Genomic DNA, 57,671 nt, shown 5'->3' on the forward strand with positions numbered 1-57,671 from the left:
CCGCCCGCCAGCCCCCGCTGGCGGCTGAAGGAGGTCCACGCGCCGGGCCCGGCGGCGATCATGACGCCGCCGGCCAGCGCGAGGGAGCAGTCGTCGGCGCGCAGCGACCGGGCGGCCAGGTGGATCGCCACCAGCGACGACGAGCACGCGGTGTCGACCGGTACGGCCGGGCCCTCCAGCCCCAGCGTGTAGGCGACCCGGCCGGCGGCGACGGCGGGCATGAGGCCCGTGAGGAGGTACGCCTCCATCCCGTCGCGGGCGTCGGCCACGCGCGGCCCGTACTCCTGGGCGGTCACGCCGGTGAACACCCCGGTCGGGCTGCCGCGCAGCGTCCCCGGCACGATCCCCGCCCGTTCGAGCGCCTCCCACGACACCTCCAGCAGCACCCGCTGCTGGGGATCCATGGTCAGCGCCTCACGCGGGCCGATCCCGAAGAACCCCGCGTCGAACCCGCCCGCGCCGTCGAGGAAGTGGCCCCGGCGCACGTACGTCGTCCCCGGGACCTCGGGGTCGGGGTCGAAGAGCCCGTCCAGGTCCCACCCGCGGTCGTCGGGGAAGTCGCCGACGGTCTCCCGTCCGGCGGCCACGAGGTCCCACAGGTCCTCCGGGGAGCGCACGCCCCCGGGGAACCGGCAGGCCATCCCGACGACCGCGATCGGCTCGTGTGCGCGCTCGGTCAGCTCCCCGACGCGGCCGCGCGCGCGGCGCAGGTCGGTCGTCATCTGCTTGAGCAGGCCGCGGAACTTCGCCTCGTTGTTCATGTCCCCACTCCCCGGGCCCGGATTCGCTGGTGCGAGGGTCACGAGATCCCGAACTCGTCGCAGATGAGATCGAACAGTTCGTCGTCGGAGGCGTCATTGACGTCGCGGTCGGGGACGGGCGCGGGGGGCGTCGAGTCCACCGGGCCGTGGTCGGCCACGATGCGCCGGAGCCGCTCCACCACCCGTGCGCGCTCGTCTGCGTCCATGTCCGGTGCGGACAGCGCGGCCTCCAGCCGGTCCAGGTCGGCGGGCACACCGGGGGCGTCGGGCGGGGCGGCCAGCAGCTCGTCGATCCGCCGGGCCAGCGCGGCCGGGGTGGCGTACTCGAAGACCGCGGTCGTGGGCAGCCCCAGGCCGGTCGCGGCGTTGAGCCGGTTGCGCAGGCGTGTGGCGGTCAGGGAGTCCACCCCGGCGTCCATGAACCCGCGCCCGGGCTCGACATCGGCGGCCCTCGCGTGCCCCAGGGCGCGGGCGGTGTGGTCGCGCACCAGCTCCAGCAGCACGGCCGCGCGTTCGGCGGGCGCCAGCCCGTCGAGATCGGCCCGCAGCCGCTCCCCCGGTGCCCCATCGGGCGGGGCGCCATCGCCGGTCTCCGGCGGCACGGACGAGGTCGCCCCCTCCCCCGCCCGAGGGGGCGCCAGCCAGTAGCGGCGGTGCTGGAACGCGTAGGTGGGCAGGTCCGCAGCCGCGGCGGAGCCCCGGTACACCGCCGCCCAGTCGATGTCGGCGCCCTGGGTGAACGCTTCGGCGGCCGAGGCCAGCAGCCGCGCGCCGCCGCCCTCGCCGCGGCGCAGCGACCCGACGGCCGCCCCCGCCTTCCCGGCCTCCTCCAGGGTGCCCTCGATGGCACCGGAGAGCACCGGGTGCGGGCTGACCTCGATGAACAGTTCGTGCCCCGCATCCGCCAGGGTGCGGACACCGTCGGTGAACCGCACCGGCTCGCGCAGGTTCCGGTACCAGTAGGCGGCGTCCAGCTCCGGGCCGTCGACCTGCGCACCGGTGACCGTGGAGACGAAGGGGACCTCGGGGGCGGTGGGGGCGATGTGGGCGAGCGGGCCGGTGATGTCGGCGCGCAGGCGCTCCATGTGCGGCGTGTGCGAGGCGTAGCCGACGTCGATGGCGCGCGCGGCGATCCCTTCGGTGGTGCACCGCTCGACCAGCGCGGCGATCGCCCTCGGGGCGCCCGCGACCACGGTGGCCTCGGGCCCGTTGTAGGCGGCGATGTGCAGGCCCTCGGGGAGGCGGTCCAAGAGCCGTCCGGCGGCCTCGGCCGGGAGCGGCACCGACGCCATCGCCCCGGCGCCCGCCCGCTCGCGGACCGCCCGGCTGCGCAGCGCCACCACCGCGGCGGCGTCCGCGGTCGACAGCGCACCGGCGACGCACGCCGCCGCGACCTCGCCCTGGGAGTGGCCGATCACCGCGGCCGGCTCGACGCCCAGCGCGCGCCAGGAGCGGGCCAGCCCCACCATGACCGCCCACAGCAGCGGCTGGACGACGTCCACCCGCTGCGGCGCGGGGGCGTCCGCACCGCCCCGCACGGCGTCCATGAGCGACCACCCGGTGTGCGGAGCGAGCGCCTCGGCGCACTCCGCCAAGGCGTCGCGGAACACCGGCGACTCCGCGGCCAGCTCGGCGGCCATTCCGGCCCACTGCGAGCCCTGGCCGGGGAACACGAACACGGGGTCGCGCCGCGCGGACGAGCGGGCGCCGTCCGAGGGCTCCGCGGTGACGACTCCGGCCGCCGGTACGCCCCGCGCCAGGGCGTCGAGCCCGCCGATGAACCCGGCACGGTCGCTCGCCAGGACCACCGCGCGGTGCTCCAGGGCCGAGCGCGAGACCGCCAGCGCGCGGCCGACGTCCGCGTCCCCGATGCCGGGAGCCGCCGAGACCGCGCGGTGTAACCGGGCCGCCTGCTCCCGCAGCGCCGCCTCGCTGCGCGCCGAGATCACCCACGGCAGCACCCCGTCCCCGTCCTCGGGCGGTTCCACGGGCGGGGACGCCTCCGGCACGGCGGGCACGGCCGCGCCGTCGCCGGCCGGTGCGGGGTCGGGGTGGTCCCCTGCGGGCGTCGCACCGCCGGACCGCCCCTCTGCGGTCGTGGGCGGACGGGCCGGGCCCGCGGCCGCCGCCACCGGTGCCTCCTCAATGAGGACGTGGGCGTTGGTGCCGCTGATCCCGAACGACGACACCCCCGCGCAGCGCGGCCGGTCCCCCCGCCGCCAGGGCACCTCTTCGCGCAGCAGCTCCACCGACCCGCCCGACCAGTCGACGTGCGGGGTGGGCTCGTCGACGTGCAGGGTCGCCGGGAGCAGGTCGTTGCGCAGCGCCTGGACCATCTTGATGACCCCGCCGACGCCGGCCGCCGCCTGCGCGTGCCCGATGTTGGACTTCAGCGACCCCAGCCGCAGCGGGCGCTCCGCGTCGCGGGCGCGCCCATAGGCGGCGATCAGCGCCGTGGCCTCGATCGGGTCCCCCAAGGCCGTTCCGGTGCCGTGCGCCTCGACGGCGTCGACATCGGCCGCCGCCAGCCCGGCGCCGGCGAGCGCCTGGCGGATCACGCTCTCCTGTGAAGGGCCGTTGGGGGCGGTGAGCCCGTTGGAGGCGCCGTCCTGGTTGATCGCGCTGCCGCGGACCAGCGCCAGGATCCGGCGCCCGTTGCGCCGGGCGTCCGACAGCCGCTCCAGCACCAGCACGCCCACGCCCTCCGCCCATGCCGTGCCGTCGGCTCCGGCGGCGAAGGGCTTGCACCGGCCGTCGGGCGCCAGCCCGTTCTGCCGGGAGAACTCGGTGAACATCCCCGGGTGGGCCATGACCGCGGCGCCGCCCGCCAAGGCGAGCGCGCACTCGCCGCCGCGCAGCGCCTGGGCGGCGAGGTGCAGGGCGACCAGCGACGACGAGCAGGCGGTGTCGACCGTGACCGCGGGGCCCTCCAGCCCCAGGGTGTAGGCCACCCGGCCCGACAGCACCCCGCCGGTGCCCCCGGTGAGCAGGAAGCCCTCGACGTCCTCGCCCGCCTCGTGCGGGCGCGGGCCGTAGCCGGAGGACATGGCCCCGGTGTAGACGCCGGTGCGGCTGCCGCGCAGCGACGCGGGACCGATCCCGGCGCGTTCGACGGCCTCCCACGAGACTTCGAGGAGCTGGCGCTGCTGGGGGTCCATCGCCAGCGCCTCGCGCGGGCCGATGCCGAAGAACGCGGCGTCGAACCCGGCCGCGTCGTCGAGGAACCCGCCGTGGCGGACGCGGCTGCGGCCCGGCCCGCCGGCGCCGGTGCCTGCGAGGCCGTCGAGGTCCCATCCGCGGTCCTCGGGGAAACCGGTGATGGCGTCGCGGCCCTCGGCGACCAGCCGCCACAGGTCCTCGGGCGAGCGCACCCCGCCGGGGTAGCGGCAGGCCATGCCCACGATCGCGATGGGCTCCCCCGCCGGCGGGTGCGCGGCGACGGGGGTGTCGGCCCGCCCCGCTCTCACGGCGAGGTCGCAGAGGTGCCGGGCGAGCGCGGCGGGGGTGGGGTGGTCGAAGATCACCGTCGGGGGCAGGTCGGCGCCGAGCGAGGCGCGCAACCGCTGGCGGAGGTCGACCGCGGACAGCGAGTCGAAGCCCAGGTCCTTGAAGGTGTGCTCGGGGTCGACGGCGTCGGCCGAGGGGTGTCCGGCGATGGCGGCGGCCTCGGCCCGCACCCACTGGGTGGCCAGGCGGATCCGGCTCCGGGTACCCAGGGCGGCGAGGGTGGACAGCGGTGTCGGCCGTCCGTCGCGCTCGGCGGAGCCGCGCCGCCGGTCCTCATCGGCATCGGGCGCCGTTCCCGGCGCGGCCGACGGCGCGGCGGGCTCGGCGGCCGGCTTCTCGGCGGGCTCCGCGGCGGCCGGTGGAGGCGGGGCTCCGGGGTCGTCGGTGAACCAGTGGCGCCGCCGCTGCCAGGCGTAGGTGGGCAGGGCGACCCGCCGGGCACCGCTCCCGGCGAAGAACGCCGGCCAGTCCACCGCGGCACCGGCCGCGTGCAGCCGACCGAGCGCCGTGACCAGCGCTTCGGGCTCGGGCCGCTTGGCGTCCTGCGCCGCGACCGCAACGATGTCCACGCCAGGTGGCACGGCCTCGGGCGCCATCGCGCTGAGCACGCCGTCGGGCGAGACCTCCAGAAGCACCCGCGCCCCTGCGGTGTGCAGCTCGTTCACCGCCTCACCGAAGAGCACCGGCTCGCGCGCGTTGCGCACCCAGTACTCGGCGGAGCAGAGTTCGGTGCCGGCCGGGGACCCGGAAACGGTGGAGACCACCGGAACCGCCGCCGGGTGGAACTCGCATCCGGCGGCCACGGCGCGGAACTCGGGCAGGACGGGGTCCATGAGCGGCGAATGACCGGCCGGGCCGATCCGCAGCCGACGCGTGCGCACGCCCAGCGCCTCGAAGCGCGCGGCCCCCCGCTCGATCGCGTCGGCCGCACCGGACACGACCGTTGAGTCCGGCCCGTTCACCGCCGCCACGGCCAGCCGGGGATCGTCGGCGATGACGCGTCCGGCATCGGCCGCGCCCGCGCGCACGGCGAGCATCGCGCCCGGGGGCAGCGAGGCCATGAGCCGTCCGCGGGCACAGACCAGGCGGGCGGCGTCGTCCAGGGACAGCACGCCGGCGACGTGGGCCGCCGTCAGCTCGCCGACGGAGTGGCCCGCGAGGTGCCCGGGCCGGACGCCCCACACGTCCAGCAGCCGGACCAGCGCCACCCCGAAGGCGAACAGGGCGGGCTGGGTGTACTCCGTGCGGTCGAGGGCCGCCGCGTCTTCGAACATGGTGTCGAGGAGGGGGCGGTCCAGGTGGGGGTCGAGGTGGGCGCACACCTCGTCGAGCGCACGCGCGAACGCCGGGAAGGCGGTGTAGAGCCCGCGGCCCATGCCCGCGCGCTGGGGCCCCTGTCCGGGGAAGAGGAACGCCACCGGCGCCGGGCCTGCGCCGGGTGCGGCGGCACCCTGCACGACGCCCGGGTCCGGGGCGCCCGCGGCGACCGCGTCCAGGCCGCGCAGCAGGTGGTCGCGCGCCGCTCCGACCACCACCGCGCGGTGGCGCAGCGCGGACCGGCCGGTGGCCAGGGAGAAGGCGATGTCGGTATTCGTGTCGCCGGGACGGGCTCCGACGTGTGCCCGCAGGCGCTGCGCCTGTGCCCGCAGCGCCTCTTCGGTCTGCCCGGACACGACCCACGGCACGACGCCGAGACCCGCGGCCCGCTCCGGACCGTCGTGCCCGCCGGCGCCGGCGATGCCCGTCGCGCTGCCGTCGCCCGTGTCCCCGGACGGTGCGACGGGCGCATCCGGCCGCGGCACGTCGTCCCCCCGGGACGCCGGAGCAGCCTCCCCCGAACCACGCACCGCCCCCCGCGCAACCTCCGCGGCCCCGCCCTGACCCGGCACCCGCACCGGGCTCTCCGGCTCAGTGCCCTCGGGGCCCCGCCGGGCCGCCGGGTCGGTGGGGCCCGCCCCCGGGAGCGGATCGCGTGCCCCGGGCGTCGGGGAGGGCACGATCCCTCCGGCCCGTTTGGGCCGCGGGCGGGCGGGGGCGCCCAGTGACCTCCCCCCTCTGGTCGCCTGATCCGGTGCCGCCTGCCGGAGCCGGACACTGCCAGGCGCGGCCGCCGCCGCAACGCCCCGGTCCGATGCGGGGCCGCCGCGGCCGGAGGGCCCGCGTGCATCGCGGCCCGGTGCGGCCTGCGCACGCCACGACGGCTGAGGGCCGGTCACCCCCGCCGAGCACGTGGAGGGTGCCGTCGGCGCGCCGTCCTCGTCCAAGCCGGGCTCGGTCCGGGGGGTGGGCACCGGCGGGCACGGCTCGGTGGGCCCGGAAGGCTCGGTCGGGCGCAGTGCAACGGGCCCGGCAGGCTCGGGCGGGGCCGGTACTTCGGACGCCCCGGCCTGGGGCGCTTCGCCGACGACCACGTGGCAGTTGGTACCGCCCATCCCGAAGGCGCTGACCCCCGCGAGCAGCGGGCGGTCGGGATCGGGCCACGTGTCCAGCTCGGTCTGCACGCGCAGGCGCAGCCGCCCCAGGTCGATGCGGGGGTGGGCCGCGGCGAAGTTGAGGCTGGGCACGAGTGCGCGGTTGCGGATGCTCAGCGCGGTCTTGATCAGCCCCGCCATTCCGGCCGCCCCCTCCAGGTGGCCGATGTTGGTCTTGGCCGAACCCACCGCGAGAGGCCGCGCGGCCTGGCGCGACGCTCCCAGGACCGAGCCCAGGGCGGCGGCCTCGATCGGGTCGCCCACGGGTGTGCCCGTGCCGTGCAGCTCGACGTACTGGGCCTCCGCCGGGTCGGCTGCGGCGTTGCGCCAAGACCGGCGCAGGACGGCCGCCTGCGCCGCCGCGCTGGGCACGGTGAGGCCGTCGGTGGCACCGTCGTTGTTGACCGCGCTGCCGCGGATGACGCAGTGGACGTCGTCGCCGTCGGCGAGCGCCGCGGCCAGCGGCTTGAGCACCACCATGCCGCCGCCCTCGCCGCGCACGTAGCCGTTGGCGCGGGCGTCGAAGGTGTAGCAGCGGCCATCGGGGGACAGCGCGCCGAACTCGGCCATCCCGATGCCGCTCTCGGCCGCCAGGATGAGGCTCACCGCGCCGGCCAGCGCGATGCGGGACTCGCCCGTGCGCAGGCTCTCGCACGCCAGATGCACGGCGACCAGCCCCGACGCCTGGCCGGCGTCCACGGCGACGCTGGGCCCGCACACCCCCAGCACGTAGGAGACGCGGTTGGCGATCGCCCCCCGGTACAGCCCGGTGGCCGTGTGGCGGGTGATGGCCGTCGGCCCGCTCCGGTGGACCAGCGCGGCGTAGTCGTCGGCCATGGCGCCCACGAACACGCCGGTCTCGGTGCCGCTCAGCGCCGCGGGGACCGTTCCGGAGTCCTCCAGCGCCTCCCAGCCCAGTTCCAGCATGAGGCGCTGCTGGGGGTCCATCGCCGCGGCTTCACGTGGGGCGATGCCGAAGAAGCCGGCGTCGAACGCGTCGACCCGGTCGAGGAACCCGCCCCGGCGCGGCCCGCCGGCGGGCCGGAGGAGGTCGTCGCGGTCGCGCGGGACCTCGCCGATGGCGCTGGCGCCGTCGGCCAGCAGCCGCCAGTACGCCCCGGGATCGGGCGCGCCCGGGAAGCGGCAGGCCATCCCGATGACGGCGATCGCCGCCCCCATTCCGGAAACGGCGTCGTTCCCGGCCCAACGCGAACCGCGCGGCACCATGCCACCCCACTCACCATCGCTCGTCGCCGAATTCGTGGAGCGGCAGCGGGGTCACCCCCCACTGGCCGCCCATGCTCTTCCCGCGGATCACCCTCAGCAAAATGTCCGACACGCCGTTTTTGGTGGCGTTTCGGAGAATCCGAGGGAGTTATCCCAAGCCGCTTCGACCGCCATCGGACCGCTATGTCGTGATACCGTCCGACACATCGGACGGGTGGCCGCGGCCGACGGTTTTCCGCGCGGGGAAAGACGCCGACCGGCCGAAACCAGTCGGCATGGCGATACGGACTGTCCGAGTCCGTCAACACGCGCTGCCCGCACGGCACACCTCCGGGGTCCGGGGAGGAGCAATCGCACGGAAGAAATTTTCGGCAGCCAAGAGCGCCGTGCGCCGCAGGATGCCGCATCCCCTCCGCTGTCCACCTGAAAAGTCCACGGGGCAGCCTAACGTCCCTGCATAAGCACGGGCAATATGCAGACTCCCCTTAGGGAGTGCAGATAATAGCCCTCTCCGCCTTACCTGATATCAGTGAGGCTCATGGGTCACGAGTGACAAGCGGCCCGGAACCTCCGAGGAGGGCATCCGGGCCGCATAAAAAGGTGTTGCTTTGCGCCTATTCCGATCATCGGTTATGGGCCGCCGTAACCTCGGCGAGATAGGCGTAGGCTCCCTCGGGGTCGAACAGCCAGTCGGCGTAGGCGGGCGGGTTGTTCCAGCCCTGGATCCACCGGTCGGCGATCTCCTGGTACTGCGTGGCCGCACCCAGCACATCCTGGAGGTGCTGCGGCTGCTCGATCTCCCAGTACGACGAGATGGTCTCGGCCCACTGCTCGGCGACCCTGCCATAGGTCCAGAACCGCTCGAACATGCTGGTCATGAACTCTTCGTCGAAGGGGCGGTCGCCGCGCTGGAGGATGGACTCCAGGTAGCTCTTCGCGCACCTCGTGGAGTTGTTCCACCCCTGGCCGGCGAACGGGTCGGACGTGATCACGACGTCGGAGATCCCGAGCACCCGCCCACCCGACGGCAGCACCCCCACGGGCTTGCGCACCTGCGGGTTCAGCGACTCGATGAGGCGGCTGTTGCCGTCGACCAGCTCGGCGCCGCGCACCCGCTCGTAGTAGTGCGGGGCGTGCTTCTGGAGCAGGTCCTGCATGCGCCGCCACTGCTCGCGCGGGCTCGGCCGGTCCTGCCAGCTGTCCATGGGGCTCGCGTGCTTGCCCACGACGAACATGGAGTGGCAGGGGCCCTCGGCCGTGAGGATGGGGAAGAACCAGATCATCCCGGCGTCCTCGGCCGCGCCGACCCACCCCACGGACTCCGGCTCACCGGGGTCGGGCGCCACGTCGTAGATGTGGGCCTGCGCCAGGACCCGGTGCCGGGCGCTGCTGAAGCGGCTGTGGTCGGTGTCGAAGAGGGCACCCAGCTCCCCATGCCCCACGGCGACCACGATGAGGTCGAACATCCGGGAGAAGTAGTCGAGGTCGCTCAGGGTGACGCCGTGGATGACGACCTTGCCCCCGCAGTCCTCGAAGTACTCCAGCCAGTCGGCCATCTTCACGCGGCGGTCGACGGAGACGGCGTAGCCGTCGAAGTGGCCCGCGAGCTGAATGGGCTCGGGGACACCGGACGGGTAGAGGTGGAGCTTGCTCTTTTCGATGTGGGGCGCCTGTGAGCTCCAGAAGTCCAGATGGAGCTCGCGCTCGTACTCCAGCACGGTCGGGTAGGTGAGCTGCGTGATCGACGGGCGCCCGGTGCGGATCTCGGTCGAGGTCTGCCCGGTGATCACGGTGACGTCGTACCCGTGGCTGAGCAGGCCGTGTGCCAGGTGGAGCCCCGACTGACCGGCGCCGACGATGAGGATCTTACGCATCCTGTATGTACTTTCCCGGGATCGGTCTGATGAGAAGGTGTCCCTCCCGCGCGGAAGGGGTGCCGGTCGGCATGGGGGCTCAGCCGACGGGGGTGGCGGCCGCGTTGGTGGCCAGCGCGTAGCGGAGCAGCGTCTTGAGCACCATCCCGCCCGAGGAGCGGTCGCGGGCGTCGAAGTCGATGATGGGGACGTCGTCGCTGACCTCCAGCGCCTCGCGCACCTGGTCGATCGAGAAGTCGAGCCGGCCGTCGAACTTGTTGAGCGCGACGATGTAGGGGATGCGGCGGTTGGTCTCGAAGTAGTCGACCGCGTCGAAGCTCTCGGCGAGGCGGCGGCAGTCGACCACCACGACCGCGCCCACCGCGCCGCGCACCAGGTCGTCCCACATGAACCAGAACCGGGCCTGGCCGGGCGTGCCGAACATGTACATGATCAGCTGCCGGTCCACGGTGATGCGCCCGAAGTCCATGGCGACCGTGGTGGTCACCTTCCGGGGCGTGGCCGAGGTGTCGTCGTAGTCGACGCTCGCCTCGGTCATCACCGCCTCGGTGGTCACGGCGGGGATCTCCGATACCGAACTGACGAGTGTGGTCTTGCCGGCGCCGAAGCCCCCCGCGATGACGATCTTGGTCGACATCTTGGTCTGGATGTCATTGGAAAAGTCGTTCGAGACCACGAAGCGCCCTTTCGAGAACCTGGTTTTCCGACGGGCTGTTGCCCGTGATGGTGGGGTGGATGTAGACGAGGCCGAGTTCGGCGAGGTCGCTCAGGAGGACCTGGGCGACCCCGAGCGGGATCTTCAATTCGGCCGCGACCTCGGCGACGGAACGCGTCTCCCGGCACAGCAGATAGATGTTCTGCGACTCGGGCATGAGATTCGGCGGCGGATCGTTGCTGGGATCCGCGGTCGAAACGAGCGTCTGCACCATGAGCGGATGACGCGACCTGGTCCTACCCCCTGTGAAGGTGTAGGGGCGGATGCGCGTACTCCTTCGCCTGCGGTAGCTCATAACTGTGGCAACCTCTTCATGATTCAGGTCCAGCCGTTCCTGGCACCGCCGACTCAGTTTCCGATGACTTCGCGCAGCTCAGAGCGCAGTTGCGGGGTGAGCGCGTGGCCGACGTTCTCCACCAGGCGCGTCATCTGGTAGGCGACGATCTTCATGTCGGCGCTGGGCGAGCTGAGCACCGCGAGGCAGGAGCCGTCGCTGATCGACATCACGAACAGGTGCCCGCGCTGCATGCGGACGATCAGCTGTTCGCAGGTGCCCTTGGCGAACAGGTTCGCGCCGCCGACGGCCAGGCTGTGCAGCCCGCTGGCGATGGCCGCGAGCTGTTCGGCGTTCTCCTCGGGGAAGTCGCGCGAGGAGGTGAGCAGCAGTCCGTCGGAGGAGACCACGATGGCGTGCTCGACCCCGTTCACGTCGCCGACGAAATTGGAGATGAGCCAGGTGAAATTCTCCGCGTTGGCACTCAACTGGTCGTTCATGGGTGTTCCTGCCTCTTGACTGCTGTTTAGGGGTCGTGTGCGCGGCCGGGAGGCCGCGCGGTCGCGCGCGAGCATGCCGTGCGGGGCCATCGCGCTAATCGTTCGCTTCGGTGGCGGCGCGCTCGCCCTCCATGAAGCCGCCGAGGTCGTCGCGGATCCGCTCGGCCCGGGCATCGGCCGATTCGGCGGGCGGCGGCGTGAACTCGGGCTGGACGGGGGCCGGAACCACGCGCGCGGCACCGTCGGACCGGCCGGCGCTGCGGCGGGGCAGCCCCGCCGCCGTGACCGCCGCGCCACCGCTGGGGCGGCCGGGGCCGCGGGAGCCGGCCGGGGCGGGCGGCGCGCTCTGCGAGCGGGGGTGCGGGGCGACCGACGGCATGCCGCGGGTCGGCCGCTGCTCGGGGGCCTCGGGACGCGGGCCGAACGCGGTGAGCAGGCGCTCGGGGATGACGGTGTAGGCGCTGGTCCCGCGGAAGGCGCGCCCTTCGAGCTGCACCCGGAGCCCGTGGCGGTGCGCGATGCGGCTGGCGACGTAGAGGCCCATGTGCCGCATGACGCGCTCGTCGAGGACGGGGGCACCGCTGAGGCGCGCGTTGAGGTCGGCGAGCTGGTCGCCGGGGATGCCGATCCCCTCGTCCTCCACGGTCATCAGCAGGCCGCCCCCCGCGCGGCTCTGGCCGCTGATGACCACCTGCGCGTGGTCGGGCGAGTGCGTGGTGGCGTTGTCGAGCAGCTCCGCCAGCAGGTGGCTGATGTCGTCGGCGGCGGCGCCCGCGACGAAGATCTCGGGCAGCCGGCCGATGTGCACCCGGCTGTAGTCGCGGATCTCGGAGGTGGCGGCGCGCGCGACGTCGAGCAGGGGGACCGGCTCGACGTGGGGGTCGTCGCTCTCCTGGTCGGCGAGCACGAGCAGGTTCTCGCCGTTGCGGCGCATCCGGGTGGCGAGGTTGTCGATCTCGAACAGCTTGTCGAGCAGTTCGGGGTCCTCGGTGATGTCCTCCAGCTTCTCCACGACCGCCAGGAGGGAGTCGACCAGGGCGAGGTCGCGCATGGCCAGCCCCGCCAGGGCGTCGGTGATCAGTGCCGATTCGCGGGCCCGGGGGCCGGTCGGCGCGGTGCCGGCGGGCGGGCCGCCGGGCGCCGGTACGGCCGGCCGGGACGGCGGCGGCTGCGGCGACTGCCGGTGGGCGGTGGGCGCCGCTACGGCGGGCGGGCCCGCGTGCTGCCCGGTGTAGGGCGCGGGCCGGGCCGGGGGCGGGGCGGTCGGTTGTGCCGGCACCTGCGCGTGCGCCGCGGCCTGCGGGGGCTGCTGCGCCGGAGCGGGGGGCTGCTCCTGGGCCGGGGGCCGGGCGGGCGCGGGGGCCGGGGCGGGCGGCGCCCACGGCGACTCCCGCGGGGCCCGGGCCAGCCCGCACCACGACAGCAGCCTGCGGAATCGTCCGCCGCGGCGGGATCGCGACGCGCCCGTCATCTGCGTTCGGTGATGGCCTTCGCTACCTGGCGGTGAGGGCGCCTGTGCCACAACACGCCTCCTCGTTTCGGGTGGGGGTGGACAACGACTTCGGCCCTGGGGCGCGCCGGGTGGGCGGCACGCCGGTTCCTGCAAGGGCCGCACGGGACGCCCGCGTTGGTCGCTCCGGGCGTCGCCGTCACTGCGATCATTCGGATTCGCCGCGCAATGGGGCATCCGCCCTCATTTCACCGGATCACCACGATCACCCGGAAAATGCGGCACGCCCCAAAGAAAGCGCTCCTCCGATCGCCTGAGATATTCGCACGGACAACGCGCTGTTTTCAGTGGAACCGTTAATGTTCGACCGATTCAAGCGTGAGCCTAGCAAAGGAGTTCCGCGACATCAGGCGGTTCGCGAGATCCACCATCGAAACGCATGACCAGGCACGACGCGTCCGGATGCGAGGTAACGCAGACATCGACCGCTATGTCGGAAAATGACCCGTTGTCGATCGTGCGCGTTCGGTGCGAGCTTTGATGATGGTGGTGAATGCGGTGTCCGGCGGAGAAATCCACCCGCACTGGGCGAAGATCACCCGGACGCCATTTCCGCCGCGTTCCTCGAGGCAGCGGCCGCCGGACCCGCACCACGGCCGTGACCTTTCACCGCGACTCCGGGCCCTTCTCCGGCGGGTGCGGCGGCCCCGCCCGGGCAAAGCGGAACGGGCCGCCGGGCGAGGCCCGGCGGCCCGTCGGCCGCGTCGCGAGGGGGTGCGGAGGCGGGGTGATCCGCCCGTGGGCGCATCGGGTTGCACGCGAAAATCGGTGCAATTGCGCGGACGCACATGCAGGGCACCACCGGGGGGGGTACACGAGGCCGCCCCGGTCGCCGGTCAGACCTGCACGAACTCCAGCCCCATCAGGTCGGCGACGGCGCGGATCTCCGCCGCGCGGTGCCCCGTGCCCAGCGCCCAGTGGTGGGAGACCCCGGTGGCGCTCCACTCGTCGGTCCACTCCCCGGGGTCGCGGCCGAAGTCCACCCGCGAGGTCGTGTTGCCGATGGCCAGGTGCGGGCCGTCCACCACCTCGCCCTCCGAGGCCAGGAGCGCGAACCGGCCGTCGCGGCGCTGGATGACGCCGAACGTCGTCACCGGCCCGTGCGTGACGTCGAACTCCACGGACACGCCCCACCCGCGCTTGCCGTGGTAGACCCCCAGGCCCCGCAGCAGCGGGCGGGTGGCGCTGATGGCCAGGTGCGCGGGGCCGTCGTGGCCCATCTCGACGTGGCCGCGGTCGAAGTCCAGCGCCTGAAGCTCGGTGAAGGACCCGCCGCCGCCCAGCCGGTCCATGATGAGCATGGCCAGCGACGTGCGCAGCTCGTACTCGCCCGCCGCCGGCACGCCGCGGGCGGTGAGCAGCGAGGCGCCCAGGATCATCCCCGCGCCCAGCCGCTCGTGCAGCTCGCCCTCCAGCCCGCGGTGGTAGTAGGCGAGGCTGTCCAGGCCGAAATCGGCGACCAGCCGGTCCAGCCCCACCGCGATCCGCGCGCCCCACCGGAAATCGTCGTCGACCACCGACGCGTCGACCTCGAAGACCTCACGCGCCTCGGCCACCTTGGCGGCGACCTCGGCGGAATCGCCCTCGGGCAGGCGCACCCGCAGGTCGTCGAACTCCAGCACCTCCACGTGCCCGCCGAGGTTGGCGGTGACCAGCGTGAGGTCGGTGGAGACGTCGAGCATCCCCGGGTAGAGGTGCCCCATCAGCCCGTGCCTGCCCCGCCGCAGCGCCGCGCGGACGCCGGCCGCGCGCACCCACCGCTCGATGCGGGTCCAGGCGCGCTCGTCCTCCAGGTGCCCCGATACCGACCGGAAGGGGATCCCGCAGCGCAGGAACGTGTTGGCCATCTCCGGCAGCGGGCAGGCACCGCAGTAGGCCAGCCACTGCCCGGTGTCGAAGGAGTCGTGGTCCATCGACGGCGACGGCTGGAGGTTGATGAGCAGGACGGGGGCGTCGGCGCGCTGCGCGATCGGGGTGACCATGGTGGCGGTCATGTAGGTGGTGAGGAAGCAGACGATCAGGTCGCAGTCGGCGGCGCGCAGCCGCGCCGCGGCGTCGGCGCCCTCCTGGGCGTCGGAGATGAACCCGGCGTCCACCACCTCGACCGCCGTTCCGGGACCGCCGATGGCGCGCATGCGCTCGGCGACGCGCGCGGCCGAGCGGCGCAGCTGCGGGAGCAGGTCGGGGAACTGGGGCCAGTAGGCGCCCAGGCCGCCGGCCACCAGCCCGATGCGGATGGGGCGGCGTGCGGCGGCGGGCGCGGCGGCCGGGGTCGCGTCTGCGGGGCGGTCAAGGGAAGCGCTGCTCATGGGGTTCCTTCCGCGGTAGGGGTGGGTCCCCGTCACTCCCTCAGGGCGGCGGTGGACCCGCGGACGACCAGTTCCGGCGCGAAGCGCATCTGCTCGTGCCGGTGGCCGGTGTCGTGCAGCTCCGAGAGCAGGAGCCGCATGGCGGCCCGGCCCAGCTCGTACTTGGGCTGGGCGACCGTGGTGAGGCCGGGGTGGACGAGCGCGGAGAACCCGACGTCGTCGTAGCCGACAACGGACAAGTCCGCGGGCGCGCTGAGCCCCCGCTCCCCCAGGCCCTTCAGCACGCCCAGGGCGAGCTGGTCGTTGGCGCAGAACACCGCCTGCGGGCGCCGGCGCGGCCCGCCGGCGAGGATCCCCTCGACCGCCTTCTCCCCGGCTTCGGCGGTGAGCTGCGGGGTCCGCACGATGCGCACGGCCTCATCGGGGTCGATGCCGGACTCGGCCAGTGCGGCGCGCAGCCCGGCCAGGCGGGTGCGGCACTGCTCCAGGCCCTCGGGGCCGCTGAGGTAGGTGATCCGCTCGTGCCCGAGGTTGATGAGGTGGCGCCCGGCCGCCGCCCCTCCGGCGTGGTTGTCGACCGCCACGCTGCATCCGGTCTCGGCGCCGACGTCGCCGCGGTCGAGCAGCACCCAGGGCACGCCCTGCTTGCGCAGCCACAGCAGGTCGGCGGTGTCGCCGTCGACCGGCATGACCACGGCTCCGGCGGCGCGCTGTTCGGCGAGCAGGCGCAGGGAGCGCTGCTGGCGCTCCTGCCGTTCGGCGGAGTTCAGCAGGACGACCGCCAGGCCCTCGCCGGCCGCCACGTCCTCGACCCCGCGGGCGACTTCGGTGAAGAAGGGGTTGGTGATGTCCAGGACGAGCAGGCCCACGGAGTCGCTGCGGCCCGAGCGCAGGCTGCGGCCGGAGGAGTTGCGCACGTAGTCGAGGTCGCGGATGGCGTCCTCGACCCGGGCCCGGGTGGCTTCGGCGACCCGCTCGGGGCGGTTGAGGACGTTGGAGACCGTCCCGGGGGACACGCCGGCGCGGGCTGCGACGTCGTTGATGCCGACGGGCCGGCGGACGCCTTCTGTCGAGGACAACGCTGCTTCTCCGGGGTCTCGGTGGATCTGGGCGCTCATGCTCACAGGTCGATTAAAACGTGTCAACAGTTGAAGTGCACGCCGGAGTCGCACGTCAGGCCCGAAGGGTGCAGGGAGCAGCGTTCGGCGACCGGCGCGGCACCCATGGTGACGCGGGAGCAATGTTGGCTCACCCCCCTTGACTGCCCGCGTGTGACCCACCTAACGTCCTCCTCAATTGAAACGTTTTTCCACCGGAACGATGGGAGGACGCCGTGACCGCCCAGCCGCCGACGGCACCTCCGCCCCTCTCCCTGGCCGGGGTGGCGAAGTCCTTCGGGATGGTCGCGGCCCTCCAGGGCGTCTCACTGGAGCTGCGCGCGGGCGAGATCCACGCGCTCTGCGGCGAGAACGGGGCGGGCAAGTCCACGCTGGTGAAAACGATCGCGGGCGTGCACCGCCCCGACCAGGGGCACGTCGAGGTCGACGGGCGCCCCACCGTCTTCGCCGCCCCCGCCGACGCCCGGCGCGCGGGCGTCGCCGTCATCTACCAGGAGCCGACGCTCTTCCCCGACCTCTCGGTGGCCGAGAACATCTTCATGGGCCGCCAGCCCCTGGCCCGCGGGCGGCGGATCGACCGCGCGGCCATGCACGCCGCCACCGACCGGCTGTTCGCCCGGCTGGGCGTGCGCATCGCCCCCGATCGGCCCGCCCGCGGCCTCTCCATCGCCGACCAGCAGCTCGTGGAGATCGCCAAGGCCATGTCCCTCGACGCGCGGGTGCTGGTCATGGACGAGCCCACGGCGGCGCTGTCGGGGGTCGAGGTGGAGCGGCTGTTCTCCGTCGCGCGCTCGCTGCGCGACGACGGCGCGGCGGTGCTGTTCATCTCGCACCGCTTCGACGAGGTCTTCGCGCTGTGCGACCGCATCACGGTGATGCACGACGGCCGGCACATCTCGACCGACCCGGTGGCGGCGCTGACCGTCGACACCGTGGTGCGCCGGATGGTCGGCCGCGACGTCGGCACCCTCTACCCCAAGCAGGACGCCGAGCGGGGCGCGCCCGTCCTGGAGGTGGCCGGGCTGACCCGTCGGGGGGTGTTCTCCGACGTCTCCTTCACCGTGCACGCCGGCGAGATCGTCGCGCTGGCCGGGCTCGTGGGGGCCGGGCGCAGCGAGGTGGTGCGCGCCGTGTTCGGCGTGGACCGCTACGACTCCGGGACGGTGCGCGTGGCCGGCCGCGCGCTGGCGCCAGGGCGGCCCGCCGCCGCGATGGCCGCCGGGGTGGCGCTGGTCCCCGAGGACCGCCGCCAGCAGGGGCTGGTCATGGAGGCGTCGATCGCGCGCAACGCCACCCTGACACGGCGGTGGCGGCTGAGCCGGTTCGGGCTGCTGCGCCGCAGCGCCGAGGAGCGGGCCACGCGGGCCTGGGCCGAGCGGCTGAGCCTGCGGTCGGGGCTGTTCACCGAGCCCGTCTCCACGCTCTCGGGCGGCAACCAGCAGAAGGTCGTGCTGGCGAAGTGGCTGGCCACCGAGCCGCGGGTGCTCATCGTCGACGAGCCGACCCGGGGCATCGACGTCGGGACCAAGGCGGAGGTGCACCGGCTGCTGTCGGAGCTGGCCGGGCAGGGGCTGGCGGTCGTCATGGTCTCCAGCGAGCTGCCGGAGGTCCTCGGCATGGCCGACCGCGTCCTGGTCATGCACGAGGGGCGGATCACCGCCGGGCTCTCCCGGGACGAGGCGACCGAGGAGTCCGTCATGTACGCGGCGACGGGGGCACGAGGGGGTGCGCGGTGAGCGCCCCCGCTGCCGCCGCGCCCGCCGGGGAGCACGGGGGCGCGGACCCCGCTGCCGGACGGCGGATCCGGCAGGTCCGCGAGCTGGGCATCCTGCTGGCCCTGGTGCTGCTGGTGGCCGCGACCACGGCCTACAACCCCAACTTCCTATCCGGGCAGAACATCCGCGACCTGCTGCTGGGCGCGACCCTGCTGACCATCCTCGCGGTGGGCCAGTCGATGGTCCTCATCACCCGCAACGTCGACCTGTCGGTGGGGTCGGTCCTGGGGCTGTCGGCGTTCGCCGTGGGCACGCTGTTCGTGTCGTTGCCCGGGCTGCCGCTGCCGGTGGTGGCGCTGGCCGGGGTGCTGGTCGGCACCGTGTGCGGCGTGGTCAACGGCGTCCTGGTGGCCGCCGCGCGGGTCCCGGCCCTGGTGGTCACGCTGGGCACGCTCTACATGTTCCGCGGCGTCGACTACTGGTGGGCGTCGGGCCGGCAGATCAACGCCGCCGACATGCCCGCCGCGTTCCTGGGCCTGGGCCGCACGACGGTGCTCGGGATCCCCGTTCCGGCACTGATCGCGCTGGCGGTCGTGCTGGCCGCGGGCTGGTACCTGGGGTCCTACCGCAGTGGGCGCGAGCTCTACGCCGTCGGCTCCGAGCCGAACGCGGCGCGGCTCAGCGGCATCCCCGTGGACCGGCGGGTCTTCCTGCCCTTCGTGGTCAACGGCGCGCTCGCCGGGCTGGCCGGGGTGCTCTACGCCGCCCGGTTCGGCACGCTCGACGCGACCGTGGGCACGGGCCTGGAACTGGAGGTCGTGGCCGCCGCCGTCGTGGGCGGGGTGGCGATCTTCGGCGGCAGCGGCACCGTCTACGGCGCCGCGCTGGGCGCCCTGCTGCTCACCACCATCGGCGCCGCGCTGCCGATGCTGCGGATCGACTCGTTCTGGCAGCAGGCGGTGGTGGGCCTGCTCATCCTCGTCGCGATCGGACTGGACCGGCTGCTGGCGGTGCGCACCGCCCGCCGGCTCCGGGGAGGTGGATCCCATGGCGCCTGACATCGGCGCGCCGGCCGCCGGCACCGCCCCCTCGGGGCCGCGCCCGCCCGGCACCCGGCCGGCCCTGCGCCGCGTCCTCGCGGCGCGCGAGACCTCGGTCATCGGGGCGCTGCTGGTGTCGGTGCTGGCCGCCTCCCTGTTCGTCGAGGGGTTCGCCAGCGGGCGCAACGGCGGTTTCCTGGTCCTGGACATCGCCTGCATCGCGCTGATCGCGCTGCCGATGACGCTGGTGGTCATCACCGGCGAGATCGACCTGAGCGTGGCCAGCACCCTGGGGCTGACCAGCGCCGCCATGGGGCAGCTGTGGGTCATGGGGGTGCCGCTGGAGACCATCGTGCCCCTGTGCCTGGTGCTGGGCGCGGTGCTGGGCGCGGTCAACGGCGTGCTGGTGACGGTGGTGGGACTGCCCTCGCTGGCGGTCACCATCGGCACCATGGCGATGTACCGGGGGCTGGCCTACGTCGTGCTGGGCGACCGGGCGGTCGCCGACTTCCCGTTCTCCTGGACCGGCGGGGCCACGGCCCGGCTGCCCGGGACCGACGTCCCCTGGGTCGCGCTGCTGATCGCCGGGCTGGCCGTGGTGTTCGGCGTGGTCCTGCACGCCACCCCCGTGGGGCGCGCCCTGTACGCCATCGGCAGCAACGACGAGGCCGGCCGGTTCTCCGGGATCGCGGTGCGCGCGACCAAGATGTGGCTGTTCACCGTGTCGGGCGCCGTCGCGGCGCTGGCCGGGGTGTTCTGGACGCTCCAGTACGGCAGCGCGCGGGCCGACAACGCCTCAGGGCTGGAGCTGTCGGTGGTCGCCGCGGTGCTGCTCGGCGGGGTGTCGATCTTCGGCGGCAGCGGCACGCTGCTCGGTGTCGTAGGGGGCGTGCTGCTGCTGGGCACGGTCCGCAACGCCCTCCAGCTCGCTGATGTGTCCTCCGATGTGCTGTCCATCGTCACCGGGCTGCTGCTGGTGGTCTCGGTGGTCCTGCCCAACGCGCTGGCGCGGATCCGGGAGTGGCGGCGCAGACCCGCGGCGCCGCCGGCCCGGACCTGACCGGCCGCCGCCCTCCACCCGTCCCCTTGCACGAACACGAGGTGAGCTCAATGTTGCGATCCCGGCCGACACGGCCGACCCGGATCAGGTACGGCGTGACCGCCACGGCCGTCGCCGGCGTGCTGCTGGCCAGTGCCGCCTGCGGTGGCACCACGCGCGGCGACGCCGAGGAGTCCGGCGGCCAGGGAGCCGCCGGAGAGGCCGACCCCGACGCGGAGATCCCCGAGGGCCTGGCCATCAGCTTCCTGCCCAAGCAGCTCAACAACCCGTACTCGACCTACGCCAACACCGGCGGCGAGGAGGCGGTGACGGAGCTGGGCGGGGAGTACAAGGAGGTCGGCCCCTCCGAGGCGTCGGCGTCGTCGCAGGTCAGCTACGTCAACACTCTCAGCCAGCAGGGCAGCGACGTCATCGTGATCGCCGCCAACGACCCCAACGCGGTGTGCAGCGCCCTGAACCAGGCCCGCCAGGCGGGCGCGGCGGTCGTGGCCTACGACTCCGACACCGACCCCGACTGCCGCGACATCTTCATCAACCAGGCGACGGCAGCGGACATCGCGGCGATCCAGATCGAGATGATCGCCGAGCAGATCGGCGGCGAGGGCGAGATCGCGTTCCTGTCGGCGACCCCCAACGCCACCAACCAGAACACCTGGCTGGAGCTGATGGAGGAGGAGCTCCAGAAGGAGGAGTACGCCGGCATCGAGGTGGTCGACACGGTCTACGGCAACGACGACGACCAGAAGTCGTTCGAGGAGATGCAGGGGCTGTTGCAGAGCCACCCCGATCTCGCGGGCGTGGTGTCGCCGACCACGGTCGGCATCGCCGCCGCGGCGCGCTACCTGAGCGCCTCGGACTACAAGGGCGAGGTGGCGCTGACCGGCCTGGGCACGCCCAACCAGATGAACGAATACGTCAAGGACGGCACGGTCGAGGAGTTCGCGCTGTGGGACCCCAAGGACCTGGGGTACCTGGCCGCCTACGCCGGGGCCGCGCTGTCGGCCGGGCAGATCACCGGGGCCGAGGGCGAGACCTTCGAGGCCGGGCGCCTGGGCGAGTACACGGTCGGGGCCGACGGCGAGGTCGTGCTCGGCCCACCGACCGTGTTCAACGCCGACAACGTCGACGACTACGACTTCTGACGGCACGAAAGGACGGGTGGCATGCAGCGCGTCTGCTTCCTGCTGAAGGTCCGCGAGGACCGGCTCGCGGAGTACCGCGAGCGGCACGCCGAGGTGTGGCCGGACATGCTGGCCGCGCTGAGCGATGCCGGGTGGCGCAACTACTCGCTGTTCTGCCGGCCCGACGGCCTGCTCGTGGGCTACCTGGAGACCGACGACTTCGCCGCGGCGCAGGAGGCCATGGCGCGGACGGAGGTCAACGCCCGCTGGCAGGCCGAGATGGCTCCGTTCTTCGAGGGGCTGGACGGCCGCCCGGACGAGGGCATGGTGCCGCTCGCCGAGGTCTTCCACCTGGAGTAGGGCTCGTTTGAGATGAATCGATTCACCTGCCGCCCGCCCCCAGCGGCGCCGGCCGCCGCCCGCTGAAGCGGCGGCCGGGCCCGGACGGCCCGTCCCCTCCCCTGAGACCGCAATGTGCGAAGGAGTCCCCATGACCGACCTCGGCGACGTCGCCTCAGCTCTCCGGCAGCAGGCCATCGAGCTCCCCTCCTGGGCGTTCGGCAACAGCGGCACCCGGTTCAAGGTGTTCGCCCGCGCCGGAGTCCCCCGCACGCCGCAGGAGAAGATCGCCGACGCCGCGCAGGTGCACCGCTACACCGGTATCGCGCCCAGCGTGGCGCTGCACATCCCGTGGGACACGGTGGAGGACTACTCGGCGCTCGCCGCCCACGCCCGCGACCTGGGCGTGCGGGTGGGGGCGATCAACTCCAACGTCTTCCAGGACGACGACTACATGCTCGGCAGCGTCACCCACCCCGACGCCAAGGTGCGCCGCAAGGCCCTGGACCACCTGCTGGCCTGCGTGGACATCATGGACGCCACGGGCTCCACCGACCTCAAGCTGTGGTTCTCCGACGGCACCAACTACCCCGGCCAGGACGACATCCGAGCCCGCCAGGACCGGCTGTCGGAGGCGCTCACGGCCGTTCGCGACCGGCTGGGCGAGGGGCAGCGGTTCCTGCTGGAGTACAAGCTGTTCGAGCCCGCGTTCTACACCACCGACGTGCCCGACTGGGGCACGGCCTACGCCCACTGCGTGAAGCTGGGCGACAAGGCGCAGGTGGTGGTCGACACCGGGCACCACGCGCCGGGCACCAACATCGAGTTCATCGTGGCGTTCCTGATGCGCGAGGGCAAGCTCGGCGGGTTCGACTTCAACTCGCGGTTCTACGCCGACGACGACCTGATGGTGGGCGCGGCCGACCCCTTCCAGCTGTTCCGGATCATGTACGAGGTGGTGCGGGGCGGCGGCCACCTGCCGTCGTCGGGGATCGCGTTCATGCTCGACCAGTGCCACAACATCGAGCCGAAGATCCCCGGGCAGATCCGCTCGGTGCTCAATGTGCAGGAGGCGACCGCCAAGGCGCTGATGGTCGATGCCGGGGCGCTGGAGGCGGCGCAGCTGGCGGGGGACGTCCTTGGGGCCAACGCGGTGCTGATGGACGCCTACAACACTGATGTCCGGCCGTTCCTGGCCGACCTCCGCGCCGGGCAGGGGCTCGACCCCGACCCGATGGCCGCCTTCGCCCGATCGGGGTACCAGGAGCGCATCGACGCCGAGCGCGTGGGCGGGCAGCAGGCCGGCTGGGGGGCCTGAGCGATACCGCACCCCGGCACGACCACGGGGCGCCCGGCGCCCCGGTATCCGACACCGATTTCCCCAGGGGACGACGACATGACCGAGCAGACCCATCACGAGGTCGCCGCGCTGCTGGACCGCTCGCACCGGCTGGGTGCCGACCCGCGCAACACCAACTACGCCGGCGGCAACGCGTCGGCCAAGGGCGAGGCGACCGACCCGGTGACGGGCGAGCCCGTGGAGCTGATGTGGGTGAAGGGGTCGGGCGGCGACCTCGGGACGCTGACCGAAGCGGGGCTGGCGGTGCTGCGGCTGGACCGGCTGCGCGCGCTCACCGGGGTCTACCCGGGGGTGGAGCGCGAGGACGAGATGGTCGCGGCGTTCGACTACTGCGCCCACGGCAAGGGCGGCGCGGCACCCTCGATCGACACCGCGATGCACGGCCTGGTGGAGGCGGCGCACGTGGACCACCTGCACCCCGACTCCGGGATCGCGCTGGCGTGCGCGGCCGACGGCGAACGGCTCACCGCCGAATGCTTCGGCGACCGGGTGGCCTGGGTGCCGTGGCGCCGGCCCGGCTTCCAGCTGGGCCTGGACATCGCCGCGATCAAGCGCGCCAACCCCGGGGCGATCGGGGTGATCCTCGGCGGCCACGGGATCACGGCGTGGGGCGACGACAGCGACACCTGCGAGCGCAACGCGCTGGAGATCATCCGCACCGCTGAGGCGTTCATCGCGGAGCGCGGCGAGGGGCGGCCCCACCCGTTCGGCGCCGAGGTCGCGGCCCTGGCCCCGCTGCCCGAAGCGGAGCGGCACGCACGCGCGGCGGCCCTGCTGCCGGTGGTGCGCGGGCTGGCCTCGACCGACCGGCCCCAGGTGGGGCACTACACCGACAGCGACGCGGTGCTGGACTTCCTGGCCCGCGCCGAGCATCCGCGGCTGGCGGCGCTGGGCACCTCCTGCCCGGACCACTTCCTGCGGACCAAGGTGCGCCCGCTGGTGCTGGACACCGCCCCCGACGCCCCGCTGGAGGAGGCGGTGGAGCGCCTCGGCGAGCTGCACGCCGCCTACCGCGAGGACTACCGCGCCTACTACGAGCGCCACGCGGAGCCGGACTCCTCGCCCGCCATGCGCGGCGCCGACCCGGCGATCGTGCTGGTGCCGGGGGTGGGCATGTTCTCCTTCGGCGCCGACAAGCAGACGGCGCGGGTGGCCGGGGAGTTCTACGTCAACGCGATCAACGTGATGCGCGGCGCCGAGACGATCTCGGCCTACGCGCCGATCCCGGAGTCGGAGAAGTTCCGGATCGAGTACTGGGCGCTGGAGGAGGCCAAGCTCCAGCGGCGCCCCAAGCCCAAGGCGCTGGCGTCGCGGGTGGCGCTGGTGACCGGCGGGGGGTCGGGGATCGGCCGGGCCGTGGCCCTGCGGCTGGCCGCCGAGGGGGCGTGTGTCGTGGTGGCCGACCGCGACGCCGGCGCGGCGGCGAAGGTGGCCGCGGAGATCGGCGGGGACGACGCCGCGGTCGCCGTGACCGTCGATGTCACCGACGCCGGGCAGATCGCCGAGGCCGTGCGGGCGGCGGTGCTGGCGTTCGGCGGCGTGGACCTGGTGGTCAACAACGCGGGGCTGTCGATCTCCAAGCCGCTGCTGGAGACCACCGAGGCCGACTGGGACGTCCAGCACGGGGTGATGGCGCGCGGCTCCTTCCTGGTGGCGCGGGAGGCCGCACGGGTGCTCGTCGCCCAGGGGATGGGCGGCGACATCGTCTACATCTCCAGCAAGAACGGGGTGTTCGCGGGTCCCAACAACGTGGCCTACGGTGCGGCCAAGGCGGACCAGGCCCACCAGGTGCGGCTGCTCGCCGCCGAACTGGGCGGGCACGGGGTGCGGGTCAACGGGATCAACCCCGACGGCGTGGTGCGGGGTTCGGGGATCTTCTCGGGCGGATGGGGCGCCAAGCGCGCGGCGGTCTACGGGGTCCCCGAGGAGGAGCTGGGCGCGTTCTACGCCCAGCGGACCCTCCTCAAGCGAGAGGTCCTGCCCGACCACGTGGCCAACGCGGTCTATGCCCTGACCTGCGGAGAGCTCAGCCACACGACCGGCCTCCACATCCCGGTGGACGCGGGGGTGGCGGCGGCGTTCCTCCGCTGACACCCGGGAGGCTTCGCCGGCACCACCCCGGTCCGGCACCGGAGCCCACGACCGCCCGGCCGACCACACAGGCCCCTCGAAGAGCAAGGACCCCCATGCCACCACCTGAGGCTCCACCCGGCCCGGAACGGACGGCGCGCCCACCGCCACGTCAGCGGATCGCCGCGGCGTGAACGCCTGCGGATACACCCGGCCGCAGCGGCACCGGGGAGTCGCCGACTCCCTTGCCCTCGCGCGATCCGCCGAACCCTCCCTGGCCGGCCGTTCGGCCGCAGAACCGAACCCGCCATCCGACAGCGCCGGCCCGATCCGGGCCGGCGCCGGGACCCATGATCGGCCGAGGCGCCGCAGAACCCTCACGACCAGCGAAGACACCCATGCCGCCACCTGAGGCTCCGCCCGGGCCGGAACGGACGGCCCACACACCGCCGTGACATCGGACCGCCGCAGGCGGTCCCGGCCGCAGCGGGATCGGTGGGCCGTCAGCACCCCTGCACCCGTGAGATCCACCGAGCCCTCCTCAGCCGACCGTCCGACGACCGAATCGTCGCCTCACCTGATATCCAACCGAACCCCCGCACCCCGCGCCACGGCGATCCGTGAGCTGTGGACAACTCCCCCCGCTCGGCCCCGCCCGCGGCCCCGGGGGACGGGGCGCGGGCGCATCACGCGCTACACCGATCGCCGAAGGAAGGCCTACCGTGCCCTCTCCCGCCACCGTTGCCGCCGTCGACCTCGGTGCGTCCAGTGGACGCGTCGTCGTTGGCCGTGTCGGCTCCGGCACCTTGGAGCTGACCGAGGTCCACCGGTTCCCCAACCGCCCGCTGCGGCTGCCCAGCGGCCTGCACTGGGACGTGACCGGCCTGTACCGCGGGGTCCTCGACGGGCTGCGGGCCGCCGCCGCGCACGCCCCCGGCTCGGTGGGCATCGACGCATGGGCGGTCGACTACGGGCTGCTCGACCGGTCGGGCGCGCTGCTGGGGCTGCCCTTCCACTACCGCGACGAGCGGACGGCGGAGGTGGCGCCGCGGGTCGTCGCCGACATCGGGGCGGAGGCGCTCTACGCGCGCAACGGGCTGCAATTCCAGCCGTTCAACACCGTCTTCCAGCTCGCCGCCGCGCGGGCGACGCCCCAGTTCGGCGCCGCCGACGTGCTGCTGCTCGTCCCCGATCTGCTCGCCTACTGGCTGACCGGGTCGCGCGGCGCGGAGATCACCAATGCGTCGACCACCGGGCTGCTGGACGTGACGGCGCTGGAGTGGTCCGGTGAGCTGACCTCCGCCGTGGGGGTACCGGCGTCGCTGCTGCCCGCGCTGGTGCGGCCGGGGACGCGCCTCGGGCCGCTGCTACCGGAGGCCGCCGCCGAAACGGGGCTGGCGGACACGGTCGTGACGGCCGTGGCCTCGCACGACACCGCGTCGGCCGTCGCCGGTGTCCCGGCCCGCACCGAGCGCTTCGGCTACATCTCCTGCGGCACCTGGTCGCTGGCGGGCCTGGAGCTGCCCGGACCGGTGGTCACCGAGGAGGCCCGGGCGGCGAACTTCACCAATGAGCTGGGCGTGGACGGCACCACCCGGTTCCTGCGCAACATCATGGGGCTGTGGCTGGTGCAGGAGAGCCTGCGCACTTGGGGCCTGGGCGCCGACGCCCTGCCGGGGCTGCTCGCGGAGGCGGCCCGCGCCGCGCCGTTCGCAGCGCTGATCGACGCGGGCGATGCCCGCTTCCTAGCCCCGGGCGACATGCCGGCGCGGATCGCCGAGGCGCTGCGCGAGAGCGGGCAGCCGGTCCCGAAGGGGCGCGGCGCCGTGCTGCGCTGCGTCCTGGAGAGCCTGGCGCTGGCCCACCGCGACACCCTGCGCCGCGCCGCAGAACTCGCGGGGCGGGAGCTGGAGGTCGTGCACCTGGTCGGCGGCGGCGCACGCAACGAGCTGCTGTGCCAGTGGACGGCCGACGCCCTGGGCGTGCCGGTGGTGGCCGGACCGGCGGAGGCCACGGCGGTCGGCAACATCATCGTCCAGGCCCGCGCAGCGGGCGTCGCCGACGACCTGGCGTCCCTGCGCGCCCTCGTCCACGACACCCAGGACCTACGCACCTACACCCCCGCCGCCTCCACCACCCCGTGGGACACCGCCGCGGCCCGCCTCGGCCTGCGCTGACGGCGCCGCCTCACCGTCGGCCGGGATCAAGCGGTCGGGAAGGGCGCCCCCTCCTCTGCCATGTGCGGGACGGGCGTTCGAGGGCGGCGGGCCGGTGGGAGGGTCGCCCCGCGGGAGAACGCGGCGGCGCCGCGGACAACCGTCTCCTTCACCAGGGCCGCAGCGCGGCCGGTGATGACCACCGGGTGCGGGGTGTCATCGGGCGCCACGAACTGGACGAGGCCGTCGCGCCGGCCCAGGCTCACACACCGGAGGTAGTAGCGGAACCGCAGGTCGCGCGGCTCGCGCGCGGCACTGCGGGCGGTGATGGCACGGGCCGCCTCGAACGACATGGGCAGCCCGGCCGCGCAGCACATGCGCAGTGGACGCCCGCCGGGCCCGGCCGCCCGAGCGGCGTCGCCCACCGCGTACACATCGGGATGGGAGACCGAGCGCTGGGTGCCGTCGACGATCACCCGCCCGGCGGCGTCGACCTCGATCCCGGCGGCGCGTGCGAGCGCGGGCACCGTGTGCCCGGCCGTCCACACAGTGGCGCCGGCGGGGATCTCGGAGCCGTCGGCGAGCACGACCCCGTCGGCCCGGACTTCGGCGACCTCCGCGTTCTCCGTCACCGCGACGCCGAGCCGGTCCAGGACGCGCAGCAGGTGCCGCCGCCCGCGCGGGGAGAACCCGGCGCCCACCTCGCTCCGGGTGACCAGGCGCACCCGGAGCCCCGGCCGTGCCTCGGCGAGTTCGGCCGCGGTCTCGATCCCGGTGAGCCCGCCGCCGACGACGGCCACCGTCGCCCGTTCCGCCGCCAGGCGCGGCAGCACGTCCCCGAGGGCCTGGGCGGGGCCGAGCCCGGCCAGGGTGTGCGCGTAGCGGGCCGCCCCGGGGACCGAGGAGGTGTCGGCGCCGCTGCCGAGCCCGTAGACGAGCGTGTCGTAGCCGATCTCCCGGTCGCCGTCCGCGCCGGTCAGGCGAACCCGTTGCCGTTCGGTGTCGATGTCCGTGACGCGGCCGACGGCGAGGGAGACGCCGGTGCCCTTGAGCACCGTGCGCAGCGGCCGGCCGGTGGGTCGCCGCCCGGCGGCGACCTCGTGCAGCCGGATCCGCTCGACGAAGTGCTCGCGCTCGTTGACGAGGGTCACGCGGACGCGCCCGGCGGCCCGTGCCGCGCGCACCGCCGCCGACAGCCCCGCATACCCCGCGCCGATGACCACCACGTTGTGTTCCATGATCGCGGTCCTTCCTTCCGGTCACCCGGAGTCCCGGCGCCCCGGATCGGTGCGCCATGACCTGAACCGCCGAGCGGGGACGAACGTGACGCACCCCGGTGTGAGGTGGCTTACACCCGCGCCGAGGGGCTCGTCCCCCCTACCCGCCGGCCCCGCCCTGCCGGCCGTCCATCGGGGCGGTATCGCCCCCGGTGGTCCGGGCCGATGACCGGGTCCGGCCATCGCAGGGGCACGGCCGGCCGCTCAGCCCTCCGAACGCAGCTGTCGTGCGAGGAAGGCCAGCTTGTCGGGGTTGACCGTCGACCGGATGGCCGCCACGCGGCCGTCGACGACCTCGGGCGCCAGCACCGCGGCCGGCTCCCCGTCGAGGAGCACCAGGATCGCCGGGACGCCGTTGACCTCGGCGAGTCCGATCGTGTGGTCCCGGGTGGCCTGGCCCGCGATCCCGGCCAGCAGGCGCGCGACCCGTTGCCGGCCGTGGACGGGGTGTCGCGCGGCCCTGACCTTGCCGCCGCCGTCGGACCAGGAGACGGCGTCCTCGGCCAGGAGCGCTTCCAGAGCGGCGATGTCGCCGCCGCGCGCCGCGTCGAGGAACTTCTCGACGACGTCGTGCCACCGCCGCTCCGACGGCTCGAAGCGGCGCCGGTCCTCGGCGACCCGCTGCCGCCCCCTGCGGTAGAGCTGGCGCGACGCCTCGGGCGTGATGCCCAGGATCCCGGCGATGTCGGAGTGCGGGTAGGCGAAGGCCTCGCGCAGCACGAACACGGCGCGTTCGGCCGGGGTGAGCCGCTCCATGAGCGAGAGCAGGGCGAGCGACACCGATTCGCGCTGCTCGGCGGTCTCCAGCGGCCCGATTCCGGGGCCGCCCGCCGCCGGCGTACCGGTCAGCACGGGTTCGGGCAGCCACGCGCCGACATAGTGCTCACGAGTCGCCCGTGCCGAGGTGAGCCGGGTGAGGCACAGATTGGTCAGCACGGTGGTGAGCCAGGCCGCGGGCACCTCGATCGCGGACGTGTCGGCCGCGTTCCACCGCAGGTAGGCGTCTTGTACGGCGTCTTCGGCCTCGCTCGCCGACCCCAGCATCCGGTAGGCGATGGCGAAGAGGCGGGGCCGCAGCCCCTCGAACTCCGCGGCCCGCTCTTCGGCATCACCGTTCATGTCCGAAGGTTCCCACGCCCGCCCGCGGTACCCGGAGCCGCCCCCTGTCCGGTCGTGGCATGGAGGTGCGCGCCGCGGCCGAGCAGTCGCCTCCGGGGGCGGCACGCGGAATTCGCCGGGGTGCACGCCGTTGCGGGTGCGGCCGACGGATGATGCTGCTTGACCATGGACGAACAGCATCACGCCCCAGACCTGCGCACGCGCGGCGGCGCGGCCGGCCCGGCCGCGCTCCGCCGCGCGCTCATCCGCGTGTTCGTGCCCCCCGGGGCGCTGGAATCGGGGATCGCGCGCTATGAGCGCAGAGAGGGGGCGAGGGCCCGCGAGCGGTCCGCGTTCCCGGCCGCCCGGCTGCGTTCGGCGGTGGTGGGCCGCTACCTGCTGATCGAGGGCGACGAGGAGGCGCTGCGCCCCTTCCGCGACACCGCGGAGGCCCGGCTGCTGGACGGGATGCGGCCCTACTTCGACCGGATCGCCGCCGAAGGCGCGGAAGTCATCATCCCCCAGCGCCACCCCGACGGCACCGTGGCCGGCTACCTGTGCCACCGGCCGCCCGGCGACGGCCGCTGACACCCGGCGCCGCACTAGGGCCGCCCGCGGCGGCCGGACGGCGGCGGGGTCCGCGGCCGTCCCGACGGCGGCGGGCCGTCGCTCCGGCGCCCTTAGCCGACGCCGACCAGGTCCACGACGAAGACGAGGGTCTCGTTGGGCTTGATCTTGCCTCCGGCGCCGCGCGAGCCGTAGGCCAGCTCCGGCGGGATGACCAGCCTGCGCCGGCCGCCGACGCGCATGCCCAGGACGCCCTGCTCCCAGCCGGGGATGACCTGGCGCGCACCGAGCGTGAAGCTCAGGGGCTCGCCGCGGTTCCACGAGGCGTCGAACTCCTCGCCGGTGGAGAAGGAGACCCCCACGTAGTGCACGTCGACCGTCTTGCCGTGGCCGGCCTGGGCGCCTTCGCCGATGGTGAGGTCGGTGACCTCCAGTTTCTGCGGCGGCGGGCCGTCGATGTAGTCGATTTCGGGACGCTCGAGCGCCATCGGGGTTCCCCCATTGTCGTTGCCGTTCATCGGGCGGGCACCCCAGCGTAGCGGCGCCCCCGGCCCGCCGACCCACCCCGGGCCTCAGTCCCCGACCGTGGCGGCGACGAGGTGGCCGTCGCCGAGGATCTCCACGCGGCCGGCGGCCGCCGGGACGAACACCGACTGCCCGCGCCGCAGGGTGAGCGCCTCCCCGGTCTCGGCCTTGAGGTCGGCGCCGCCCTCGAGGGCGAGCACCACCGACGGCACCCCGCCCGGAAGGTGGGCGTCGACCGGCCCGGGGCCGAGGGTCGCCAGGGCGAAGTCGGGCACACCGGGCCGGAACTCGCTGCGGCCATCGACCCGGACCGGTTCGGTGAAGGGGATGGGCAGCACCGAGAAGTCCACCACGTTGAGCAGCTCGCCGGTGTCGACGTGCTTGCCGGTGAGCCCCGCTCTGAGGACGTTGTCGGAGCTGGCCATGATCTCCACGGCGGTCCCGCGCAGGTAGGCGTGGACGTTGCCGGCCGGCAGGAACAGCGCCTCGCCGGGGCGCAGGGTGACCCGGTTGAGCAGCAGCGCGGCGACGGCACCGGGGTCGCCCGGGTAACGTTCGGCCAGCTCGTTGATGGTGTCGTAGTGCCGCCCGCGGCCCGACGCGGCCCACTCGGTGACGAAGTCGGCCAGCAGCGGTCCGCGCTCGTCGCAGCCGAGGGTGAGCAGCCGGGTCAGGGCGGCGCGCAGGGCGCGGTGCGGGTCGGGGTCGGACAGGTCGCCGCGGAGGATGGCGGCGAGCTCGCCGCGCAGGGGCGCCAGATCGGCGTGGGCGGCGGCGGGGTCGCGGAACCCGCACAGCGCCTCGAAGGTCTCCAGGGCGAACACCAGCTCGGGCTTGGCCTGCGGGTCGCGGTAGTTGCGGTCGGGGGCGCCGATGGGGATGCCCGCGGTCTCCTCGGCGTCGAACCCGGCGCGGGCGCGCGCGGCGTCGGGGTGCACCTGGAGCGACAGCGGCTCCTCGGCGGCCAGCACCTTCAGCAGGAACGGCAGGCGCGGGCCGAACCGGCCGACCGTCCGCGCGCCCAGGACGTCGTCGGGCGCAGCGGCGATGACCTCCTCGAACGAGGCCCGCCCGCCGCCGGTGACGAGGATGCTGGGCGCACCGGGGTGGGCGCCCAGCCACAGCTCCGCTTGGGGGCGGCCGTCGGGCGGCGTGCCGAGCAGGCGGGGAATGGCGTCCTTGGCCCCCCACGCATACGGGCGTACCTGGTTGATCAGCCTGTGCATCCGCCCTGCTCTTCCATTCCGCCTCCGCCGAACCCGGGTACCCAGTCTTGCCGACGGACGTCGCCGTGTCTGCAACGCCAGCGCTACGCATACCGGTGGTGCCCGCCCCACCCGGTGCTGCGCCGCGGTTTCCGGTGGTGGTGCACCCAGGAATTCACCGGCCGGTTCATCCGCATTCTTGACTTTCCGACCGGCCCCTTGGGAACGTACCCAAAGGCCGCCGATGTTACGGAGCGTTCCATGCACGACGACCATGAGTTGGTGGAACACCGCTTGGAGCGGGTGCTGGGCGAGCGGATCTGGACATCGGTCCATCCGGTCTCGGTACCGCTGCGGGTGTCACGGTGGGACGTTCCCGAAGAGCCGGTGCCGGTCAAGGAGGCGCTGCGGGCCTCCTACCGGTCGGCGGCGGTCGGCGACCCGTGGGGGCCGCCCTGGGGCACCACCTGGTTCCGCTTCACCGGCACGGTCCCCCACGCGTGGGCGGGCCGGCGCGTGGAAGCGGTGATCGACCTCGGCTTCGACCCAGGCCAGCCCGGATTCTCGGCCGAGGGGCTGGTCCACGACCCCTCCGGAACCGTTCTCAAGGGCCTCAACCCCCGCAACCTCTGGGTGCGGGCGGCGTCCCCTGCGGCCGGCGGCGAGGAGGTCGACTTCTACGTCGAGGCCGCCGCCAACCCGCTGATCCTCGGCCCGGCCGGGTTCCGCCCCACGTCGCTGGGCGACCCCGCCGCCATAAACGGCGCCCCGCAGTACCGGCTGGCCCGCGCCGACCTCGCCGTCTTCGACGAGGAGGTGTGGGGGCTCAGCCTGGACCTGGAGGTCCTGAGCGGGCTGATGCACCGGCTGCCGGCGCAGTCCCCGAGGCGCTGGGAGATCCTGCGGGCCGTCGCCGCCTGCCTCGACCGGCTCGACCCCGGCGACGTCCCGGGCACCGCCGCCGCGGCCCGCGCGCCCCTCGCCCCCGTTCTGGCGGCACCCGCCGAGCGGAGCGCGCACCGGTTGTCGGCGGTGGGCCACGCCCACATCGACTCCGCGTGGCTGTGGCCGCTGCGCGAGACCGTGCGCAAGGTCGCCCGCACCGCCGCCAACGTCACCGCGCTGATGGACGAGCACCCCGGCCTGGTCTTCGCGATGTCGCAGGCCCAGCAGCTCGCCTGGCTGCGCGACCACCACCCCGGCGTGTTCGATCGGGTACGCGCCCGGGTCGCCGAGGGCCGGTTCGTCCCCGTGGGCGGGATGTGGGTGGAGTCCGACACCAACATGCCCGGCTCCGAGGCCCTGGCCCGGCAGTTCTCCTTCGGCAAGCGGTTCTTCCGCGAGGAGCTGGGCGTGGACACCCGCGAGGTGTGGCTGCCCGACTCCTTCGGCTACTCCGCCGCCCTGCCGCAGCTCGTGAAGCTGTCGGGGTCGCGCTGGTTCCTCACCCAGAAGATCTCCTGGAGCCAGACCAACACCTTCCCCCACCACACCTTCTGGTGGGAGGGCATCGACGGCACCCGCGTCTTCACGCACTTCCCGCCCATCGACACCTACAACGCCGAGCTGACCGGCCACGAGCTCGGCCACGCCGCCGACAACTTCCGCGAGAAGGGCCGCGCCACGCGCTCGCTGGCCCCGTTCGGGCACGGCGACGGCGGCGGCGGCCCCACCCGGGAGATGCTGGGCCGCGCCGACCGCCTGGCCGACCTCGAGGGCTCGCCGCGGGTGCGCCTGGAGCGCCCCCAGGACTTCTTCGCCGCCGCCGAGGCGGAGTACCCCGATGCCCCGGTGTGGCTCGGCGAGCTCTACCTGGAACTTCACCGCGGCACCTACACCAGCCAGGCCGCCACCAAACAGGGCAACCGCCGCAGCGAGCACCTGCTACGTGAGGCGGAGCTGTGGGCGGCCACCGCCGCCGTGGCCACCGGCGCGGACTACCCCTACGACCGGCTCGACGACCTGTGGCGCCGGGTGCTGCTCAACCAGTTCCACGACATCCTTCCGGGCTCCTCCATCGCCTGGGTGCACCGCGAGGCCGCCCGCTCCTACGCCGAGATCGCCGAGGAGCTGACCGGGATCATCGAGTCCGCCCAGGCCGCCCTGGGCGGCGGGCCGGACGCCGGGACCGGCGAGGGCCCGCCCGGCGAGGTCGTGTTCAACCCGTGCCCGCACGAGCGCGACGGCGTCCCGGCGCTGGGGGCCGCCATCCGGGCGGTGCCGACGGCCGACCCCGAGGTCACGGCGGTCCCGGACGGCGACGGCCACGTGCTCGACAACGGCCTGCTGAGGGTGACGGTCGACGGCCGCGGGCTGATCACCTCCGTCGTCGACCTCGGTAACGGGCGCGAGGCGATCGCCCCGGGCTCCGCCGGCAACCTCCTCCAGCTCCACCGCGACCTGCCCAACGCCTGGGACGCCTGGGACATCGACCCGTTCTACCGCGGCAACGTCACCGACCTGGTGGCGGCAGAGGAGATCTCGGTGGTGTCGGCGGGGCCCGGCAAGGCGTCGGTGTCGGTACGGCGGTCCTTCGGCTCCTCCTCTGTGGTCCAGGTGCTCTCCCTGCGCCGCGGTGCGCGGCGGCTCGACGTCACCACCGAGGTCGACTGGCACGAGCGCGAGCGCATCCTCAAGGTCGCCTTCCCGCTGGACGTGCGGGCCGACTCCGCGGCGTCGGAGATCCAGTTCGGCCACGTCCACCGGCCCACCCACACCAACACCTCGTGGGACGCCGCCAAGTTCGAGACCTGCGCGCACCGCTGGATCCACGTCGCCGAGCCCGGGTACGGCCACGCGGTCGTCAACGACTCCACCTACGGCCATGACGTCACCCGCGACGTGCGCGGCGACGGAGGGACCACCACCACGGTCCGGCTGTCCCTGCTGCGCGCGCCGCGCTTCCCCGACCCCGAGACCGACCAGGGGCGGCACCGGTTCGGCTACGCCCTGGTGCCCGGTGCCGGCATCGACGACGCCGTGCGCGAGGGCTACCGCATCAACCTGCCCGAGCGCGGCCTGCTCGGCGGGTCGCCCGTGGCCCCGCTGGTGGAGGCCGACGGCGCGGGGGTGGTGGTGGAGTCGGTGAAGCTGGCCGACGACCGCTCCGGCGACGTCGTGGTGCGGCTCTACGAGGCGCTGGGCGCGCGGACGTCGGGCACCCTGACCGCGTCGTTCCCGGTGGACCGGGCGGTCGCGGTCGACCTGCTGGAGGCGCCGCTCGACGACGCGCCGCCGGTCGACAGCGGGCACCTGCCGGCCGTCGCGTTCCGGCTCCGCCCGTTCCAGATCCTCACCCTGCGCCTGACCCGCGCCTGAGACCGGCGGCCGCGCCTGAGACCGGCGGCCGCGCCGCCGCACACGTGACCGGGCCCGGGGCCGCCGATCCGGCGGCCCCGGGCCCGTTGCGCGCCGCGGGGCGGGGCGGCGCCCCTCCCCCGGCCGTGCGCGGCACGGCCGGGCCACCCCCGGATAACAATTCCCAACGTCGGTGATCACATATGCTCACAAATGGTATTACGATTTGCCGCAGCGTTCTCCCCGCGCACCCCGCCGGGCGTGCGCCCCCATCCACCACCGGGAGGCACCGTTGGAAGCCGCACAACCTACCCTCGCAACGGGGCCGCTGCTGCTGATCGCCGCGGCGTCCATCGCCGTTCTGCTGTTGCTCATCATGAAGTTCCGGCTGCACGCCTTCGTCGCCCTGACGCTGGTCAGCCTGCTGGTGGCCCTGGCCACCGGCATCGGCACCGCCGAGGTGGTGCCCACCCTGCTCGACGGGTTCGGCAGCACGCTCGCCGGCGTCGCGCTGCTCGTGGGCCTCGGCGTCATGATCGGCCGGATGCTGGAGGTGACCGGCGGCGCCACGGTCCTGGCCAACTCCCTCATCCGCGCCTTCGGCGAGAAGCGCGCGCCTCTCGCGCTGGGCGTCGCCTCACTGCTGTTCGGCTTCCCCATCTTCTTCGACGCCGGGCTCATCGTCATGCTGCCGATCGTGTTCAGCGTCGCCCGCCGCATGGGCGGATCGGTGCTGCTCTACGCGTTCCCCGCTGCGGGCGCGTTCGCGGTCATGCACGCCTTCGTCCCCCCGCACCCGGGGCCGGTGACCGCCAGCGACCTGCTCGGCGCCAACATGGGCGTGACCCTGCTCGTCGGCACCGTCCTGGCGATCCCCACCTGGTACATCGCCTCCTACCTCTACAGCCGCTACGCGGGCGCGCGCTTCCAGATCCCGGTGCCCGACGCCGTCGGCGGGGGCGAAGGCGAGGGCGAGAGCGTCGACCAGCCCAACCCGCCGCACGTGGCGACCGTCATCGGCATCCTGCTGCTGCCGTTGCTGCTGATCTCGGCCAACACCGTTGTCACGACCCTCTCCACCACCGGGACCGTCGACGGCGAGGCCGCGTGGGCGCAGGCGGCCGTGCTGGTGGGCCAGACCCCGGTGGCGCTGCTCATCACCACCCTGTTCGCCATGGTCCTGCTGGGCGCCGGACGCCACCCGCGCGACCGCGTGGAGCAGATCGTCGACGGCGCGCTGGGCCCGGTGTGCTCGATCATCCTGATCACCGGGGCCGGCGGGATGTTCGGCGGGGTGCTGCGCGCCAGCGGCATCGGCGCCGCCCTGTCCGACAGCCTGGCCGCCACCGGGCTCCCGGTGATCGCCGCCGCCTTCCTCATCGCCACCGCGCTGCGCGTGGCCCAGGGGTCGGCCACCGTCGCCCTGACGACCACGGCGGCCCTCATCGCCCCGGCCGTCGCGGCCGCCCCCGATGTGTCCACCCTCGACCTGTCGCTGATCGTCATCGCGATCGCGTGCGGCTCGACGGTGCTCTCGCACGTCAACGACTCGGGGTTCTGGCTGGTCGGGCGCTTCCTGCGCATGGACACCGCGACCACGCTGCGCACCTGGACGGTCATGGAGACCCTGATCGGCGTGGTGGGCTTCGCGTTCGCGTTCCTGCTCAGCCTGGTTCTGTGAGCCCGGCCGCACTCTGGTCCAGGGCGGTGACGACCTCGCCGACGATGGCCCGCATGGCGGCCTCCGCCACCTCGGGGAGGCCGTCGCGGACCGCGCAGGCGACGTGGGTGTGCAGGCGCAGCGCCTCGGGCCGGGGGTGCTGCGGCATCAGGTCGTATTCGGTGCGGCCGCTGAGGACCTCGGCGACCACGCCCGACAGTCCCGCGAACATGTCGTTGCCGGAGAGTTCGAGGATGCGCCGGTGGTATTCGATGTCCAGGAGCAGGAACGCCTCCAGGTCGCCGCTCTCGCCGGTGGCGACCATGCGGGCGTTCAGCTCGGCCAGCGCCTCGCCGTCCGCTGCCGAGGCGCGGCGCGCCGCCGAGGCGGCGGCCGGCGGCTCCACGGCCGCGCGCAGCTCGGTGAGCGAACGGAGCTGCTCCATGCGGCGCGGCCCGGCCAGGCGCCAGCGGATGAGCTGCGGGTCGTACACGCTCCACTCGTGCGGCGGGCGCACGCGCACGCCGGTGCGGGGGCGGCTGTGCACCAGGTGCATCGACTCCAGCACGCGCACGGCCTCGCGGGCGACCGTGCGCGAGACCCCGTAGTACCGCTCCAGGCGGTCCAGCGTGAAGACGTGGCCAGGGGCGTACTCGCCGGCGGCGATGGCCGGGCCCAGCTCCGCGAGCACGCGGTTGTGCAGGGTGCGGTGGTCGGCGTCGGCGCTCATCGGGCTCCTCATCGGCTGCGGCCCCGCCGCCGTCCGGGGGGCCGGTGGCGGGGCGGCGGACACTATTGGTATCACTATTAATGCACGGTGCGGTCGGCCGAACACGAATGCACATCGGCACGGCGCACCCCGTCTCGGGAGGGACCACCGCATGCACATCGTCTTCATGGGGGTGTCCGGCAGCGGCAAGAGCACCGTCGCCCTCAGTGTCGCCCAGCGCCTGGGCCTCCCCTACGCCGAGGCCGACGGGTTCCACCCCGAGGCCAACATCGCCAAGATGTCGGCCGGGACGCCCCTCACCGACGAGGACCGCCGCCCGTGGCTGCGTTCGCTCGCCGCCTGGATCAGCGACCATGAGCTGCGCGGCGAGTCAACGCTCATGGCGTGCTCCGCGCTCAAGCGCTCCTACCGCGACACCCTGCGCAGCGGTGCCCCCGGCGTGTACTTCGTCCACCTCGACGCCCCGACCGCGGTCATCGCCGAGCGGCTGAGGGCGCGTGCCGGGCATTTCATGCCCGCCGGGCTGCTGGACTCCCAGCAGGCGACGCTGGAGCCGCTGGAGGACGACGAGGCCGGGATCACCATCGACGTCTCGGACTCGGCGGCGCAGGTCGCCGGGCGCGTCCTGGACGCGGTGACGGCGGCCCTGGGCCTTTCCGCCCCGCCGCAGGCCTGACCGCGGCACGGCCGGGCGGCCTCCGCTGCGCCCGGCCACGGCCGCGGGCCGCGCCCTCAAGGGACGCGCATGTGCCCCATGCGGGTGGAGATCTCGACGGCGGCCTTGCCGACCGCCTCGCCGATCCCCTCGAGCTTGTCCTGCTCCATGCGGTACGACGGCCCTGAGGCGCTGATCGCGGCGATCACCTCGCCCGTGATCCCCCGGATGGGGGCCGACACGGCGTTGAGCCCCACTTCGAGCTCCTCGACCGCGATGGCGTAGCCGCGCTCGCGGATGCCGCCGAACTGGGCGCGCAGCGCATCGGGGTCGATCATGGTGCGCGGGGTCAGGCGCTCCAGCGGGCCCCGCAGGACCCGCCGCTGCTCCGCCTCGTTCATGTGCGCGAGCAGCACCTTGCCGCTGGACGTGGAGTGCAGCGGGTTCTGCCGGCCGATCCAGTTCTGGCTGACGACGGCCGACGACCCCCGGACCTGGTCGATGTTGACCACCATGTCGCCACTGGGGATGGCGATGTTCACGGTCTCGCCGAGCTCGGCCGCGAGGTCCTCGCACACCGGCCGGCTCTGCTGGGTGAGGTCGAGGCCGGCCGCCATGGTCCCGGCCAGCCGGATGATCCCGAATCCGAGCTGGTACTTGCCCCTGAGACCCGGTTGCTCGACCAGGCCGCGCCGCTCCAACGCCCCCACCAGGCGGAAGGCGGTGGACTTGTGCACGCCGAGCTCCACGGCGATCTCGGTGACCCCGGCCTCGCCGTGCTGGGCGAGGATCTCCAGCACGGTGATGGCGCGGTCGACCGATTGCACCGGCGCGGTCTCCTTCTCCCTGGCTTCGGCGCGCGCCGGGACCATCTCGCCACCCGACCCCCGCCCGAACCGATCGCCGTCCGTAGTGATCCGACTCTTTCCTGTGTCTGTGCGGTGGTCGTTGGAAGCCATGCCTTCCACGATAGTGGCCACCCCGTCACATTCCCCGGCGCTGAGCGGCCGCGATCGGCCTGACAGGGCCGGACGCACCGCGACGACCTGCGAAGGCGCCGCCCCCGGATTCCCCACGGAACGGATCCGGATACGTACCGCGGGCACCGCCGACGGCACGATCGGCGGCGGCGCCCCCTGGGCCCCTCGCGTCGGGCGGCGCCGGTGGCCCGCGGCGTGCGGGCCACCGCGTCAGCGGCCGGCCGCCGCCCCTCGGCGGCGGGTCAGCGGTCGCGGCGGCCGGTGGCGGCGTCGGCCTGGGCGATGAGCCGGTCGGTCACCTGGCGCACCAGTTCGGGGTCGGGGCTGGGCAGCCCGGCGATGGCCGATAGGTAGAGGCCGTCGCCGACCAGGCGGATGGTCTCGGCGAGAACGGGGTCGTCCAGCTCCTCCCGGAGGAGCCGCGACCACTCCTCGAAGATCCGGCCCAGCAGCCGGCCCGACTCCCCCGACATGGCGTCCTCGCTGCGCAGGGCGGCGATGAGGGACCAGTACAGCTCGGCCTCCTCCACCGATTCCGGCACCGACGTGCGCAGGAAGGTGCGGACGACGCCTTCGTCGCCGTCGGCGGCCTCGCGGAACTCCTCGTCGGCGCGGTCCGCCAGGCGGCGGATCAGCCCGTCGAGCAGCGCCGACTTCGACGGGAAGTGGTAGAGCAGCCCCCCTTTGGAGACCCCGGCCGCCGCCGCGACGGCCTCCAGGGTCACGGCGGAGGCGCCGCCCTCGATCAGGAGGTCCTGCAACGCGTCGAGGATGCGGTCGCGGGTCGTGGAAGCACTCACGATTGGACACTGTACCGGCCGGACTGTACTGTACCGTCCGGACGGTACACTAACGACGTTTGCCGGACACCCGGCACGCCCGCGACCCCTGAAGAGAGAAGAGAGAGGACCATGCACGCCGCACCCACCGGCCCCGAGACATCCGCGCACGGAGGTCCGCCCAAGGCCGGTCCGCGGGAATGGGCCGCGCTCGCCGTGCTGACGCTGCCCGTCGTCCTGATCTCGGTGGACATGACGGTGCTCGGCTTCGCCGTGCCCCACCTCAGCGAGGACCTGGCGCCCACCGCCGGCCAGCTGCTGTGGATCATCGACGTCTACTCGTTCGTCCTCGCCGGCCTGCTCATCACCATGGGCACGCTCGGCGACCGCATCGGCCGCCGCCGGCTGCTGCTCATCGGCTCGGCCGGGTTCGGCGCCGCGTCCCTGATCGCCGCCAACGCCCCGACCGCCGAGGTGCTCATCGCCGCCCGCGCGCTGCTGGGACTGGCGGGCGCCACCCTGATGCCGTCCACGCTGTCGCTGATCCGCAACATGTTCCTGGACCCGCGCCAGCGGCTGTTCGCGATCGCCACGTGGGCCTCGGGGTTCTCGGGGGGTGCCGCGCTGGGCCCCATCGTCGGCGGCTGGCTGCTGGAGCACTTCCACTGGGGCTCGGTCTTCCTCATCAACCTGCCGGTGATGGTGCTGATCCTCGTGGCCGCCCCGCTGCTGGTGCGGGAGTCCCGCAACCCGCACCCGGGGCGCCTGGACCCCGCGAGCGTCGCCCTGTCGCTGGGCGCCATGCTGCCCGCGGTCTACGGGGTCAAGAAGCTCGCCGAGGAGGGCCTCGCGATCGTGCCCGTCGTCGCGATCGCGGCCGGCCTGCTGCTGGGGGCGGTCTTCGTCCGGCGCCAGCTCCGGCTGAAGGACCCGCTGCTCGACGTCCGGCTGTTCGCCATCCGCGAGTTCACCGTCGCCGTCGCCACCAACCTGATGATCGTCTTCGCCATGGTGGCGTCGCTGTTCTTCATCACCCAGTACCTCCAGCTGGTGCTGGGGATCAGCCCCCTCTACGCGGGGTTCGCGCTGGTCCCGGGGCTGGTGCTGTCGGTGGCGGCCAGCTTCGTCGCCGTCGGGGTGGCGCGCCGGCTCAGCCTGGGCTCGGTGATCGTCATCGGCCTCGCGCTCATCGCGGCCGGGTTCCTGGCGGTCACCCTGGCGCCCACGGAGGGCGGGCTCTGGCTCATCGTCGGTGCGTTCGCGCTGCTCAACGTGGGCATCGGCCTGACCGAGACGCTGACCAACGACGCCATCCTCACCGCCGCCCCGCCCGAGCGCGCCGGAGCCGCCTCGGCCATCTCCGAGACCGCCTACGAACTCGGCGGCGCGCTGGGCGTCGCGCTGCTCGGCAGCGTGCTCACCGCCACCTACCGGATCCGGCTCGACGAGGTCGAGGACGTCCCTGCCGCCGCCATGGACGCCGCGCGGGAGACCCTGGGCGGCGCGGTGACGGCCGCCGAGGGACTGCCGTCACCGGCGGCCGGGGCCCTGCTCGACGCGGCGCGCGCCGCCTTCACCGACGGCATGCACCTGACCAGCGCGATCGCGGCGGCGATCATCGTCATCGCCGCCGTGCAGGCGGGCGTGCTGCTGCGCGGCCGCCGCAACGGCGCGGGCTGAGGCAGCGGGGCGCGTCGGGGGCCGGCCGGCGGGGTCAGCCGGCGCCGGCGCCCGACGCGCGGGGCAGCGCCGCCGGGGCGGCCGCCGCCGCTGCCGGCAGGACCCTGTCGACGATGCCCTGCACCGGGACGCCGCGCGCGTGGGCGAGGAGCTCGCGGGCCAGCAGCGGTTCGGGGCGCCGCTCCGGGGCGACCATGCCCACCTCGATGTCGCTCACCGGCTCGACCATCGGCAGCACGCGCAGGCCGGGCGGCGGCTCGGCGCCGCACAGCCAGGCGTGCGGGAGCACCGCGCACCAGCCGCCCTCGCGGACGTGGGTGTAGAGGGCGGGCAGGGAGTCCGTCTCGACCTGCGCCGCCCACGGCGTGCCCGATGCCGCCATGGCCTCGTCGAGGAGCCGCTGCCCCTCCGGGTCGGCGGTGAATCGGGCCATGGGGACATGCGCCAGCTCCGCCCAGCGCACCGCCGAAACCCCGGAGAACCGACCGTCCTCACAGGTCACGAGGGCATGCCGGGTGCGGAACAGGCGGACGGCGCGGTTGCGGTCCCGCGCGGCGGCGGCCGGCAGGCGGGTGACCCCGACGTCGAGGTCGAACCGCGCGAGGGCCGCGTCGATGTCGGCGGCGGGCAGGGAGCGCACCACCAGCCGCACCCGCGGATGCCGCACCCCGAACCCCGCGGTGATGTGCGCGAGCGGGGCGGCGGCCTCGGGCAGCACCCCGATGCGCAGGGTGCCGGTGTGCCCCTCGCGCATCGGGCCGACCTCGCCGGTGAGGGCGTCGCGCTCGGCAAGGAGGCGGTAGGCCCAGCGCAGGACCCGCTCGCCTTCGGGGGTGAAGCCTTCGAAGCGGTGCCCCCGCCGCACGATCGGCACGTCGAGTTCGGACTCCAGCTTGCGGATGCCGGCGGAGAGCGCGGGCTGGCTGACGTGGCACGCCATGGCCGCGCGGGCGAAATGCTGTTCGCGGGCCAGAGCGGTCAGGTACTCCAGTTGCCGCATCAGCATCCGCGCTCCAGGTCCGTGGCGAGGCCGGCCGGGACCGGGCCCAGGGGAAGCCCGGCCCCGGCAGGAGGCGGCCGCGGGCGCCCGGACGTCGGCCGACTCCGGAGCGGCACGCGCCCACCCGGCCCCTACGAGAGGCCGATCACACATTCTGGTGTCTCGCACCACACTCCGCCAGGGGCTGCCGGACTTTCCCCGGTTTTTCCCCGCGTCCGGGTGCGGCGGCGGACGCCGTGGGCGTGCCGGACGGTCCCGCGCCGACCGGAACCGTTACCGCCGTGGCCTCGTGGGTCCCGAGGGGCGCACGCGCCCCGGCCCTTCGTCTCCGCATCGGGGCGGTGGAGGGCACCCGCCCATCCGGAACGCCTGCGCCGGGACGTCGTAGCCATCGGGGGCGACCCTCTCGACGTCGCCGGTGCGGGTCGAGTCCGGGGGGCCGGGGGTCCCGGTGCGGGGCCGCCCGAGATCAGGGCGATGGAGACAGGAGGGCGCCGACGCCGCTATTCCGCGTCTGCCTCGGCCGTATCAGGGGCCGCGCTCTCGGCGGCGCTCTCGTGGTACACGCGACGGGTGGTGTCGGTGTGCTCGCGCATCAGGCGGGCGGCCTCGTCCTGGTCGCCGGCCTCGATCGCGTCGATGATGCGGGCGTGCTCGTCCCATGCCTCACGGCCGCGGCGGCGGACGACCAGCCCGTGGTACCAGCGCACACGGCGCGCCACCTGGCCGGCCAGCCCGGCGAGCACGGCGTTGCCGGACAGCTCGGTGATCACGCGGTGCAGGTCGGCGTTGGCGTCGACCATGGCATCGCTGTCGTCGCGCTCCAGGCCCGCCACGCCCGCACGCCACAGCTCGCGCAGCCGCGCGGCACCCTCGGGGCCGGCCTCGGCCGCGGCCAGGCGCGCCGCCTCGGTCTCCAGCAGGGTGCGCATGGCCAGCAGCTGCTCGGCCTCGTTCTCGCTCGGCCGGTGGACGAACGCGCCGTACCCCGGGCGCAGGTCGACCCAGCCCTCGTTGCTGAGCCGCTGGAGCGCCTCGCGCACGGGCTGCCGGGACACCCCGAGCTGCTCGGCGAGTTCGTTCTCGACCAGGTGCCGGCCGGGCGGCAGGCGGCGGCGCGTGATGAGTTCGAGCAGGGTCTCGTACACGCTGTCGCGCAGCGGGGCCGGGCGCTGCACGGGGTTGGGCAGCAGGCCCTTGTCGAGCCGGGGAGGGGGCATGGGTACGCGTCTTTCGTGGTCGGCGCGGCGGGAACGCGGAAGGTCTCTGGACATCGACGGGAAACGGCACCGTCGGGCGGGGGATCCTCGTCCCGAGTCTAGGCCAGAAGGCATCGGACGGCTCTGATCTCCGGCGCCGCGCGCCCGGTCCCGGCCGCCACGCGTCCGCGGCGGGACACCCGCAGTGGCGCGCCGCCGGTCCCGGCCCCGCTCCGCCCCGGACCGCCGCCACCGCGCCGTTGCGGTCCTCGGAACGGGGGCGGAGTCAGCGGGGCAGCCACACCAGCGACGCTTCAGGGCCGGCCCAGGCCGGCGGGATGACCGCGTAGGCGTCGGCCGCCGCCGCTCCGCGCAGGCTGCCGGGGCGGTCGTGGCCCACCGGCCGCGCCTCGCCGTCGGCCACCCGAACCGCGACCAGGCGCGTGTCGCGGTGGTGCGGGGCGGCCCGCCCGACGAACGGCAGCGAGCGGGGCAGCAGCGCCGCCGGGTCCGCGCGCCCGGCCATGGCGACCAGGACCGGCACGAGCAGCGTCACGGCGGCGGCGAGGGCGGCGTTGGGGTTGCCCGGCAGGCCCACGACCACGGTGCCGGGCGACTCCCCGGTGCCGAAGTGCGCGAGGAGCTGCGGGTGGCCGGGGCGGCAGGCGACCCCGTCGACGACCAGGGTGGCGCCGAGTTCGGTGAGGGCGGCGCGCAGGTGGTCGGCGGGGCCCTTGGACGACGCCCCGCACACGACCACGACGTCGCTCTTGCGGTCGGCGGCCCCGGCCACCGCTGTGACCAGATGGCCGAAACCGTCGTCGAGCCGGGCCGGGGCCTCCAGCGCCGCCCCGGCCCACGCGGCGATGCCGGGCAGCATCGGCCCGATCGCGTCGCGCACCTGGCCGGGGCCGGGGCGGCCGGCCACGGCGATCTCGTCGCCGGTGATGAACGCGGCGACGCGCGGGCGGCGCACCGGCAGGGTGTCGTGGCCCAGGCTCGCGGCCAGCCCGGCGGCGGCGGGGGTCACCACCGCTCCCCGGGGCAGCACGGTGGCGCCGGCGGCGGTGTCCTCCCCCGTCCGGCGCACGTGGCGGCCGTGCTCGGCGCCGCCGCGGACCCGGTCGCCCTCGCGGTGGGCGGACTCATAGGGCAGGACCGCGTCCGTTCCCTCGGGCACCCGCGCGCCGGTGGCGATCTCGACGGCCTCGCCCGGGCGCAGCGGCGGGGCGGGCGCGGCTCCGGCCAGGACCCGGCCGCGCACGTCCCAGGGGCCCGGTCCGGCGACGGCGTAGCCGTCCATGGCCGAGGCGTCATAGGGGGGCACGGCGACCAGCGCCGTCAGGTCGCGGGCCAGGGCGGCGCCGACCGCGTCGGCAGGTGCGGCGTCCTCCTCGGTCGCCCATGAGCGCCGCCCGCCCAGCTCGCGCGCCATCGCACGCGCCTGCGCCCACGGCGTCGCCGTCCCCCGGCACCCGGCCATCGCACTCCTCAGGATCGAGCAGACGTCCCAGCGGAACCAGTGTCTCCTGTATACAATCTCACGGCCCCACCGGGCCCGAGCAGGAGCATGCGCGATTTGCCGTCTGCCGACTTTCCGCTAGAGTTCTGCGTGCAGGACGGCGACGGAGTCAGGAACAACAGGCCCCGGAACCCGACAGCACGCGGACGTGGCTCAGCTGGTAGAGCATCACCTTGCCAAGGTGAGGGTCGCGGGTTCGAATCCCGTCGTCCGCTCGGAGACACACACGGGGGACGTCGACTCCCCCGAAGAGTCCGGTGGAGTGGCCGAGAGGCGAGGCAGCGGCCTGCAAAGCCGTCTACACGGGTTCGAATCCCGTCTCCACCTCCACGCACGATCCCGGGCGGTTAGCTCAGTTGGTTAGAGCGCTACCTTGACACGGTAGAGGTCACAGGTTCGAATCCTGTATCGCCCACCATCATCGCCGCAGTTCAGAGGGCTCCTCTGGACTTATTGGCCGAGACGATCAGGCCCCGATGGGAGATATCCGGGAGATCATCTTCTGAGCGGGCTCCTCCGGGAGCCCGTTTGTCGTGTTTCACGGTAGCGCTCTCCATCGCGCCTCGGCTGGCGTCGCGGTCAAGCGGCTTATGGCCGACGACCGGCCCTGCCACAAGTCCCACATCGCGCGATGCCCTGACCGCGGCCAGGATCGAGCTCGGGCACAAAGGTCGGGGCTGGAAATGATCACGGAACCGCGCCGGATACGGTGTCCGTTTTTCGCGTCTGAGATGGGTACGGACCGATACTCTGGTAAACCTGTTCGCAGGGCCTTACCGCTGCAACCACGCCTCCCCCTTGCGGCCCGCACGACTCGGACTGAGGATCCCATGCCACTGGAGCGGTTCTCTTTGGAGAACTTCCGCTGCTTCAAAGAGCGGCAGGAAGTGGAGCTCGGCAGCATCACGGTGGTCCTGGGAAGGAACAACTCCGGGAAGAGCGCCGTGGTCCGGGCCCTGCAAGTCCTTTCGACCGGCATCCGGACCGAATCGCCATATCCTCTGGACCTGGAACTGGTCGAAGGACTGTCCCCCACCTTCACCGACCTGATCCACGGTTCGGCCCCGCACGGCCGCATCCACGTCGGCATGGGCTTCCGCGATCCCGAAGGACGGGCTTTCGGGATCGACGCCGAAGTCCAGAACATCGACGACCAGGGCATCCAGGTGGTGAGCCTGCTGAATCTACACGGCAGCACTGAAACCAGGCGTTTCGCCTGGGAGTACAGCGCCAATGACGTCGTCGGCGACGGCAGACGATATGAATTCGAGGGTACGTCATCCGTACTCAAATTCCAGGGTTTGCTTCCCACTGCATCTAGCTGGAAGGATTCAATCGGCGGCATCGATTCCATTTCTGAGAAGATGCGGTTGGAATTTGACGACATTCGGTATCTGGGACCCTTCCGGAAAGTTCCAGAGCGGTTCTACCGGATGCCTGCCAGACGTGCTGCCAGTGTCGGCGGCCGGGGCGAGAAGGCGCTGGGGATGCTGGCGGCCGATGCGCTGCGCGGTCGAGGGGAGCTGACACGGGAGGTCAACGAACTCCTGGGGAGGATCCTTCCCGGGTGGCGGATCGGTATTGAGAACATCGGGGCGGGCATGTATGTCCCCCGTTTCTACTCCACTCAGGATCCCGAGGTCAGTGTCCACATCGATGACGTGGGAACCGGGGTCGGCCAGGTCCTGCCCATCCTGATCCAACGTGCAGCCGACCGCATCCATCCGCCGGAGGGGCCCGTGATCGAGATCGTGGAGGAGCCCGAGCTTCACCTTCACCCGTCCGCCCACGCAGAGGTCGCTGACCTGTGCGTCGACGCCGCGCGGGAGACGAGAGTCCGCTTCCTGGTGGAGACGCACAGCGAGACGTTTCTTCTGAGACTGCGCCGACGTGTGGCGGAGGGGCATCTGGCTCCGAAGGACCTCGCGGTCTATTTCGTCGAAGAAGGAGAAGGGAGGGCTACACTGCGCAGAATCTCAGTCACTCGGTCGGGGAATGTCGACTACTGGCCGAAAGGGGTCTTCTCCGAGGACTTCGAGGAGGCGCGCGCTCTCGCGGTCGCGCAGGCTGGATTGGGTGATGATGCGCGTTGAGATCCCGGCCTCCCTGTTCGATGACGACGAATGTTACGAATCTCTTCTCCAGCTGATCCTGTTCTTCCGAGACGTAAGGCATGAATGGGTGATCTCGCCCCTCGACGTGGACACGGTTTCCAACTTCTTCGATCGAAACCTTTCCGCTCCTCTCGCACAGACCTATAGTGCGATCGTCAAGAAGGCCAGCAGGGCCGGATACACCTGGGCACCGGTAGAGGACCGGAGGCCGGTGCTGAGGGTAGCCAGGGGTACCCTGGAAGAGGACGTTGAGGACCTCCGCAGGCCCGCAGTGCTCGTCGTGGAGAACCGCAAGTACGACTGGATGTTCATATCCGCGGTGGCGAAACTACTCGGCATGGAGGACATCCTTCGGGCGGAGGACGCCAACCTCTTGGACGTGCGCAACGGCGGAGGTGCGGACGGTGCCGTCAGCGAAGCCGTCGATCAGGTACGACGGTTCACCAGAACTAAGCGGGTGGTGCTGGTGATCGACAGTGACCGCTACCGTCCGGGTGAGCGGACCAAGAACCACACGCGGGCCGAATCGGTGGCCGATGCCGGCGGATACGCGCATGTTCTGGAGTTCCGGGAGCTGGAGAACTACGTGCCCAACCGCGTCCTTGCGCGCCAGGCACGCCGAAGAGGCCATGCGCATATGTCCACGCGACTGCAGGCGCTCAAGAAGCTGACACATGTGCAGCGAGCTCACTTCGACATGAAGAATGGGTTCAAGGAGCAGCAGGCGGGAACCGCAGGGTGGGCGGAGAGGAAGTCAACGAGCACCGGAGACCCCAGTGCGGCCTATCACATCCCCAGGCAGCATGGCGATCTCTACCACGGCGTCAACGAAGGCACACTGATCACTCTCCGGAAAGGGTTCGGAACATCCCTTCCGAAGCTCTTCCTCGATGAGGTCGGTATCGGCGGGATCAGCGAGAAAGACCTCGATGGATTGGGCCTCAACGCCACAGAGGAACTGCGAAAAGTTTTGGACACGATTCTCGACATCATCTGAGTATATGGGGGAGATGAAATAGTGAAGGACATCTCCGTTTCTCCGGAGGTCCACTTCCTTGAGGACGTGCTCAAGTGGATCGCGGCAGGAGAACTTCGGGTGCCGAAATTCCAGCGCCCTTTCCTCTGGCGCCCCGAACAGATGCTACAGCTGTTCGACAGCATAGAGCGAGGATACCCCATGGGGAGCCTACTCATCTGGGAAACACCAGAGCAGCTGGCGAGCCTCGACGAGATCGGTGGAATGCCGATCCCAGGCCCACCGGACCGGGCGAAAGTCGCCTATGTTCTGGATGGCCATCAGCGCCTGTCGACATTTCTCGGTAGTCTCCACAGGGCCTCTGACGCTCCAAGGTCCGAACACCAAGAGGACTGGATGTGGTGGATCTACCGGCCGCTTGGGAAGGAGGATCGGGAGGGTTCTCGGTACCGCCACTGGAAGTCCGGAGGAAGAGCCGACCCCGATTACCTTCCCCTGCGTTCGGTCCTGCGAACGGTGGACTTTCTCGGATATTCCCGCCAGCTGTATGATGTCTATCCCACCGCTCTCGCCGACACACTCGTGGAAGAAGCTCAGCGGGTCGCTCACCGCATTAAGTCCTACAAGGTCTCCGTGGTACGGATGTCGGGAGGGACTCTGGGGCAGGCGGTCGAGGTCTTCTCACGGATCAACAGCAGTGGTCAGAAGATGAGGCCGGACCAGATGGTCTCCGCCCTCACTTATGAGACCACTGGATCGGTAACCCTGAGTGACCGCATGGAGGAGATCCAGGCGCGGATCTCAGACTCCGGGTTCGGTGAGATCCCGATGATGACGGTCTTCCAGACCGTGCTCGCGGTCTCCGGTGAAGAGGACGTGCAGAACACGTCCTGGGACATCATGGCCAAAAAGGTCCAAGGCCAGCTTCTGACGGCAGTCGAAGACACGGACCGTGTGTTGGAAAAAGTCGTCGCCTTCCTCCGTGAGACCGTTCAGGTTCCACTCGCCCGCCTGGTCCCCTACAACATCCAGATCATGCTCCTGGCGGTGTTCTTCCATTTCTCAAAGGAACCGGAGGAGGAGCGACTCCAGAAACTGCGGGGGTGGTTCTGGACCACTTCGCTCGCCGGCACCTTCGCTGGGGCCAACACCACGCAGGTGCGCAAGTTCATCGAGGAGATGAAGGCCTTCGCCGTAGGAACCGGCGATCTCGACTACTCGGACGAGCGCGCCCGTGCCTTCCCCGAGCGGTTCGACCTGCGCAGCGCGCGTGTTCGGGCCTACCTCATCTGGGAGCTCGGCACATTCCCTGACCGGATCAATCCGGATGGCTCCACGATCGACGCCATCGACCAGTTGGCCCGGTCGCACACGGAGACCTACCGGCACGTGATCACACAGAGCAGGGTCGACCGGGCCTCCAGCCCGGCCAACCGTGTGGTCATGAGGACCCCGGCGGGTGTGTCCATCCGGCAGGCGCTCATCGACCTTGCGGCGGAGAACAGGACCGATGTCTTGACCTCCCACGGCGTCAGCCTGGAGGCGGTCGAGCGCCTGAAGAACAACGACTACTCCGGTTTCATCATGACACGCCAGCACGAGCTCGCCTCCCGGGAGCGGATAGCCATCGAAAGCCTGGGAATCCTCCCGCCCGAGCAGGAGTCCGCAGAGGCCGACATCGATACCGAGTGACCGCCCGGCCCCCTTCAACCGAGCAACTTGAGAAGGCCGACCCGATCGCTTACACCGACAGTTTGGGGCCCTGACCGCCCGGCCGTTGGCCGGGTGGTCAGGGTCGCCGGGTTCGCCGGGCACCCGTCATGACGCCGACGGGATGCGGGACCGCTTGTGCGCGGCGGGGGCGGTGGTGCGTGGTTCCTGGGATCGCCGTTCCGGGGTCTTCTGGTAGGACAGGCCGTTCTCGTAGGAGTACGTGACGACCTGGAGGCGGTCGCGCAGGCCCAGCTTGCGCAGGATCGCGCCGATGTGGGTCTTCACCGTCGACTCGCTCAGGTGCAGCTCATCGGCGATCTCGGCGTTGGACGCGCCGGTGACCACGGCCGCGAACACCTTGCGTTCGCGCTCGGTCAGCGCGGCGAACTCCGCCGGCACCGGCCGCAGGGCCTCGCGCGGGGCGTCGAACAGCGCGGTGAGGTCATGGGAGGCCAGCACGGTGTTGCCCGCGTACACGGTCCGCACCGCCTCGCAGACGAACTCCGGGGTGCTGTCCTTGAGCAGGAACCCGCTCGCCCCGTACTGGATCGCCTCCAGCGCATGGCGGTCCAGCCCCAGCGCGGTCAGCATGATGACCCGCGGCGCGGGCTCGTCGCCGTCGGCGGCGGACTCCGCCAGCAGGCGCATGGCGTCGACCCCGTTGGTCGGGGACATCCACATGTCCATCAGCACGATGTCGGGCCGGGTGGCGTCGATGACGGCGAGGGCCTCGTCACCGTCGCGGGCCTCGCCGACCACGGTCATGTCGTCTTGGGAGTCGACGATCAGGTTCAGGCCCGATCGGAACAGTCGCTGGCCGTCCGCGAGCACGACCCGGATAGGTGCATCACTCACCTGGAGCTCATCTCAGTGGGGTGGGGTGACGTGTGGCTGGTGGCCTACGGAGCGGGGACACCCTTGTCGCGGGATGGGGGTGTAGCGGGACTCCGTGACCCGGGGCGGGGCCGGCCGCCGGCTGGGGGAGCGCTCGACGGCGAGGAACGGCCGACATGTGTCCTTCTGGGGCGATCGGCCGACGATCCACACCGTCCGTGATGCTATGGTCCAGCACTCTTCGTTCTCAAGTCCACACGGAACGGGACATTCGGGCATGGACACGACGTTCCGTGATCCGCTAATGCCCGTGCGTCCGCACCCGGCTCCGGGCGGGAACCGGGGCGGCGTCCTGACACCGCCGCCCTCACCTGGGCGGACGCGAGCAGGGCCGATGCCGCCCGCGGGGTGCACTCGCGCCCCGGCGGGCGAGGGCGCCCCGGGTGGGCGCGCGCGGGCCGGCGTGGACGGAATTCCGCCAAAGGTTGCAAACCGATCTCCCTTGAACGCGTCGTCGTTCACGTCTCCTACCGCTATCGGCGGCCGGACCCCGAACGGTTCTGTGAATCCGGACCGATCCTTCGCGAGTGCGAACCCGAGGGACGGGCGTGGCACCTGAGGTCAGCGATTCGGCACCTTTGACGGATATGTCCGACCTTGCGCGCTTCCCTAGTCTGGCATCCGGCCCGCGTCGGCCCGTGCCCCCCTACCGCGGGCCGCCCGCCGCCGATCCGTAGTTGCACGCGCGTCAGGAGAGCCGTGACCCACCCGCTCCTCGCCGACCCTGAGGTGTCCGACCTCCCGGTACGTGAATGCCGGGAGCCCTTGGTCGACCTGCCGGACCTCGGCATCCTCTGCATGAACCCCGATGACGTGGCGGGGATGCGGGTGCGCTCCACCCTGGGCGCGCGGCTGCGCGAGGCGCAGCGCGCTCTCCCCTCCGGCATCCGGTTCGGCGTCGCCCAGGGCCACCGCTCCCCCGAGAGCCAGAACGCGATCATCGCCGAGTACTCCGGGACGCTGCGCCGCCTGCACCCGGGCAAGGACGAGACCGAGATCGCCCGGCTCTCCAGCCGTTTCGTCGCGCCCATCGCGGTCGCCCCGCACGTGGCCGGCGCCGCGGTCGACCTCACCCTGATCGACGACCTGGGTCACCCCCTGTGGATGGGCACGGAGATCGACGCGACCCCGGAGGACAGCGACGGGGCCTGCTACTTCGACGCCCCCGGCCTCGACCCGGACGCCCGCCGCCACCGCACGATCTTGGCCGAGGCGCTCGGCGGCCAGGGTCTGGTGAACTACCCCACCGAGTGGTGGCACTGGAGCTACGGAGACCGCTACTGGGCTTACGCCACCAGCGCCCCGCACGCCCTCTACGGCCCCTGGCCGGCGTCGGAGGCCGCTGCATGAGGGCCCCCACGCTCACCGTCGACCTCGCGGCCGTGGCCCACAACGCGCGGGTGTTCGCCGGCGTGTCCCCGGGGTTCATGGCCGTGGTCAAGGCCGACGCCTTCAACCACGGCGCCGCCGAGGTCGCGCGCACGGCCCTGGCCAACGGGGCGCGGCGCCTCGGGGTCACCAGCATCCGCGAGGCCGTCCGGCTGCGCGGCCAGGGGATCGCCGCACCGGTGCTGAGCTGGATGAACCCGCCCAACGCCGACTACACCGAGGCGATCGGGCTGTACGTGGAACTCGCGGTCTCCGACCTGGAGCAGCTCCACGCCATCGCCGACGCCCCGCGCCGCGCCGAACGGGTCCCAGGTATCCACCTCTTCGCCGACACGGGCATGGCGCGCGACGGCGCCCCGCCGGACCGGTGGGCCGAGCTGTGCGAGCGCGCCCGTTCGCTGGAGAAGTCCGGGCGGGTGCGGATCGTGGGGGTCATGAGCCACCTGGCGTGGGCGGAGGACCCCGCCCACCCCGCCAACGAGCAGGCCGTGCGGTCGTTCGAGGCGGCGGTGGACGTCCTCCACCGGGCCGGCGCGACCTCGGTGGTCCGGCACCTGGCCAACAGCGCGGGCGCCCTGGGCATCCCCCGCACCAGGTTCGACACGGCGCGGATCGGCGCCGGGCTCTACGGGATCGATCCGAGCGGCCGCTACGGGCTGCGCCGGGCCATGACGCTGGCCGCGCCGGTGGTCATGGTGCGCGACGCCGAGGAGGGGACCCCGGTCGGCTACGGCCACACCCACCGCACCCGTTCCCGCACCCGGCTGGCGTTGGTGCCACTGGGCTACGCGGACGGCGTCCCCCGCAGCGCGGCGGGCACGGCTGAAGTCGCGGTCCACGGCCGCCGGTGCCCCATCGTGGGGACCATCTCCATGGACCAGATCGTGGTCGACGTCGGCGACCTCCCGGTCCACGCGGGCGACCCGGTGACCGTGTTCGGGCCGGGCGACGAGGGCGAGCCCACCACCGCCGACTGGGCGCGCTGGTGCCGCACCAACGAACACGAAGTGATGACCGGCATCGGGCCACGTGTGGAGCGGATCATCCACGCGCGGATCCCGGACACCCCCGCCGCCTTCCACGACACCGCCCGTCTCGCGGGGGCGAGTGCCTCGTTTGCGACAACACCCGACCTCAAGGAGACAGGTTCCCGTGCCCAGCACTGACGGACGCGTCCATGTCATCGTCGTCTGCGGAGGGAGCGGCGCCGAGCACGACGTGTCCATCGCGTCGGCGGACTCGATCCTCCAGCACCTGGACGCGTCCGTGTACCGGGCCACCCGGCTCGTCATCGGGCACGACGGCCGGTGGTTCCACGACGGCGAAGCGCTCCCCGGCCTGTCCGCTGCGGTCGTGATGCTGGAGGCCGCCGACGTCGTCTTCCCGGTCATCCACGGCACCGGCGGGGAGGACGGGACCCTCGCCGCGCTGCTGGACCTGTGCGCGGTCCCCTATGTCGGCCCGGGCCTGCGGGCGGGGGCCGTCAGCATGGACAAGCATCTCACCAAGCTGCTCGCGCGCGACGCGGGGGTGCGGGTGGCCCCGGGCGTGCTGCTGGACAGCAGGGAACCCGATGTCCTGGACTCCGTGCCCGGGGACCTGGACACGCCGCTGTTCGTCAAGCCCGACCAGGAGGGCTCCAGTTTCGGGGTCTCCCGGGTCACCGACCTGGACGAGCTGGAGAAGGCCGTCGCGCTCGCGGCCGAGTTCGACCGCTACGTCCTGGTCGAGAAGGAGGTGGAGGGCCGGGAGATCGACATCGCCGTGCTCGAACGCCCCGACGGCAGCCTCTCCGTGAGCGCGCCCCTGGAGATCCGGGTCGGATCGGGCGCGTTCTTCGACACCGACGCCAAGTACGCGGACGGTGGCGCCGAGTTCCTGGTCCCCGCTCCCATCTCCGACGAGTGGGCCGACCGGCTGCGCCGGACGAGCCTGCTGCTGTTCGGGCTGCTGGGCTGCACGGGGCTGGCCCGCCTCGACTACTTCGTGGACGACCTCGGTGAGCCGATCCTCAACGAGATCAACGTGGTCCCCGGCCTGACCTCGCACTCGCAGGTGCCGCGGATGTTCCAGGCCCAGGGAATCGGCTATCCGGAACTGCTGGACATCCTGATCCGGACGGCGATGGCGCGCACCGCGTGAGCGGTCACCACGTCCATCCCGGCGGCCCGCCGTACTGCCAGCCGTCCTCGGTCAGCTCCGCGACGGCGGGGTGCTCGCGCACGTAGCGCTCCGGGCGTGGCGCCAGCCGGTGCCAGCCGAACCGGTGCCGGCGCACCCCGCGCCACAGCACCAGCGTGGCCAGTGCCCAGGCCCAGAGGAAGATGAACTGCCAGGTGTCGGCCCACGGCTCCCCGGTGGCGTAGCCCAGCAGCATCAGCACGGTGGGCAGCCCCGTGATCGCGGCGGAGGCGACGAAGATCCAGCGCGTCACGCGCTCGACGGCGTGCCCGAAGGTGCACCGCCCGCACCGCGGCACGCTCACCCACGTCTGCTGCCACCGTGTGTGGACCGCGACGACCAGGTGGGTGTACCGGACGTCCCGCTGCATGCCGACGAGCAGGCGTTCGCCGGGGCCGACCGGGGCGGCGCAGAACCAGCACGCGTCGACGCTCATGGCGGCAGGGTAACGGTCCTCCGCAACCACCGGAAGGGACGGATCTGCGGGGGCGGCCGGCGATGGCCGCCCCTTTTCGTCGATCCCTGCTCACCCCTAGTTTTGACTTATTCAAGAAAAACCGGCAGACTTCGGGACATGCCAACACCCTCGGACTACGAGCGCATGCTGCGCGAGGTCGCGCTGCGGGTGACGGCCCCCCGGATGGCGGTGCTCTCGGTCGTGCACGACCATCCGCACGCCGACACCGAGTCGATCATCGGCTTCGTGCGCGAGCGGCTCGGCGCGGTGTCCCACCAGGCGGTCTACGACGTACTCAAGGCCCTGACCATCGCGGGCCTGGTACGCCGCATCCAGCCGAGGGGCTCCGTGGCCCGCTACGAGACGCGGGTGGGCGACAACCACCACCACGTCGTGTGCCGGTCGTGCGAGGCCATCGCCGACATCGACTGCGCCGTGGGCCATGCACCCTGCCTGACCGCGTCCGGGGATCACGGCTTCTCGATCGACGAGGCCGAGGTCGTCTACTGGGGCCTGTGCCCCGACTGTTCCACCTCTCGCATTTCCTGAATCACACCGTTCCTCCCGTGTCCGGAAGGATGCCCATGTCTGAAAGCCACGATGCAGCCACCGACGCCGCCCAGGCGGAGAGCGGAGGCTGCCCGGTCGCACACGGTCGCGCCCCCCACCCCACGCAGGGCGGCGGCAACCGCGGCTGGTGGCCGAACCGGCTCAACCTGAAGATCCTCGCCAAGAACCCCGCCGTGGCCGACCCCATGGGCGAGGGGTTCGACTACGCCGAAGCGTTCGCCGCCCTCGACCTCGCCGCCGTGAAGCGGGACATCGCCGACGTGCTGACCACCTCGCAGGACTGGTGGCCGGCCGACTTCGGGCACTACGGCCCGCTGATGATCCGGATGGCCTGGCACAGCGCGGGCACCTACCGCGTCAGTGACGGCCGCGGCGGCGGTGGCGCCGGCCAGCAGCGGTTCGCGCCGCTCAACAGCTGGCCGGACAACGGCAACCTCGACAAGGCCCGCCGGCTGCTGTGGCCGGTCAAGAAGAAGTACGGCCGCAACCTGTCGTGGGCGGACCTGATGATCCTCGCCGGCAACGTGGCGCTGGAGTCGATGGGCTTCAAGACCTTCGGCTTCGCCGGCGGCCGGGCCGACGTCTGGGAGCCCGACGAGGACGTCTACTGGGGCCCCGAGACCGGGTGGCTCGACGACGAGCGCTACACGGGCGACCGCGACCTCGAGAAGCCGCTGGCAGCGGTGCAGATGGGCCTCATCTACGTCAACCCGGAGGGCCCCAACGGCAACCCGGACCCGCTGGCCGCCGCCCGCGACATCCGCGAGACCTTCGGCCGGATGGCGATGAACGACGAGGAGACCGTCGCGCTGATCGCCGGCGGCCACACCTTCGGCAAGACCCACGGTGCGGCCCCCGACAGCAACCTGGGCCCCGAGCCCGAGGGCGCCCCGCTCGAGGCCCAGGGCCTGGGCTGGCAGAACGCCCACGGCACCGGCAAGGGCGGCGACGCGATCACCAGCGGCTTGGAGGTCACCTGGACCACCACGCCGACCCAGTGGGGCAACGGCTTCTTCCAGAACCTGTTCGGCTACGAGTGGGAGCTGACCACCAGCCCCGCGGGCGCGCAGCAGTGGAAGCCGAAGGACGGCGCGGGCGAGGGCACGGTCCCCGACGCCCACGACCCGTCGAAGCGGCACGCGCCGACCATGCTGACCACGGACCTGGCGCTGCGGTTCGACCCGGTCTACGAGCCGATCTCGCGGCGTTTCGCGGAGAACCCCGACGAGTTCGCCGACGCCTTCGCCCGCGCGTGGTTCAAGCTGACCCACCGCGACCTGGGCCCGGTCGCGCGCTACCTCGGCCCCGAGGTGCCCGCCGAGGAACTGCTGTGGCAGGACCCGATCCCCGCGCCGGACCACGAGCTCGTCGGGCCCGCGGAGATCGCCGACCTCAAGGCCCGGGTCCGCGGCTCCGGCCTGACCGTCGCGCAGCTGGTCTCCACCGCGTGGGCGGCGGCCTCGACCTTCCGCGGCAGCGACAAGCGCGGCGGCGCCAACGGCGGCCGCATCCGCCTGGAGCCCCAGAGCACCTGGGAGGTCAACGAGCCCGACAAGCTCGCGAGCGTGCTGCGCACCCTTGAGGGCGTCCATGAGGCGTTCAACGCCTCGCGGACCGACGGCAAGCGCATCTCCTTCGCCGACCTGGTGGTCCTCGCCGGGTCCGTGGGGGTCGAGCAGGCCGCCGCGGCCGCAGGCCACGACGTCGAGGTGCCCTTCACCCCGGGCCGCGGCGACGCCACCCAGGAGCAGACCGATGTGGAGTCCTTCTCCCACCTGGAGCCGGCCGCCGACGGGTTCCGCAACTACATCGGCAAGGGCCAGCGCCTCCCGGCGGAGTTCCTCCTCGTCGACAAGGCGAACCTGCTCACCCTGAGCGCGCCGGAGCTGACCGTCCTCGTCGGCGGCCTGCGGGTGCTGGGCGCCAACTTCGGGGACTCGCAGCTGGGCGTCCTGACCAAGGCGCCGGGGACGCTGACGAACGACTTCTTCGTGAACCTGCTCGACCTGGGCACCACGTGGAAGCCGGTCGACGACTCCTCGGAGACCTTCGAGTGCCGCAGCGACGCAACGGGTG

General features: G+C 72.9%; 42 protein-coding genes and 3 tRNA genes (1 of these 45 running past the window's edge). 24 read left to right on the top strand and 21 right to left on the bottom strand.

Translation table 11 applies throughout. The annotated features are described in order from the left end of the window. The 9 genes from ACFOVU_RS23975 to ACFOVU_RS24015 all read right to left on the bottom strand — a co-directional run. Nucleotides 1-761, bottom strand: a 761-nt coding sequence (locus tag ACFOVU_RS23975; protein ID WP_378537195.1) for a beta-ketoacyl synthase N-terminal-like domain-containing protein, incomplete at its 3' end; no start/stop codon positions are given. A 38-nt stretch (nucleotides 762-799) separates the two neighbouring features. Next, a complete protein-coding gene (locus tag ACFOVU_RS23980) occupies nucleotides 800-7,918 on the bottom strand; it encodes a beta-ketoacyl synthase N-terminal-like domain-containing protein (protein ID WP_378537196.1) in 7,119 nt (2,372 codons plus the stop codon). Between the two features lie 671 nt (nucleotides 7,919-8,589). Further along, nucleotides 8,590-9,840, bottom strand: coding sequence for a styrene monooxygenase/indole monooxygenase family protein (locus ACFOVU_RS23985; RefSeq protein WP_378537197.1), 1,251 nt, complete (start codon nucleotides 9,838-9,840; stop codon nucleotides 8,590-8,592). A gap of 79 nt (nucleotides 9,841-9,919) precedes the next feature. Beyond that, nucleotides 9,920-10,477: a GTP-binding protein gene (locus ACFOVU_RS23990; protein WP_378537199.1), complete on the bottom strand. Its 558-nt coding sequence runs from the start codon at nucleotides 10,475-10,477 to the stop codon at nucleotides 9,920-9,922. A gap of 13 nt (nucleotides 10,478-10,490) precedes the next feature. Further along, nucleotides 10,491-10,850 carry a DUF742 domain-containing protein gene (locus ACFOVU_RS23995; RefSeq protein ID WP_378537200.1) on the bottom strand — a complete coding sequence of 120 codons (360 nt, stop codon included), beginning with the start codon at nucleotides 10,848-10,850 and terminating at the stop codon, nucleotides 10,491-10,493. A 53-nt stretch (nucleotides 10,851-10,903) separates the two neighbouring features. Continuing rightward, nucleotides 10,904-11,329, bottom strand: coding sequence for a roadblock/LC7 domain-containing protein (locus ACFOVU_RS24000; RefSeq protein WP_378537201.1), 426 nt, complete (start codon nucleotides 11,327-11,329; stop codon nucleotides 10,904-10,906). 94 nt (nucleotides 11,330-11,423) lie between these two features. Beyond that, nucleotides 11,424-12,800 carry an ATP-binding protein gene (locus ACFOVU_RS24005; RefSeq protein WP_378537202.1) on the bottom strand — a complete coding sequence of 459 codons (1,377 nt, stop codon included), beginning with the start codon at nucleotides 12,798-12,800 and terminating at the stop codon, nucleotides 11,424-11,426. An 875-nt stretch (nucleotides 12,801-13,675) separates the two neighbouring features. Next, nucleotides 13,676-15,148 carry an arabinose isomerase gene (locus tag ACFOVU_RS24010; protein WP_378537204.1) on the bottom strand — a complete coding sequence of 491 codons (1,473 nt, stop codon included), beginning with the start codon at nucleotides 15,146-15,148 and terminating at the stop codon, nucleotides 13,676-13,678. Between the two features lie 32 nt (nucleotides 15,149-15,180). Then, a complete protein-coding gene (locus tag ACFOVU_RS24015) occupies nucleotides 15,181-16,227 on the bottom strand; it encodes a LacI family DNA-binding transcriptional regulator (protein WP_378537206.1) in 1,047 nt (348 codons plus the stop codon). A 320-nt stretch (nucleotides 16,228-16,547) separates the two neighbouring features. Here ACFOVU_RS24015 and ACFOVU_RS24020 point away from each other — a divergent pair, with 320 nt between their 5' ends. From ACFOVU_RS24020 to ACFOVU_RS24055, 8 genes are all read left to right on the top strand, one after another. After that, the gene (locus tag ACFOVU_RS24020; RefSeq protein ID WP_378538195.1) at nucleotides 16,548-18,002 is read left to right on the top strand and encodes a sugar ABC transporter ATP-binding protein; all 1,455 of its coding nucleotides are present in this window, start codon (nucleotides 16,548-16,550) and stop codon (nucleotides 18,000-18,002) included. Continuing rightward, entirely contained in the window at nucleotides 17,999-19,039 is a 1,041-nt protein-coding gene (locus tag ACFOVU_RS24025) for an ABC transporter permease (protein WP_378537207.1), read from the top strand. The genes ACFOVU_RS24020 and ACFOVU_RS24025 overlap by 4 nt, the downstream gene beginning before the upstream one ends. Further along, nucleotides 19,029-20,081, top strand: a complete 1,053-nt coding sequence (locus tag ACFOVU_RS24030) for an ABC transporter permease (protein WP_378537209.1) — start codon at nucleotides 19,029-19,031, stop codon at nucleotides 20,079-20,081. Before ACFOVU_RS24025 ends, ACFOVU_RS24030 begins: the two co-directional genes overlap by 11 nt. A 95-nt stretch (nucleotides 20,082-20,176) precedes the next feature. Beyond that, nucleotides 20,177-21,223, top strand: coding sequence for a rhamnose ABC transporter substrate-binding protein (gene rhaS, locus ACFOVU_RS24035; RefSeq protein WP_378537211.1), 1,047 nt, complete (start codon nucleotides 20,177-20,179; stop codon nucleotides 21,221-21,223). Nucleotides 21,224-21,244: 21 nt separating this feature from the next. Beyond that, on the top strand, nucleotides 21,245-21,562 hold the full coding sequence (locus ACFOVU_RS24040; RefSeq protein ID WP_378537212.1) for an L-rhamnose mutarotase: 318 nt from the start codon (nucleotides 21,245-21,247) through the stop codon (nucleotides 21,560-21,562). Nucleotides 21,563-21,692: 130 nt separating this feature from the next. Continuing rightward, on the top strand, nucleotides 21,693-22,859 hold the full coding sequence (rhaI, locus tag ACFOVU_RS24045; RefSeq protein WP_378537214.1) for an L-rhamnose isomerase: 1,167 nt from the start codon (nucleotides 21,693-21,695) through the stop codon (nucleotides 22,857-22,859). A gap of 78 nt (nucleotides 22,860-22,937) precedes the next feature. After that, a complete protein-coding gene (locus ACFOVU_RS24050) occupies nucleotides 22,938-24,992 on the top strand; it encodes a bifunctional aldolase/short-chain dehydrogenase (protein ID WP_378537215.1) in 2,055 nt (684 codons plus the stop codon). Between the two features lie 701 nt (nucleotides 24,993-25,693). Next, nucleotides 25,694-27,148: a rhamnulokinase gene (locus ACFOVU_RS24055; RefSeq protein ID WP_378537217.1), complete on the top strand. Its 1,455-nt coding sequence runs from the start codon at nucleotides 25,694-25,696 to the stop codon at nucleotides 27,146-27,148. Nucleotides 27,149-27,174: 26 nt separating this feature from the next. On the opposite strand, the gene ACFOVU_RS24060 is transcribed toward ACFOVU_RS24055, so the two are convergent. Further along, entirely contained in the window at nucleotides 27,175-28,365 is a 1,191-nt protein-coding gene (locus ACFOVU_RS24060; protein WP_378537218.1) for an NAD(P)/FAD-dependent oxidoreductase, read from the bottom strand. 243 nt (nucleotides 28,366-28,608) lie between these two features. After that, nucleotides 28,609-29,523: an RNA polymerase sigma-70 factor gene (locus ACFOVU_RS24065; protein WP_378537219.1), complete on the bottom strand. Its 915-nt coding sequence runs from the start codon at nucleotides 29,521-29,523 to the stop codon at nucleotides 28,609-28,611. A gap of 165 nt (nucleotides 29,524-29,688) precedes the next feature. On the opposite strand from ACFOVU_RS24065, the gene ACFOVU_RS24070 reads away from it, so the two are divergent. Beyond that, nucleotides 29,689-30,090 (top strand): hypothetical protein, encoded by a 402-nt coding sequence (locus ACFOVU_RS24070; RefSeq protein ID WP_378537220.1) that lies wholly within the window; start codon nucleotides 29,689-29,691, stop codon nucleotides 30,088-30,090. 92 nt (nucleotides 30,091-30,182) lie between these two features. Here the strand turns inward: ACFOVU_RS24070 and ACFOVU_RS24075 are convergent, their stop codons facing one another. Beyond that, nucleotides 30,183-30,557, bottom strand: coding sequence for an FKBP-type peptidyl-prolyl cis-trans isomerase (locus ACFOVU_RS24075; protein WP_378538196.1), 375 nt, complete (start codon nucleotides 30,555-30,557; stop codon nucleotides 30,183-30,185). Nucleotides 30,558-30,641: 84 nt separating this feature from the next. Further along, on the bottom strand, nucleotides 30,642-31,820 hold the full coding sequence (gene manA / locus ACFOVU_RS24080; RefSeq protein WP_378537221.1) for a mannose-6-phosphate isomerase, class I: 1,179 nt from the start codon (nucleotides 31,818-31,820) through the stop codon (nucleotides 30,642-30,644). A gap of 240 nt (nucleotides 31,821-32,060) precedes the next feature. Between manA and ACFOVU_RS24085 the strand changes: the two genes are divergently transcribed. Together ACFOVU_RS24085 and ACFOVU_RS24090 are read left to right on the top strand one after the other, a co-directional pair. After that, complete coding sequence (locus tag ACFOVU_RS24085) at nucleotides 32,061-35,117, top strand: alpha-mannosidase (protein ID WP_378537222.1); 3,057 nt, start codon at nucleotides 32,061-32,063, stop codon at nucleotides 35,115-35,117. 271 nt (nucleotides 35,118-35,388) lie between these two features. Beyond that, complete coding sequence (locus ACFOVU_RS24090; RefSeq protein WP_378537224.1) at nucleotides 35,389-36,777, top strand: GntP family permease; 1,389 nt, start codon at nucleotides 35,389-35,391, stop codon at nucleotides 36,775-36,777. Here the strand turns inward: ACFOVU_RS24090 and ACFOVU_RS24095 are convergent. Continuing rightward, nucleotides 36,761-37,486 (bottom strand): FadR/GntR family transcriptional regulator, encoded by a 726-nt coding sequence (locus tag ACFOVU_RS24095; RefSeq protein ID WP_378537225.1) that lies wholly within the window; start codon nucleotides 37,484-37,486, stop codon nucleotides 36,761-36,763. The two genes, ACFOVU_RS24090 and ACFOVU_RS24095, sit on opposite strands and share 17 nt — an antisense overlap. A gap of 151 nt (nucleotides 37,487-37,637) precedes the next feature. Between ACFOVU_RS24095 and ACFOVU_RS24100 the strand changes: the two genes are divergently transcribed. Continuing rightward, nucleotides 37,638-38,162, top strand: a complete 525-nt coding sequence (locus tag ACFOVU_RS24100) for a gluconokinase (protein WP_378537227.1) — start codon at nucleotides 37,638-37,640, stop codon at nucleotides 38,160-38,162. 56 nt (nucleotides 38,163-38,218) lie between these two features. Here ACFOVU_RS24100 and ACFOVU_RS24105 read toward each other — a convergent pair whose 3' ends face one another. Together ACFOVU_RS24105 and ACFOVU_RS24110 are read right to left on the bottom strand one after the other, a co-directional pair. Continuing rightward, the gene (locus tag ACFOVU_RS24105; RefSeq protein WP_378537229.1) at nucleotides 38,219-38,968 is read right to left on the bottom strand and encodes an IclR family transcriptional regulator; all 750 of its coding nucleotides are present in this window, start codon (nucleotides 38,966-38,968) and stop codon (nucleotides 38,219-38,221) included. Between the two features lie 395 nt (nucleotides 38,969-39,363). Beyond that, the gene (locus tag ACFOVU_RS24110; protein ID WP_378537230.1) at nucleotides 39,364-39,921 is read right to left on the bottom strand and encodes a TetR/AcrR family transcriptional regulator; all 558 of its coding nucleotides are present in this window, start codon (nucleotides 39,919-39,921) and stop codon (nucleotides 39,364-39,366) included. Between the two features lie 111 nt (nucleotides 39,922-40,032). On the opposite strand from ACFOVU_RS24110, the gene ACFOVU_RS24115 reads away from it, so the two are divergent. Beyond that, nucleotides 40,033-41,580 (top strand): MFS transporter, encoded by a 1,548-nt coding sequence (locus tag ACFOVU_RS24115; protein WP_378537232.1) that lies wholly within the window; start codon nucleotides 40,033-40,035, stop codon nucleotides 41,578-41,580. 34 nt (nucleotides 41,581-41,614) lie between these two features. Here ACFOVU_RS24115 and ACFOVU_RS24120 read toward each other — a convergent pair whose 3' ends face one another. From ACFOVU_RS24120 to ACFOVU_RS24130, 3 genes are all read right to left on the bottom strand, one after another. Next, entirely contained in the window at nucleotides 41,615-42,586 is a 972-nt protein-coding gene (locus ACFOVU_RS24120; protein ID WP_378537233.1) for a LysR family transcriptional regulator, read from the bottom strand. Nucleotides 42,587-43,083: 497 nt separating this feature from the next. After that, entirely contained in the window at nucleotides 43,084-43,800 is a 717-nt protein-coding gene (locus ACFOVU_RS24125) for a GntR family transcriptional regulator (protein WP_378537235.1), read from the bottom strand. A gap of 265 nt (nucleotides 43,801-44,065) precedes the next feature. Next, on the bottom strand, nucleotides 44,066-45,262 hold the full coding sequence (locus ACFOVU_RS24130) for a molybdopterin molybdotransferase MoeA (protein WP_378537236.1): 1,197 nt from the start codon (nucleotides 45,260-45,262) through the stop codon (nucleotides 44,066-44,068). Nucleotides 45,263-45,443: 181 nt separating this feature from the next. Between ACFOVU_RS24130 and ACFOVU_RS24135 the strand changes: the two genes are divergently transcribed. From ACFOVU_RS24135 to ACFOVU_RS24160, 6 genes are all read left to right on the top strand, one after another. Continuing rightward, nucleotides 45,444-45,516: transfer RNA gene (locus ACFOVU_RS24135), tRNA-Gly, on the top strand. A gap of 41 nt (nucleotides 45,517-45,557) precedes the next feature. Then, nucleotides 45,558-45,631 (top strand) — tRNA-Cys (locus tag ACFOVU_RS24140). An 11-nt stretch (nucleotides 45,632-45,642) separates the two neighbouring features. Then, a tRNA-Val gene (locus tag ACFOVU_RS24145) sits at nucleotides 45,643-45,719 on the top strand. A gap of 412 nt (nucleotides 45,720-46,131) precedes the next feature. After that, nucleotides 46,132-47,394 (top strand): DUF3696 domain-containing protein, encoded by a 1,263-nt coding sequence (locus ACFOVU_RS24150; RefSeq protein ID WP_378537238.1) that lies wholly within the window; start codon nucleotides 46,132-46,134, stop codon nucleotides 47,392-47,394. Next, the gene (locus tag ACFOVU_RS24155) at nucleotides 47,381-48,412 is read left to right on the top strand and encodes a hypothetical protein (RefSeq protein ID WP_378537239.1); all 1,032 of its coding nucleotides are present in this window, start codon (nucleotides 47,381-47,383) and stop codon (nucleotides 48,410-48,412) included. The genes ACFOVU_RS24150 and ACFOVU_RS24155 overlap by 14 nt, the downstream gene beginning before the upstream one ends. 21 nt (nucleotides 48,413-48,433) lie before the next feature. Then, nucleotides 48,434-50,083, top strand: coding sequence for a DUF262 domain-containing protein (locus ACFOVU_RS24160; protein WP_378537241.1), 1,650 nt, complete (start codon nucleotides 48,434-48,436; stop codon nucleotides 50,081-50,083). Nucleotides 50,084-50,209: 126 nt separating this feature from the next. Here ACFOVU_RS24160 and ACFOVU_RS24165 read toward each other — a convergent pair whose 3' ends face one another. After that, nucleotides 50,210-50,959: a response regulator gene (locus tag ACFOVU_RS24165; protein WP_378537242.1), complete on the bottom strand. Its 750-nt coding sequence runs from the start codon at nucleotides 50,957-50,959 to the stop codon at nucleotides 50,210-50,212. Between the two features lie 738 nt (nucleotides 50,960-51,697). Between ACFOVU_RS24165 and ACFOVU_RS24170 the strand changes: the two genes are divergently transcribed. From ACFOVU_RS24170 to ACFOVU_RS24180, 3 genes are read left to right on the top strand one after another with little or no spacing between them, the layout of a single operon-like run. Beyond that, entirely contained in the window at nucleotides 51,698-52,348 is a 651-nt protein-coding gene (locus ACFOVU_RS24170) for a M15 family metallopeptidase (RefSeq protein WP_378537243.1), read from the top strand. Beyond that, nucleotides 52,345-53,553: an alanine racemase gene (gene alr / locus ACFOVU_RS24175; RefSeq protein ID WP_378537245.1), complete on the top strand. Its 1,209-nt coding sequence runs from the start codon at nucleotides 52,345-52,347 to the stop codon at nucleotides 53,551-53,553. Before ACFOVU_RS24170 ends, alr begins: the two co-directional genes overlap by 4 nt. After that, entirely contained in the window at nucleotides 53,540-54,529 is a 990-nt protein-coding gene (locus ACFOVU_RS24180) for a D-alanine--D-alanine ligase family protein (protein ID WP_378537246.1), read from the top strand. The genes alr and ACFOVU_RS24180 overlap by 14 nt, the downstream gene beginning before the upstream one ends. Nucleotides 54,530-54,533: 4 nt before the next feature. On the opposite strand, the gene ACFOVU_RS24185 is transcribed toward ACFOVU_RS24180, so the two are convergent. Next, nucleotides 54,534-55,004 carry a hypothetical protein gene (locus tag ACFOVU_RS24185; protein ID WP_378537247.1) on the bottom strand — a complete coding sequence of 157 codons (471 nt, stop codon included), beginning with the start codon at nucleotides 55,002-55,004 and terminating at the stop codon, nucleotides 54,534-54,536. Between the two features lie 138 nt (nucleotides 55,005-55,142). Between ACFOVU_RS24185 and ACFOVU_RS24190 the strand changes: the two genes are divergently transcribed. Continuing rightward, complete coding sequence (locus ACFOVU_RS24190; protein WP_378537249.1) at nucleotides 55,143-55,574, top strand: Fur family transcriptional regulator; 432 nt, start codon at nucleotides 55,143-55,145, stop codon at nucleotides 55,572-55,574. 35 nt (nucleotides 55,575-55,609) lie between these two features. After that, a protein-coding gene (gene katG / locus ACFOVU_RS24195; RefSeq protein ID WP_378537250.1) for a catalase/peroxidase HPI crosses the window boundary here: on the top strand, nucleotides 55,610-57,671 show its 5' portion. It continues 167 nt past the right edge of the window; 2,062 of the gene's 2,229 nt are visible here — the first part of the coding sequence; it begins with the start codon at nucleotides 55,610-55,612; its stop codon lies beyond the right edge, outside the window.

Origin of the sequence: Nocardiopsis sediminis, from assembly GCF_042650565.1 — a bacterium.
Classification (GTDB): Bacteria; Actinomycetota; Actinomycetes; order Streptosporangiales; family Streptosporangiaceae; genus Nocardiopsis_B; species Nocardiopsis_B sediminis.

Coding starts and splice junctions, on each gene's coding strand:
- alr (WP_378537245.1), top strand. CDS start 52,345: ATGAGGGCCCCCACGCTCACCGTCGACCTCGCGGCCGTGGCCCACAAC.
- ACFOVU_RS24095 (WP_378537225.1), bottom strand. CDS start 37,486: ATGAGCGCCGACGCCGACCACCGCACCCTGCACAACCGCGTGCTCGCG.
- ACFOVU_RS24150 (WP_378537238.1), top strand. CDS start 46,132: ATGCCACTGGAGCGGTTCTCTTTGGAGAACTTCCGCTGCTTCAAAGAG.
- ACFOVU_RS24020 (WP_378538195.1), top strand. CDS start 16,548: ATGGTCGCGGCCCTCCAGGGCGTCTCACTGGAGCTGCGCGCGGGCGAG.
- ACFOVU_RS24050 (WP_378537215.1), top strand. CDS start 22,938: ATGACCGAGCAGACCCATCACGAGGTCGCCGCGCTGCTGGACCGCTCG.
- ACFOVU_RS24010 (WP_378537204.1), bottom strand. CDS start 15,148: ATGAGCAGCGCTTCCCTTGACCGCCCCGCAGACGCGACCCCGGCCGCC.
- ACFOVU_RS24190 (WP_378537249.1), top strand. CDS start 55,143: ATGCCAACACCCTCGGACTACGAGCGCATGCTGCGCGAGGTCGCGCTG.
- rhaI (WP_378537214.1), top strand. CDS start 21,693: ATGACCGACCTCGGCGACGTCGCCTCAGCTCTCCGGCAGCAGGCCATC.
- ACFOVU_RS24125 (WP_378537235.1), bottom strand. CDS start 43,800: ATGCCCCCTCCCCGGCTCGACAAGGGCCTGCTGCCCAACCCCGTGCAG.
- ACFOVU_RS23980 (WP_378537196.1), bottom strand. CDS start 7,918: ATGGGGGCGGCGATCGCCGTCATCGGGATGGCCTGCCGCTTCCCGGGC.
- ACFOVU_RS24115 (WP_378537232.1), top strand. CDS start 40,033: ATGCACGCCGCACCCACCGGCCCCGAGACATCCGCGCACGGAGGTCCG.
- ACFOVU_RS24075 (WP_378538196.1), bottom strand. CDS start 30,557: ATGGCGCTCGAGCGTCCCGAAATCGACTACATCGACGGCCCGCCGCCG.
- ACFOVU_RS24000 (WP_378537201.1), bottom strand. CDS start 11,329: ATGAACGACCAGTTGAGTGCCAACGCGGAGAATTTCACCTGGCTCATC.
- ACFOVU_RS24120 (WP_378537233.1), bottom strand. CDS start 42,586: ATGCTGATGCGGCAACTGGAGTACCTGACCGCTCTGGCCCGCGAACAG.
- ACFOVU_RS24005 (WP_378537202.1), bottom strand. CDS start 12,800: ATGACGGGCGCGTCGCGATCCCGCCGCGGCGGACGATTCCGCAGGCTG.
- ACFOVU_RS24070 (WP_378537220.1), top strand. CDS start 29,689: ATGGACGAACAGCATCACGCCCCAGACCTGCGCACGCGCGGCGGCGCG.
- ACFOVU_RS23985 (WP_378537197.1), bottom strand. CDS start 9,840: ATGCGTAAGATCCTCATCGTCGGCGCCGGTCAGTCGGGGCTCCACCTG.
- ACFOVU_RS24155 (WP_378537239.1), top strand. CDS start 47,381: ATGATGCGCGTTGAGATCCCGGCCTCCCTGTTCGATGACGACGAATGT.
- ACFOVU_RS24040 (WP_378537212.1), top strand. CDS start 21,245: ATGCAGCGCGTCTGCTTCCTGCTGAAGGTCCGCGAGGACCGGCTCGCG.
- ACFOVU_RS24060 (WP_378537218.1), bottom strand. CDS start 28,365: ATGGAACACAACGTGGTGGTCATCGGCGCGGGGTATGCGGGGCTGTCG.
- ACFOVU_RS24185 (WP_378537247.1), bottom strand. CDS start 55,004: ATGAGCGTCGACGCGTGCTGGTTCTGCGCCGCCCCGGTCGGCCCCGGC.
- ACFOVU_RS23990 (WP_378537199.1), bottom strand. CDS start 10,477: ATGTCGACCAAGATCGTCATCGCGGGGGGCTTCGGCGCCGGCAAGACC.
- ACFOVU_RS24030 (WP_378537209.1), top strand. CDS start 19,029: ATGGCGCCTGACATCGGCGCGCCGGCCGCCGGCACCGCCCCCTCGGGG.
- ACFOVU_RS23995 (WP_378537200.1), bottom strand. CDS start 10,850: ATGAGCTACCGCAGGCGAAGGAGTACGCGCATCCGCCCCTACACCTTC.
- ACFOVU_RS24130 (WP_378537236.1), bottom strand. CDS start 45,262: ATGGCCGGGTGCCGGGGGACGGCGACGCCGTGGGCGCAGGCGCGTGCG.
- manA (WP_378537221.1), bottom strand. CDS start 31,820: ATGCACAGGCTGATCAACCAGGTACGCCCGTATGCGTGGGGGGCCAAG.
- ACFOVU_RS24065 (WP_378537219.1), bottom strand. CDS start 29,523: ATGAACGGTGATGCCGAAGAGCGGGCCGCGGAGTTCGAGGGGCTGCGG.
- ACFOVU_RS24085 (WP_378537222.1), top strand. CDS start 32,061: ATGCACGACGACCATGAGTTGGTGGAACACCGCTTGGAGCGGGTGCTG.
- ACFOVU_RS24100 (WP_378537227.1), top strand. CDS start 37,638: ATGCACATCGTCTTCATGGGGGTGTCCGGCAGCGGCAAGAGCACCGTC.